Origin of the sequence: Nocardia africana NBRC 100379 (assembly GCF_001612635.1) — a bacterium.
GTDB lineage: Bacteria > Actinomycetota > Actinomycetes > Mycobacteriales > Mycobacteriaceae > Nocardia > Nocardia africana.
Map to the genome: position 1 here is coordinate 1 of NZ_BDAV01000019.1, position 53,589 is coordinate 53,589.

Below are 53,589 nucleotides of genomic sequence, written 5' to 3' on the forward strand. Positions count from 1 at the left end.
AGGCGGCAGCGCAGCGCGACCGTCCAACCAGTGTCGATAACATTATTGCGATATATCGGAGTAAACTGCGTGGCGTGACGCGGCCCGGGGGAGCGGTCGGCCCCGGCGCAGCGCCCGATATTCATTCGACCGGTCACATACGATTGCGACGGCATGTTTCCTGATCACAGCGGCTCCGGGTCGACATCGCGCTCCGCCCGTGCGGATGCCGGCACGACGCACACCCGGCCGGACAGCAGCGGCCGGGACGAAAGGCTGCCCGAAATGGGCGTTCGCGTGGCGCTTCTGGGGGAGGTCGCGCTGCGCCGCGACGCGGATCTCGTCGCGGTACCCGGCGCCCGGGCGCGGTTGCTGATCGCCGCGCTCGCGGTGCATCCCGGCCGCAGCCGCAGCGCCCAGGCCCTGATCGACGACATCTGGGGTGAGCAGCCGCCGCGCGCACCGATGAACGCCCTGCATACGCAGGTCTCGAGATTGCGGTCGGTCCTGCCGGAGGGCGCACTGGAAATCGGCCCGGCGGGTTATCGGCTGCTGCTGACCGAGGAGCAGGTCGACTTGAGCCTGGCCCGCGGCCTGGAGCGGGAGGCGCGGCTGCGGTTCGAGCGCGGCGACACCGCCGGATGCCTCGCCCTGGTGCAGCGGGCGCGTGCGCTGTGGCGGGGTGAACCCGGCGCGGACCTGCCGCCCGGTCCCGTCGCCGACGAACTGCACGAATTCGCGGCCGCGCGCTGGTCGGCACTGGACGCCGTGGAACTGGCCGCGCGGGAGGCGGCCGGCGATATCGGCGGTGCGGTGCGGGTGGCGCGGCGGGCGGCCGCGGCCGAACCGCTCGACGAGCCCGCGCACGCGACCCTGATGCGCTTGCTCGCCGGCGACGGGCGCGCGAACGAGGCCCTGGAGGTCTTCGCCGGACTGCGGACGCGGCTGGGCGAGGAGTTGGGTGCCGATCCCGGCCCCGCGCTCGTCGCGCTGAACACCGCGATTCTGCGCGGCGACCATCCGGCGGTGGGCCCCGCGCAGCCGCAACCGGTGCCGGCCACCTCCGCGATACAACGGGTGTCCACCGCCCAGCACGCCCTGTCCCCGGAACGGTACGGCCATCCGGAAACCGCTGCCACGCCGCCGAATACGGCGCTCGGCCTGCGCGCGGCCCCCAATCCGCTGCTCGGGCGCGACGGCGATCTGGTGGCGCTGGAGAAGCTCGTCCAGGAGTTCCGCGTGACGACCGTGCTCGGCCCGGGTGGCACCGGCAAGACTCGCGTCGCCAACGAGCTGGGCGCGCGGATCGCCGGCAAGCAGGCGGTGGCGCTGGTCGAATTGGCTTCGCTGCGTGCGGCTTCCGACGGCGATGCCGGTGAGCGCAACGCCGCGACATGCGCCGAGATCGAAGCGGCCATCGGGGCGGTCCTCGGCGTCAACGAATACTCCCGGGAAGCGAATGTGTTGCGCCGCAACCAGACCATCGACGGCCGGCGCCGGTTGCGCGAGGCCCTGTCGCTGCGTCCCATTCTTTTGATCCTGGACAACTGTGAACATCTCATCGACGCGGTGGCCGAGGTGGTCGCCGATCTGGTCGGCAGCTGTGAACATCTGACGGTGGTGACCACCAGCCGGGCGCCGCTGGCGATCACGGCGGAGACGGTATATCCGTTGCCGCCCTTGGCGATCGACGCGCAGGGCTCCCCGGCCACCGAGTTGTTCGTCAGCCGGGCGCGGGCAGTGCGCCCCTCGGCCAGACTGGATCCGGCGGTCGTCGCCCGGTTGTGCCGCACCCTCGATGGGCTGCCGCTGGCCATCGAACTGGCCGCGGCCCGCGTGCGGACCATGAGCGTGGAGGAGATCGAGAGCCGGCTCGAACATCGCTTCGCCCTGCTGCGTTCGGGTGACCGCAGCTCGCCCGAACGCCACCGCACCCTGCACGCGGTGATCGAGTGGAGCTGGAATCTGCTCGAACCCGAACAGCGGATGGCGCTGCGGCGGCTGTGCCGGTTCCCCGCCGGATTCTCCTTGGAGGCAGCCGAATCCGTGGTGGCCGGCCCGGATTCGATCGACGCGGTGGCCGCGGTGGACGGGCTGGTGAGCCAGTCGCTGCTCACCGTGCTGGCCGACGACGAGATGGTCGCCACTCGCTACCGCATGCTCGAGACGGTGCGGGAGTTCGGTGAGGAACAGCTGCTCGCGACCGGCGAGGCCGATCTGGTGATGGATCGGATGTGCTGCTGGGCACGGCAATTCGCGCACGATGCGGCACTGAACTACGACGGGCCGGATCAGGTCCGCACGGTGCTGTCGCTGGCCGCCGAACTCGACAACTTGCTGGCCGTGCTGCGCCATGCCGTGGACAACGCCGATTCCCGCACGGTGTTCTCGATTTTCGCGCCCGTCGCCATGCTCTGGGTGATGCGTGGCGCGCATATGGAACTGATGAGCTGGGCGCCCCGGATCGTGCCGGTGCCGCCGCCCGAGGGCCCGCGCACTCGGACCGAGTCGGATCTGGAGTTGCAGAGCTACATCTTCCTGGCGATGCATCTGGCCTTCGGCGACCCCGGACTGCGGCCCATCGCGGTGATCCGCGCCCGCGCCCGCCGCTTGCTCGCCACGGCCGACCTCACGCCCGGAATCCGATTTCTCGGTGACATGCTCTGCGTGCGAGTGGATGTCGCCCACGGCGTGCGTTCGATGGCGGCGGGCACCCGCTCCGAGGACGACCTCGTCCGTGCGCTCGCCTTCCTGCTGCGCGCCAATATGCGGGAGAACGCGAGCTATACCGCCGGGTCGATCCGCGATGCGCGGCAAGCTCTCGCGTTGGTCGAGGGCCGCGATGTCTGGGGCACCGCGATGTGCTCTCAGCATCTCGGGCAGATGGCCTCGCAGGCGGCGCGTTACGAGGAGGCCGTGGCCTACTACCGTCGCGCGGCCGAGCTGATGCAGCAGTTGCGCTGCTTCGAGGAGAGTGTGGAACTGCGCAGCTTCCTCGCGGTCTCCATGGTCGGCGCCGGACAGCTGGTCGATGCGCGCCGGGAGCTCGAATACGCGCTGGGCGCCATCGACGACGGCGTCGGCTTGGACGAGCCGGTGACGCAGCCGAACCACCGCAAGGGTGCCGTCGTCGCCGGGATGGCGGAACTCGAACTGGCGGAGGGCCAGATCGAGCGTGGTCTGCGCACGTTCCGGCGCAGCCTGCAACTGTTCAATTGGCCGTATGCCGGGGCCGGTCCGGGGCCGGGTGACATCATCGTCGCCAGTGCCGTGCTCGATGCCCACATTCTTCACGACGCCGTGTACGAGGTACCGGAGTTGCCGGGTCAGGTGGCCAGGGTGGCGCGGGAGCGGCTCACCCAGTTCATCGACCTCCCACAGATCGGCGGCGCCGCCGGTGCGCTCGGTTCCTATCTGATCCGGACCGGAACAGATCCGGAAACCGGCGCGACGCTGTTGGCGCTGGCGATGAAAGTCGTCGGCCGCCAGGACTATTCGTCGATGCGCTGGAATCGGCATCTGGATCTCGCGCGTGCCACCGTCGGTACGGAGATGATCGACGCCGGGCAGGATGCGGTGTCGAGTCTCAACCGCCGTTCGGCCGCGCAGCGCATCCTCGCGATGCTGCCGGAACTGGAAACTCTGCTCGGCGCCTGACGCACTGTCCGCCGGTCGCTTCCGCGACCGGCGGACAGGGTGGAGGGGGATATCACGCCCGGCGCATGTAGGCCCGGATGGCCAGCGGGGCGAAGATCACGATCACGATCGCCGAACCGATCAGGCACCATGCCAGATTGCTGCTGTAGACGTTGCCGTTCATCAGTTCGCGGCACGAATTCACCATGTAGTACACGGGATTGGCCTTGTTGATGCCCTGCATCCAGCCGGGCATGGTGCTGACGAGAGCGAACGCTCCGGACATGAAGGTCAGCGGGAACATGATCATCATCGAGATGCCCTGGACCGAGGCGGCGCTCTTGCCGGTGACACCGACCAGCGCCCAGATCCAGCTGACCGCGAACGAGCAGAACACCACGACCAGACCGGCGACGACCACGCCGATGACGCCGCCCTCGGGCCGGTAGCCCAGGATCAGACCGACCACGATGGTGAGAACGGTGGCGATGCCGTAGCGGACCATATCGGCGATCAGTGCGCCCGCCAGGGCCGAAACCCGGGCGATGGGAAGGGATTTGAATCGGTCGAAGACGCCCTTGTCCATATCCTCACGCAACTGGGTGCCGGTGACGACCGAGGTGAGCACGACCGTCTGGACCAGGATGCCCGGAATCAGCACCGGTAGATAGGCCTGCACGCTGCCGCCGATGGCGCCGCCGAAGATGTAGGCGAACAGGGCGGTGAACAGGATCGGCTGCACCGTGACGTCGAACAGCTGCTCCGGGTTGTGCTTGATCTTGAGGATGCCGCGATACGCCATGGTGAGCGAGTTCGCGACGGTCTGGCGCAGTGAAATGTGGTTGCTGGCAACGGGAGTCGCGGCGCGCGCGGCGTGCCGGCCGGTCGCGGGAGCGGGAAGAGTGGTGGTCACGACAGGTCCTTCGGGAGAGTGGGAAAGGGGGCGGGGGCCGGTCTCATGCCGCGGTGCCCTCGGAATCGGTGTCCGCGTCGTCGGATTCGGCGGCGTGGCCGGTGAGGGCGAAGAACACCTCGTCCAGGCTCGGCTTGCTGACGGTGATCTCGTCGACGCGGATATCGTTGTCGCGCAACCGGATCAGCAGATCGGCGGTCACGCTCGGATCGCTGAGCGGGGCGGTGACGCGGCCGGCCTCGGGCGAGATGCTCGCCTCGACCAGTTTGCCGTCGGCGCGGGAGAGGAATTCGCCGATCAGGGTGCGGGCCCGTTCGATGGCGTCGCGATCGGCGACGGTGATCTGCAGCGCGGACTGCCCGACCGAACCCTTGAGTTCGTCGGAGGTGCCGTCGGCGATCACCCGGCCGTGGTCGATCACCGCTATGCGGTCGGCGAGCTGATCGGCCTCGTCCAGGTACTGCGTGGTCAGCAGCACCGTGGCGCCCTCGCGTACGAGCCGGCGGATGGTCTCCCACATCTGTGCGCGGGTGCGCGGATCCAGGCCGGTGGTCGGCTCGTCGAGGAACAGCAGCGGCGGCGTCGCGATCAGGCTGGCGGCCAGATCCAGGCGCCGGCGCATACCGCCGGAGAAGTTCTCCAGGGCCTTGGTCGCCGCCTCGGTGAGCCCGAATTCCTCGAGCAACTCGGCCGCGCGGCGCTTGGCCTGCGACCGGCTCAGCCCGAGCAGCCGGGAGAAGATGATCAGATTCTCGGTGGCGCTGAGCTTTTCGTCGACCGAGGCGTACTGGCCGGTGACACCGATCAGCGAGCGGACCGCGGTGGGTTCGGCCACGACGTCGTGACCGAAGATCCGGGCGCGGCCGCCGTCGGGGCGCAGCAGGGTGGCGAGCATGCGGATGGTGGTGGTCTTGCCGGCCCCGTTCGGGCCGAGCACGCCGTAGACGGCGCCCTGCGGCACCGCCAGGCTCACGCCGTCGACGGCCCGCTGCTCCCCGAAGACCTTGACCAGCCCGTCCGCCTCGATGGCGAGTGCATCAGCAGGTGCGTTAGAAGTCATGCCACTACTGTGCGGGGGCCGGCTTGCACCCTTCTTGCATCGCTGTTGCACGGTCGCGCAAGGGCGATCGAGGGCCGCTTGCCTAACGCACGGCTCACGCAAGCGGCGGCATCGTCGCAGGTGGGAGCGTCGATCAGAACAGTGGCGGTGTGAGTGGTGCCACTGCCGGGCGGTCAGTGCGTCGCCTGCTCCAGCAAATGCTCGCGCAGCTTCACGCGATTCGGCTTGCCGGGGCCGCGCATCGGGATCTCGTCGAGGATCGCCAGTTCCCGCGGGGCCGCGATCGGGTCGAGTTCCGCCACCACGTGGGCGCGCAATTCGTCCAGCGTGGGTGACGTGCCCGGATTGGGCACCACCGCCACCGCCACCCGCTGGCCCAGCCGCGGATCGGGCAGACCCAGCACCACGGCCTCGTTGATCGCCGGATGGGTGGCGAGCACGGCCTCGACGACCTGCGGGATCACCAGCAGGCCGCCGGTCATGATCGCCTCGTCCAGGCGGCCGGTGATGGTCAGCACGCCGTTGTCGAAGGTGCCGGCGTCCTCGGTCCGGAACCACCCGGGCTCGGCGAACGCCGGGTGGTCGGGAATGCCGCGATAGCCCTTGGCCAGCATGGTCCCGCCGAGCAGCACCCGCCCGTCCTCGATGCGCACCTTCGCACCCGCCAGCGGCACGCCCTCGTAGACGCAGCCGCCGCAGGTCTCGCTCATGCCGTAGGTGCGGACCACGTTGATCCCGGCCGCGCGGGCCCGGTCGAGTATCGGCCGCGGTGTCGCCGCGCCACCGACCAGCACCGCGTCCAGCGCGGCGAGCGCCTGCGCGCCGACCGGATCGTCGAGGGCCTTGATGAGCTGCGTGGGCACCAGCGAGGTGTAGCGCCGGGGTCCGGTCATCGCGGACACCGCCGTCGCCAGCCCGCCGGGCAGGAAACCGCCCGAGACGTCCAGCACCACCGGTTCGGTGCCCGCCTGGATGCTGCGCAACAGCACCTGCAACCCGGCGATGTGGTGGGTCGGCAGCGCCAGCAGCCACTGGCCGGGACCACCGAGCCGCTCGTGGGTGGCGTCGCCGCTGGCGCGCAGGGCGGCCGAGGTGAGCATCGCGCCCTTGGGGACGCCGGTGGTGCCGGAGGTGGTGACCACGAGGGCCACGTCGTCGTCGATCTCCTCACCCGGGCGCAGCGCGCTGGAGAGTCGATGGGATTCCCGGCGATCGCCGGTGGGGATCGGCAGCCACGCCGGACCGTTGCCCTCCAAGGCTTCACGCAGATGCGGGAAGACGTCACCCACCGCGGCTCCGGTGGGCATGGGGAGGGTCCGCAGGGTGGTGCTCACGTTCGCGATCGTGTCATGTCGAGGTCGATGACCCGTGAACGGGTCCGCACTTCCTTCGCTGAATCGGGGAGAAGGTCAGTCCGACGTCGGTGTCGCCAGCGGCCAACCACCCGCTGCCAGGTGCGATGCCACTCGAGCGATATCGTCCTCGCCCGGCAGCTCCTTGGCAACTCGGGCGATCGCCGCCTCGATCTCGTGCTGGGCGATCTCGTCGTCGCCGGCGCGTTCGCGCACCAGCTCCTCGACCACCAGATGCACCTCGTAGTCGGTGAGCCGGCGATGGAGGACGGCCAGCAGCGCGACATAGTCCGATTGGGGCACACCCTGCGGATATCCGGCGCGCAGCCAGCCCAGCACCTTCTGCAGGACCGACGGCGTGGCCTCGTTCGATTCGGGTTGCTGTGGCGATGCGGATTCGGTGGTCACGTACGTCCTTTCGATGATCAGGGCGGCGTCGCGCGGCCGCTCAGCCTCGACCGAACAGATGGATGCCGAGTCGGGCGGCCAGAAAACCTCTGGCAACGAACAACACTCCGGCGATGACGGTCAGCAGTACCACCGAATAACACAACCCCGCGCAGGCCGCAGCCGCACGCCGGCGGGCGGAATCCGGTGCCGGCGCATCTCCCGCGATCGAATGCAGCCGCACCCCGAGCGCGAAGATCGCCGGCAATCCGGCCCCGAAGATCAAGGCGGCGGCGGTGACTCGCCACAGCTCGGTCAGATCGTCGATCAGGGTTTGCATCAGAAGTTCCTTGCGGCGCGATGGGGGGCGCGGGAGTCGCCGGGTGGGGCGGTAGCGGGGTCGTCACCGGAGTCGATGGCGTCCGCGTCGGAGGCCGGGCCGGACCGGGTTTCGACGGCCGGTCCGGTGCCGTCGGTCCCCGGCAGGCTCGTCCACTGCTCGTTCACGTTCGCGGCATGCACCGGGGTCCGGCGCGAGCGCAGATAGATCAGGCCGGCGGTCGCGATCAGGATGGCGAAGACCACCAGGACGCCGGGCAGACCGCCGATCAGGTGGGCCAGCGCCCAGCAGATCGCGCCCGCCAGCCCCGCCAGCGGCAGGGTGAAGACCCAGGCCACCACCATGCGCCCGAGCACCGGCCAGCGCACCTCGGCGCCCGGACGGCCCAAGCCGGTACCCAGGATGGCTCCCGTCACCGTCTGCGTGGTCGACAGCGGCAACCCGAAATGCGCCGAGGTGAGAATGATCGCGGCACTGGTGGATTCGGCCGCCAGGCCCTGCGGCGGGGTGATGTCGACCAGACCCTTGCCGAGGGTTCGGATGATGCGCCAGCCGCCCAGCGAGGTGCCCGCGGCGATGGCCACCGCGCAGGCCACGATCACCCACAGCGGCAACGGGTCGCTGGGTTGGGCGGATCCGTAGGCGATGAGCGCCAGGAAGATGATGCCCATGGTCTTCTGCGCGTCGTTGGTGCCGTGGGCCAGCGACACCAGCGAGGCCGAGCCGACCTGGCCCCACCGGAAACTCCGGTTCACCACCCGCTGATCGCTGCCGCGGGTGATCCGGTACACCAGCCAGGTGCCGATCGAGGCGACCAGCGCCGCGACCACGGGCGCCAGCACGGCGGGCACGATGATCTTGGTGAGCACGCCCTTCTGCCCGGCCGACCAGATCACCCCGCCCCAGCCGAGCGCGGCGATGGTGGCGCCGATCAGCCCGCCGAACAGCGCGTGGGAGGAGCTCGACGGCAGGCCGAAGAGCCAGGTGAGCAGATTCCACAGGATTCCGCCGACCAGGCCGGCGAAGACGATGGCGAGCAGGTCCGCACCGCTCACCGCGTCCAGGCGCACGATGCCCTCGGCGACGGTGGCGGCCACCTCGACACTGAGGAAGGCGCCGATCAGATTCAGCCCGCCGGACAGCAGCACCGCGGCGCGCGGGCGCAGGGCGCCGGTGGCGATCGAGGTCGCCATCGCGTTGGCGGTGTCGTGGAAGCCGTTGGTGAAGTCGAAAACGAGAGCCGTGACGACGACGATGAGCAGAACGAACAGTTCGGCGGTCACGCCTCCAGTGTGCGTTATCGATCCGTTAACGCGATGGCCAGGTTCCCGACATCTCGGACCGACCGGGATGGTAAGGCGGCTTCATTCCGGTGGTCTGCGGGTGTCGCGGCGCAGTGGATGATCGGCGGGCACCTCGACCAGAACGATCGGGACGCCGTCCGGATCGCGCAGCCACATCTCGATCAGACCCCAGGGTTCGCGCACCGGCGACCGGTCGATCGGGATGCCGCGTGTCGCCAGCCCCGTGGCCGCGATGCTCGCGTTGCGCACCTGCAACCACACCGCGCCCGCGAATCCGGCCGGGGCCGCCTCGTCGCGTCCGTGCGCGGCCACCTCGATCAGCGATTGCCCGGCGAAGAACACCGTGCCGCCCGGATACTCCCGCGCGATCGCCAGCTCCAGCCCGTCTCGGTAGAACGCCAGCGTTCGTTCGTAGTCGCTCGGCCGCAGGATGATTCGACTGCTGAGGATGTCCACGAATCGAGCCTAGAGGGAGGATGCCGCGCCGAGTGGCCGCTTCGCCGGGTCCGGATGCGAAGCGGCCCGGAAGTGGGCGGCCCGGAAGTAGGCGCTCAGAAGTAGTACGGGTAGGGACTCCAGTCCGGCGTGCGCTTCTCCAGGAACGCGTCGCGCCCCTCGATGGCCTCGTCGGTCATATACGCCAGGCGGGTGGCCTCACCGGCGAACAGCTGCTGGCCCACCAGGCCGTCGTCGGTCAGGTTGAACGCGTATTTGAGCATGCGCTGGGCCTGCGGCGATTTCGCCAGGATGTCGGCGGTCCATTCCAGTGCCTCGTCCTCGAGCCGGTCGTGGTCGACGACCGCGTTCACCGCGCCCATGTGATGCATCTGCTCGGCGGTGTACGGGCGGCCCAGGAAGAAGATCTCCCGGGCGAATTTCTGCCCGACCATCTTCGCCAGGTAGGCACTGCCGTAGCCGCCGTCGAAGCTGCCGACATCGGCGTCGGTCTGCTTGAACCGGGCGTGCTCCCGGCTGGCCAGGGTCAGGTCGCAGACCACGTGCAGGCTGTGCCCGCCACCGGCCGCCCAGCCGTTGACCAGCGCGATGACCACCTTCGGCATGAACCGGATCAGCCGCTGCACCTCGAGGATGTGCAGGCGCCCGGCGCGGGCCTTGTCGACGGTGTCGGCGGTCTCGCCGTCGGCGTACTGGTATCCGCTGCGCCCGCGGATGCGCTGATCGCCGCCGGAGCAGAATGCCCATCCGCCGTCCTTCGGGCTGGGGCCGTTCCCGGTGAGCAGGACCGCGCCCACATCCGGCGTCATCCGCGCGTGGTCGAGCGCGCGGTACAGCTCGTCGACGGTGTGCGGCCGGAAGGCGTTGCGCACCTCCGGACGATCGAAGGCCACGCGCACGGTGCCCTGTTCGATGTGCCGGTGGTAGGTGATGTCGGTCAGGTCCTCGAAACCCGCCACGGGCTCCCAGAGTTTCGGATTGAACGTCACCCGAGCCATCATGCACCCCATCCGTCACCGGCTGTTCGCCTATACCGACGCGGGCCGTCGGCAACGTGACGTTCGTCCGGAACGTCGCGAGACCGGAGAGCTACCGACGGGTTGGGTTGGACAGTGTAAGAACTGGCGTTACCGTGCAGGTATGAGTGAGCGCGCGGAGCCGGCGATCGATACCAGTGCGGTCGATGCCGATCGCTACGAGAAGCACGGCGGATTTCCCAAGGTGGAGGAGGCCGAACTCGGCGCGAACTACGCGCCGTTTCTGGAGGCGATGCGCACCCTCCAGGACCTCACCGTCTCCGTCGACTGTCCCGACGAGGTGTTCGGCCAGGCGCTCGCTCACGCAAACGCGCTGGTCGAACTGCTCGAGCCCTATCGCGCACCGGAATTGCAGGGCCCCGCGGGGCGGGTGCCGGCCCTGCCGGGACGCGGCAGCCTGCTGCTGCCGCCGTGGGTGATGACCGAGGCCGGTCCGACCGGTGTCCGGATGCGCGGCGAATTCCGCCGGTATCACCTCGGCGGCAACAACGCCGTGCACGGTGGCGTGCTGCCGCTGCTGTTCGACGATCTGTTCGGCTCGCTCGTGCACTACGCGGGACGGCCGATCAGCCGTACCGCGTTTCTGCACGTCAACTACCGTCAGGTGACTCCGCTGGAGACGCCGCTGACGGTCGAGGGAACCGTCGATCGGGTGGAAGGACGCAAGACTTTCGTGTCCGCGCGACTGCGCGACGAATCCGAAACGTTGCTCGCCGATTGTGAAGGGCTCATGGTGCAGTTGCTGCCCTGGCAGCCGTAGTCGGCAAGAGGACGGTGTGTCCGGTGCGTCCGATGCGTATAGTTACCCGCGCTCGCTCATCGAAAAACTATCCGGAGGAACCTGAAAGTGGTTGCAGCACTGTCTGAATCCCTGCTCGATGACGCCAAACGCCCGGCCTTCCTGGCCGACGCCCAGGAGGTTCTGGATGCGGAGGTGTCGGATAAGGGGGGTGCATCGGGCCTGGCCGTGAAGGGCGGCTACGCCGCGGTGAAGAAGGTCAGCCCGACCATCGTCTCGGACGCGCTGGAGTCGTTCGCACCCAAGTTCGTCGAGCGGCTGGAACCGTACTGGGCGCAGTACCAGGCGGCGGGTAGCGGCTCGTTTGCCGATCTGCTGGTCGCCAACTCCGACGAGGTTGCCGAGTCGCTGCTCGCGGTGACCGACGCTCGTGCCGAGGCCTCGTCGCGTCCGGCGCTGAAGAAGGCGTACTCGTCGCTGCGTTCGTCGGCGAAAAAGCATGTGGTCGAGGCGCTCCCGCGCGTCGGCGACCTGGTCCAGCGGCACGCCGGCTGAGTTGCGGTTCCGCGACCTCGTCGTTCGGCATCCGGATGGAGTGTGATCCCCGGATGCCGAACGGCGGGGGGCCGCGGTGAAAATCAGCCTGGAAAACCTCACTCGAAAGCCGGTGTGAGCGGGTCGACGTCCCCTCCGGCCGGAAGGTCTGACAGTCTGGGGATGTGAATCCATCGACAGCACAGGCCCAGGTCGTGGTGGACGAGCTGGTGCGCGGGGGTGTGCGCGACGTCGTGCTGTGCCCGGGCTCGCGCAACGCGCCGCTGGCCTTCGCGCTGCAGGCGGCTGATGCGGCGGGGCGGCTGCGACTGCATATGCGCATCGACGAGCGGACCGCCGGATTCCTCGCGGTCGGCATGGCCGTATCCACCGGGGCGCCGGTGCCGGTGGTGATGACCTCGGGCACCGCGGTGGCCAACCTCGGGCCCGCGGTGCTGGAGGCGAACTACGCCCGGCAGCCCCTGATCGTGCTCAGCGCCAACCGTCCCTACGAGATGCTGGGCAGCGGCGCCAATCAGACGGTGGAGCAGTTCGGCCTGTTCGGCAGTCAGGTGCGGGCCGCGATCAGCTTGGGCCTGGCCGAAGCGGAACCGGACTACCGCAGCCAGAACAGTGTGTGGCGGGCCGCGGTCTGCCGCGTCCTGGCCGCCGCGCGCGGCACCCGGTCCGGCAACGCCGGGCCCGTGCACTTCGACATCCCGCTGCGGGAACCGCTGGTTCCCGATGCCGTTGCCGGCGAGCCGATTCCGGCCGGACGCACCGGTGACACACCATGGACCGAGACCCGGTACGCGACCCTGGACGTACCGCTGGAGATCGACCTGACGCCCGATACCGTCGTCATCTCCGGTCACGGCGCGGGCTACCGCGCCGAACTGTCCCAACTGCCCACGGTTGCCGAACCCACCGCGGCGCTGCCCGGTCCGGCCCTGCATCCGCTGGCGCTGCCGTTGCTGAAGCCGCGGCAGGCGATCATCACCGGACGGCCCACCCTGCATCGGCAGGTGTCGAAGGTGCTGGCCGATCCGGACGTGACCGTCTTCGCCCTGACCACCGGACCGCGCTGGCCCGATGTCTCCGGCAATGTCGTCGGCACCGGCACCCGCGCGGTCACCTCCGGGGCGCCGCGTCCGGAATGGCTCGAGCAGTGCCGCGAACTCGATGCGATGGCCTGTCGCGCGATCCGGACGGAACTGGCCCGTCACCCCAAGCCGACCGGCCTGCATGTGGCCTCGGTGGTGATGGACGCCCTGCGCGAGGGCGACCAGCTACTGCTCGGCGCGTCGAATCCGGTGCGGGACGCGGCGCTGGTGTCGCATCCGCGTCCCGGCGTGAAGGTGCTGTCCAACCGGGGTGTGGCCGGTATCGACGGCACGGTGTCCACCGCGGTGGGCGCGGCGTTGAGTCATCCCGGGCGCACCTTCGCGCTGATCGGCGACCTGACCTTCCTGCACGATGCCTCCGGCCTGCTGATCGGCCCGGGGGAGCCGCGTCCGGCGGATCTGACCATCGTGGTCGCGAACGACGACGGCGGCGGCATCTTCGAACTACTCGAACAGGGCGATCCGCAGTACGCCGGCGTCTTCGAGCGCATTTTCGGCACTCCGCACGGGATGGATCTGGCAGCGCTGTGCGCCGCCTACCGGATTCCGCATCGGCAGGTCGATCCGGCCGAGTTGGCGGTGGAATTGACCGGGCACGCCCACGGCATTCGCGTGCTGGAGGTCGCGACCGAGCGATCCAGCCTGCGCGAGTTGCATGCCGCGGTGCGCGCCGGCATCGAATAGAGCGCGAACCCGTAGGTCAGTAGCCGGCCTCGGGCTCGTCGTACTCGTCGTCGAGGGGGACGGGGATCGCCTGCTCGATGAGGTCGGCCTCGGCGGCTTCGCGATCGACGGTGGGTGCGTCGAACTCGGGTTCGTCCGGCGTCACCTCGAGATTCTGATCCAGCTGATCGGCCTCCGGAACCATGTCGACGGAGGTGGTGTCGATGGTGGGATCGGTCATCGGTTGCTCCCTTCCGCTCGGGGGTCCGACTTGCCGGATACCGCGATCCGGCACTGTCGAGGATGCCCTCGCCGCGTCCGCCTGGCAACCCGTCCGCGCCCGGCCACCGATGAATCCGGGTGGCTTCTCCCGTCTCTTCTGTGGGTGCCTGTGCCGGTACAGGCCGTATTCGGAGGAGGACCACATGGCGACACCCCACTTCGATCTGGAGAGCGGGATGCGATGGTCGAGATCATCAGCGGTATCGGCGCGGAAGATCTGACCGCGGCGACCCCGAGCCCGGGCGTCACCGTGCGGGATCTGCTGTTCCACGTCATCGGCTTCACCGAGGCGTTCCGGCAGGGCGCCACCAAGGAGGGCATCGGTCGTTCCGCGCCGCCCGGCCAGGCGCCGGATGCCGACCTGCCCGCCGGGTGGAGTGAGCTGATCACCACGCAGTTGAAAGCGCTCACCGAGGCGTGGCGCGACCCGGCCGCCTGGGAGGGCGAGACCGAGGTCGGCGGCGTCACCGCTCCGGCGCCGGCCATGGCCGGATTCGCCCTGAACGAGGTCGTGATGCACAGCTGGGATCTGGCCCGCGCCACCGGCCGCCGCTTCGAGCCCGCCGACAAGGATGTGGCGGTGCTGCTGGAGCAGTTTCGCGATACGCCGCGCGAAGGCACGCCGGGTCTCTTCGGCCCGGTGATCGAGGTTCCCGCCGATGCCTCACGGTGGGAGCGCCTGCTCGGCCTGACCGGCCGCGACCCGTACCGGTAGGGCTGAGTGCTCCGATCGCCGACGACCCCGGATCCGCCACGGCCGAAGCGGGCCTACGCCTCCGATCCTGCCCTCGGATTCGTCGGGCGAAGTTCTCACCGGGTGAACAAACCTGCGGTCGCCGCTGTCGCCGCGGCGTCGGCGGCCGTCACCGCCACCGCATCGTCGATCGGGTCACCGGAAATCAGGAAGCGGTAGTACAGCGGGGCGGAGACGGCGGAAACGACTGCGCGCGCATCGGTTCCGGAGTCGAGTTCGCCACGGTCGATCGCGGCCGCGACGCACGGCTCCCACTCGGTGATCCGCACGTCGTAGAACCGGTGCAGGGCGGCGGTGGTTTCCGGATCGCAGATGGCCGCGGCCACAAGGGCTTTGAACAGCGGACCCTGGCGCGGGTCGGTCAGGGTGCGCACGACGAGGCGCGCGTTGGCGGTGAGGTCGCCGCGCAGCGATCCGGTATCGGCATGCGGCAGTGAGGTTTCCGCCATGTCGGTGAGCATGTCCGCCATCAGCCCGGCCGGGGTACGCCAGCGGCGGTAGACAGTGGTCTTGCCGACCTCCGCGCGGGCCGCCACCTCGGCAAGGTCGAGTTCGGCGAAGCCTCGTTCGGCCAGCAGATCCCCGGCCGCGCGCAGGACGGATTCGCGGACCCGGGCCGTGCGACCGCCCGGGCGCACCGAACCGGGTGCGGCGGTGTCCGAGCTCATAACGGTCCTCCAGTTTCATTAGTGTCGCATCGAGTGTATCGTCTGCGGTATTAATGAAACTTCAGTTCCGTTAGGGGTTGATCATGGACTATCGTCGACTGGGTGCCTCGGGTCTGCTCGTTCCGGCTCTCAGCTTCGGGGCGGGCACGTTCGGTGGCCGGGGCGAGCTGTTCGGCGCGTGGGGCGATACCGACGCCCAGCAGGCGCGCCGGATGGTCGATGTGGCGCTGGAGGCCGGCGTCACGATGTTCGACACCGCAGACGTGTACTCCGACGGCGCCTCGGAAGAGATCCTGGGCCGCGCGATTCGAGGCCGCCGGGATCGAGTTCTGCTGTCCACCAAGGCGGGCCTGCCCACCGGGCCCGGGGCCGCCGAGGCGGGATCGGGACGCTCCCGGCTGATCACGGCCGTCGACGCGGCGCTGCGCCGGCTCGACACCGACTACATCGATCTGTTCCAGCTGCACGCCTTCGACGCCGCGACGCCGGTCGAGGAGGTGCTGGACACCCTCGCGGAACTGGTGCGCGCCGGGAAGATCCGCTATCTGGGCGCCTCCAACTTCGCGGGCTGGCAGCTCATGAAATCGCTGGCCGCGGCCGACCGCGGCGGCCATCCGCGCTACGTCGCCCATCAGGTCTACTACTCGCTCGTCGGCCGCGACTACGAATGGGAGCTGATGCCGCTCGGCCGTGACCAGGGCGTCGGCGCGATGGTGTGGAGCCCGCTGGGGTGGGGCCGGCTGACCGGCAAGATCCGGCGCGGACAACCACTTCCGGCGGGCAGCCGGCTGCACCGCACCGCCGAGGCCGGACCGCCGGTGAACGACGAACTGCTCTACGACGTCGTGGACGTGCTCGACGAACTCGCTGCCGAAACCGGGAAATCCGTCCCGCAGATCGCCCTGAACTGGCTGCTCTCCCGCCCGACCGTCGCGACGGTCATCGTCGGCGCCCGCAACGAGGAACAGCTGCGCCAGAACCTCGGCGCGGTCGGCTGGCAGCTCGACGCCGACCAGCTGGCGCGGCTGGACAAGGTCAGCGCCGTGACGCCGCCGTATCCGTACTACCCCTACTACCGGCTGCCGGATTTCGCACGGCTCAACCCGCCCGTCGTCGCCGCGTAGCGAGCGACTCGGTACAGCCGCGTAGCGAGCGGCTCAGTACACATCGCGCACGTACCGCTTCTCCGCGGTCAGCTGCTTCTTGAACGCCAGCGCCGCGTCCTCGTCGAGGTTGCCGTGGATGCGGGCGATCTTCAGCAGGGCGTCGTCGACGTCGCGGGCCATGCGCGCGGCGTCCCCGCAGACGTACAGGTGGGCGCCGTCGCGCAGCCACGCCCACAGCTCGGCGCCGTGTTCGATCATGCGGTGCTGCACGTAGATCCGCTCGCGCTGGTCCCGCGAGAAGGCCAGATCGAGGCGGGTGAGGAAGCCCGAGCGGAACATGTCCTCGAGTTCGGTGCGGTAGTAGAAGTGGTCCCGGGCGTGCTGATCGCCGAAGAACAACCAGTTGCGCCCGCGGCAGCCCAGCGCGCGGCGTTCGTGCAGGAAGCCGCGGAACGGCGCGATGCCGGTGCCGGGGCCGACCATGATCATCGGCGCGTTCGGATCCAGCGGCGGCCGGAAATGCGGTGCGCGCTGCAGGAATACGGGTACGCCGCCGGTCTCGTCACGGTCGGCGAGAAAGGTGGAGCAGACCCCGCCGCGCGGGTCGTCGGCCGCGCCGTAGCGCACCACGCCGACGGTGAGCTGCACCTCGCGCGGACTCACCAGTGGGCTCGACGAGATCGAATACTGCCGCGGTTGCAGCTTTTTCAGCACCGAGAGCCACTCCACCAGATCGGCCCGCACGGGAAAGTCGCGCAGGACGTCGACGGCATGGCGGTCCCACAGATAGCGGTCCAGTTCATTGCGGTTGTCGCGGCGCAACAGCTTCGCCAACTGCTGATAGGGGTTGCGGGCGGCGATGAAGGACAGCAGATCGCCACTGATCTTGGTGATGTCGAAATGCGTGCGCAGTGCCGATTCCAGCGGCACCTCGCGCCCGTCGATCTCGACCGGCCGGGCGCCGTCGAGCCCCGTCGCCGCCAGCCAATTGCGCACGGCGACAGGACTGTTCGAGGGCCAGACGCCCAGGCTGTCGCCGACCTCGTAGCCGGCGTCCAGACCGCTCAGGTCGAATCCGAACTGCCGCACCTCTTTACCGGATCCGGCCCGCGACAGCAGTTCGTTGCGCACCATCGGGGCCAGGACCGGGGCGTTGCGGGTGAACGGCGCGGGGACCGAGCGGGTGGTGCGGGCGGGGGCAGCGGGGCGGGTCTCGACGCGGTCGAGTACCCGCACTCCGAGCCCCGCGGGCGCGCCGGCCCGACCGGCTTCGACGGACGTCTCCCCACCCTCGCCACCACGGGGCGTGCCGGCCACGCTGCTACCGCCGGCGCCGGTGTCGCCGGTGGGCGCATCCCCAGGACCGTCGCCCAGGGCGGCGAGAACCGCGGCGATCCACTCGGCCGACACATCCTCGTGGTCCGGTTCACTGTCGACGCGATCCAGCAACCGGACACCGCCCCGTTCGGACAGCAGCCGATCCACCTTGCGGCCGTAGCCGCAGAAATCGTCGTAGGAGGAGTCACCGAGGGCGAAGATGCCGTACCGCAGACCGTTGAACCGAATGTCGCTGTCCTGCAGGCGGTCCCAGAAGTCGGCGGCATTGTCCGGTGGGCCGCCGTCGCCGAAGGTGCTGGTGACGAGCAAGACGTCACCGGTCAGTTCGGGCAGTTCGCACGCGTTCATCTCGAGCAGCCGGGGTGCGTGCCCGTGTTCGGCGAGCGCCGCCGCCACCGCCGCGGCCAATTCCTCGGCGGTACCGGTCTGGGAAGCCCACAGCACGGTCACCGGCCGTCGCTGTGGGCCGGCCGGCGTCGCCGCCGAGGGCGCTGCCCCGGTGGCGCCGGGCGGGGAGTCCGCGGCCCGCGAGTACATCCCCGCCAGCAGCCCGTCGATCCACCAGCGGCTGCGGTCGGACATCGGCGCCGACTCCGGGAGTACGGGCTGGCCCTGCACCGGAAGCGATTGCAGCGCGGCCAGATACCCGCCCAGGTAGATCCGCTCCGCCTCGCTGAGCATCGGCGCGGGCGCGGAATCGAGTCCCAGCATGGCGGCGAGTGGATGCGATGCGTCCTCGTCGATGCCGTCGCGGGTGTCCCGCGCGGGGCCGACGCGTCGTAGCGTCACCGCGCACACCTTGAATTCCGGTTGCAGCGAATCCGGATCCACGGCGTCGTTGGTCACCGCGTTGATGGTCAGATATTCGCCCTGCTCGTCGTTCCAGTGGAACGGTGCGAAACACGCACCCGGTCGCACCCGGTCGGTGATCCGCACCGGCAGCACGGCTCGGCCACGGCGAGAAGCGATTTCGATCTGGTCGCCGGGGCGCGCGTCCAGCGTGCGCGCGTCGTCGGGATGCACGTCGATGAACGGCTCCGGATTCAGTTTGTTCAACTTCGCGACCCGGCCGGTTTTGGTCATCGTGTGCCATTGATGTTGGACGCGACCGGTATTCAAGACGAAGGGATAGTCGTCGTCGGGCATTTCGGCGGCCGCCATATGTGGCCGGGGCCAGAACACGGCCCGGCCGCTCGCGGTGGGAAAGACCGGCGCACCCGCATCACCGGTGCGATAGCGAATCGGATTGCGGCGCTGCGTGGAATCGGCGCAGGGCCACTGCATCGGGCCCTCACGCAACGCGGTGTAACTCATTCCGCTCAGGTCGTATCCGGTCGACGGATTCGCGAAGCCACGGATCTCGTCGAAAATATCGGCGCTGGAACGGTAATCGAATCCGCCGAAGCCCATCGCCGTCGCGATCCGCGCGATCCATTCCCAATCCGGCAGCGCCGCGCCGAGCGGATCCACCGAATGCCGCAGAAGGGTGACAGTGCGTTCGGAATTGACCATCACGCCGTCGGCTTCGGCCCACAGCGCCGCCGGCAGCAGCAGATCGGCGTAGGCATTGGTCGCGGTGTCGAGATAGGCGTCCTGGGTGATCACCAGTTCCGCGGCCTCGAGACCGGCGATGACGGTTTTGCGATTCGCCACCGAGGCCACCGGATTACTGCAGATGATCCAGCAGGCCTTGATCCGGCCCTCTGCCAGTTCCCGGAACATCTCGATCGTGCCCCGCCCGGATTCGGCGCGAATGGTGCCGGGCGGCAACTGCCAGGCGGTTTCCACGAAGCGGCGGTCGGCCTCCACCAGGGCGCTGCGCTGCCCGGGCAGACCGGGACCCATATAGCCCATTTCCCGTCCGCCCATGGCATTCGGCTGCCCGGTCAGCGAGAACGGCCCGCTGCCGGGCCGACAGATGGCGCCGGTGGCCAGATGCAGATTGCAGACGGCATTGGTGTTCCACGTGCCGTGGGTGGACTGATTGAGACCCATCGTCCACAGCGTCATCCATTCACCGGCCGCGCCGATCCACGCGGCGGCGGTGCGAATATCGTCCTCGGCCAGCCCGGTGATCTCGGCGACGCGGTCCGGTGGATAGTCGGCGAGGAATTGTGGCATCGCCTCCCAGCCCTCGGTGTGGGCGGCGATGAATTCGGCGTCGATATCGCCGTTGCCGACCAGCAGGTGCAGCAATCCGTTCAGCAGCGCCAGATCGGTGCCGGGCCTGATCTGCAGGAAAAGATCGGCCCGGGCGGCGGTGTCGGTGCGCCGCGGATCCACCACGATCAGTTTGGCCCCGGCCTTGAGCCGATCGGCCATGCGCAGGAACAGAATCGGATGACAATCGGCCATATTCGAGCCGATCACGAAGAACAGATCGGCGCGGTCGAGGTCGTCGTAGGAACCCGGCGGGCCGTCGGCGCCCAGCGATTGTTTGTATCCGGTGCCCGCGCCGGCCATGCACAGCCGTGAATTGGATTCGATATTGATCGTGCGCAGAGAGCCCTTGGCCAGTTTGTTCGCCAGATACTGCGCTTCCAGCGACATCTGCCCGGAGACATAGAGCGCGACGGCATCGGGACCGTGTTCGTCGACGATCGCGCGCAACCGCTGCGCCGCCTGCCGCACGGCGTCCTCGACGGCCAGTTCGACCGGTTCTCGTCCGCGCTGGGGCCGGTGCAGGGCGGTCGTCATCCGCCCGGGCGCCCGCATCAATTCGAGGTGAGTGGCGCCTTTGGTACACAGCCGTCCGGTGTTGACCGGATGCAGTTTGTCGCCGCTCACCTTCGCGATGACGGGTGCGCCGGCCGCGTCGCGTGCGGTCTGCACCGTGATGCCGCAGCCCACGCCGCAGTAGGAGCACGCGGTCCGGACGGTGCTCGTGGAGTTCTCGGCGGTCGACACATCCCCGATGATGGCGAGCCGCCGTTGCGACGGATTTACCGAACGTTATCGGCAGATGACCAAAATACTCACCACTTGGGCGTCTGCACGGTGAGATTTCCGGTTCAGGCCCGGTCGGACGCCGTTTCCGCGGTCGATACCCGGCGTGCGGTGAGCTACTTCACCCCAGTTTGTAACCGCGATGCAGTGCGACGATGCCGCCGGTCAGGTTGCGCCATTTCACCGACGACCAGCCGGCATCGGCGATCCGCATCGCCAGCTGCCGTTGATTGGGCCAGGCCCGGATCGATTCGGCCAGGTAGACGTAGGCGTCCGGATTGCTGCTGACCGCCTCGGCGACCTTCGGCAGCACCTTCATCAGATATTCCATGTAGATCGTGCGGAACGGCCCGAAGACCGGGGTGGAGAACTCCGCCACGACGAGGCGTCCGCCGGGTTTGGTCACGCGCAGCATTTCGCGCAGGGCCGTGTCCGGTTCGGAGACGTTGCGCAGGCCGTAGGAGATGGCGACCGCGTCGAAGGAGTCGTCGGCGAACGGCAGGGCGGTGGCGTCGCCGTTCACCATCGGCACCCGGCGGAATCGCCCCGCCTCCAACATGCCCTTGGAGAAGTCCAGGGCCAGGCACCAAGCGCCCGACTTCGCGAATTCGGCGGTGGAGACGCCGGTTCCGGCCGCCAGATCCAGCACCCGCTCCCCGGGACGCAGGGCCAGCGCCCGGCGGGTGGCCCAGCGCCAATAGCGGTCCTGTCCGCCGGTGAGCACCGTATTGGTCAGGTCGTACCGCTTCGCGACCCCGTCGAACATGGATGCGACCTCATGCGGTTGCTTGTCCAACGAGGCCCGAAACGACTCTGTCTTCGCCACGGAAGTGACCCTAGCGCCCGGCGCGCGGGGCAGGGACGCGGGCCGGTCCGCGCTCGCGGGGAGGATTGGGCGCCTGCGCTATTCGCTCGTCCGGCTCGACAGTGTGTAGGCCAGTTGCTTGACCATCTCGGTCGCCAGCACCGCCTGTCCGGAGGTCGAGAAGTGGATCCGATCCGCGCTGAGCAGAGTGTCACGAGCGTTGACGGGGTGCTCCCACATGTCGACGACGACCGCCCCGTAATCGGCGGCGATTCGGCGCGTGATGTCGTTCATGGTGCGAATTCGCTCGTCCCAGTCGGGAAACGCGGGTACGACATAGGCGCTTCCGAGGGTGAACGTCGTCAGCAGGGCGCCGGTGCCCGCCGCGACGTCGTACATGCGCCGCATCGTCGTGTCGATCTCGTCGAAGTCGGGATCGCGCCGCGTGATGTCGTTCGGGCCGCAGGGCAGATGCAGCAGGTCCGGACGGAACCCTACGATGCGGTCGAGTTGGTGGGCCGAGGTCTGCGCCGTGGTGGCCCCGATCTTCGCCGTGCAGAGATAGCGCAGGTCCGGGCGCACGCGTCGCAGCACTCTCACCAGCCGCTCGGACCAGCCCGCGTTCCGGTAGCCCGGCGTGGGGTCGCCGACGCCGGCCGACAAGCTGTCGCCGGCCACGGCGAATCGTCGCCACGGCACGTCGAACAGCAATGCGGCAGCGGTTGTCTCGGACAGGCAGAGCGGATCGGATTCTTCGGCCGTGGCCGCTGCGGGGGTCGCGGGATTCGGCATGATCACTCGCTTCGGTTCGATCGACGGGTACGGGGCGTGATACCGAATGCCGTTGCCGCGCCGAGAACGGCTACGACCGCGATGAACACCCAGCCGTGCCGGAACGCGGTCACCATCCGGTCGGTGGTGTCCAGCGATCCCAGGAGCGCGATCAGCACGGCGACGCCGAGCACGTAGCCGAGTTGGCGGGCGGTGTTCACCACGGCGCTGCCGGTGGCCGACCGGTCCGGCGGCAGATCGACGGCGGCGGAGGCGATCATCGTGGGCAGCGCGAGACCGATGCCGATGCCGGAGATCACCCACCCCGGCAGCACCGCGGTGGCGTACCGCACCGGTGTGGCTGCCGTGGTCAGCACGAGCAGGACGCCGGCCGCGAACAGCGCATTGCCCAGGGCCACAACGACTCCCGCCGGTATCCGCCGGATCAGTCGCTGGCTGACGGCGGCGAAGACCGGCACCATGATCGGGCCGGGGACGATGGCGAGCCCGGTTTCGATCGTGCCGAAGTGGGCGGCGTTCTCGAGCCACAGCGTGATGCTCAGAAACCACGCTCCGAATGCCGTGCAGAAGGCCAGCACGGTCGCGTTGGCCCAGGCGAACGTCGGCACCCGGAACAGGTCCGGCGGCACTACCGGATCCGGATGCCGGCGCATCCGCAGCACGAACACGGCCACGCCGAGCACCGCCACGGCCGCTGCCGCCCACGTCGCGGCGCCGGTCCACGCATCGCTTTCGACCAGCGCCAGCGAGAGCGCGCCGATCGCCATGATCAGCACCACCACCCCGAGCAGATCGGGCACGCGAGCGGAGGTTCGCTGCGCCGTATTCGGTATCAGCCATACGGCGGCGAGCCCGGTCACCACACCCACCGGCAGATTGATCAGAAAGACCCAGCGCCAGGAGATCTCGACCAGCGCGCCGCCGACCACGGGGCCGCAGGCCGCGGCGAACGAACTCGTCGTCGCCCAGATCTTCACCGCGCCCGGCACCCGCTCCGGCGGCAGCACCGTGAGCAGCAACCCCAGGCCGGCCGGCGTCAGGGCCGCGGCGCCCACCGCCTGCAGCAGCCGGAATGCCACCAGAGCCCACAGCGCCGGAGCCGCGGCACAGGCCACGCTCGCCGCGGTGAAAAGGCCGAGGCCGGCGAGGAATCCGGCCTTGCGGCCGAACCGATCGGAGAATCGGCCGGCCGGAATCAACAGGGCCGCATAGACGATCGCATAGCCGTTGAGCACCCAGCTCACATCGGCCGGCGACGATCCCCGGTAGGACTCGCCGATCTTCGTGAAGGCCACGTTGACCACGAAGACGTCGAGCATCGCCACGAACGCGGCCGAGCACAGGATCCACACGATCGCTGTCGAACGGTCCCGGACCGGCCGCACCGGCGTGGGTTCGTCCGCGGTCACGGACTGTTCGGCTGTTACGCCATCCATCAGGCATCCCTTCTCGTCGCCACCGGCGGTGCCGTCGCGCGCCGATGTGAGCGAAAGAATACGGTCGACCGTATGTTTACTGCAATAGTCGATTCCTCGTGTCCCAGTGACATACGATCGACCGTATGGACGTCCCCGAGCGGCAGGCGGTAGCGGAAAGTGCTGATCAGCGGCTACGTCGCGGCGCGCGGTCGCGCCAGGCGGTGACCCGCCGCTCGATCGAGATCGCGTCGGTGGACGGACTCGACGGACTGAGTTTCGGGCGCCTGGCCGAGGATCTCGGCGTCAGCAAGGCCGGAATTCAGACGCTGTTCCGGACCAAGGAGAAGCTGCAACTCGCGACCGTGGAGGCGGCGCGGGAACTGTTCGTGGACACCGTCGTCCGGCCGGCCCGCGACGCCCCGGCGGGCGTCGCGCGGCTTCGCGCCCTCGTCGACGAGTGGATCGACTACGTCCAGCGCCCGATGTTTCCCGGCGGATGCTTTCTGGGCGCGAATCTGCCGATCTTCGACAGCCGGCCGGGACCCGTCCGCGATGCGTTACGAGAGCAGCAGCGTGCCTGGGTCGCCCTCCTGACAGCGCAATTCCGGCGAGCCGTTGCCGCCGGCGAGATCGCCGATGTGGATCCCGAGGTGGCGGGCTTCGAGGTCGCCGCGGTGCTGAACGCCGTCAACGTGGCGCTGCGCCTCGGCGACGACGCCGCCGTGGGCATGGCCCGGCAGGTCGTCGACCGTCTGCTCGGTAAGGCTGCCTGAACCGCGGCCGCCTCGGATCGCCTGCGACAGCGCGGTTTTCAGGCGCTGCGATGCAAGGCTTCCCGACCGCCGATCACCTCGTGATAGTGCCCCATCAGCTCGGTGCAGATCGCGGGCCAGGTGCGATGCAGCACCGATTTGCGTGCGGCGCCGGCGAATCGGGCTCGAAGGGCCGGATCACGCAGCGCCGCAACCGCACTCGGCAGAAGTTCGGCGAACCGGTCGACGGGCAGCAGATATCCGTTGCGGCAGTGGGCGATCAGATCGCGCGGACCGCCGGCATCGGGGCCGATCACGGGAGTACCGCAGGCCAGCGCCTCCTGCACGCCCTGGCAGAAGGTTTCGTGCTCGCCCGGGTGGACCATCAGGTCCAGGCTCGCATAGGCCCGGGCAAGGTCTTCACCGCCGAGTTCGCCGGTGAAGACGGCCGTCGGCAGCAGGCGTTGCAGACGCGCCCGCTCCGGTCCGTCGCCGACCACGACCAGCCGGATGCCGGGATCGTCGGCCAGTGCGGCCAGACGTTCGACATGCTTCTCCGGCGCCAGCCGGCCGACGAATCCGACCACCAGCCGGTCGCCGTCCGCCCACCGCGCGTGCAGGCCGGCGTCGCGCGCGCCGGGCGTGAACCGCACGGCGTCCACGCCACGGGCCCAGCGATGCACCCGTGCGATGCCGTGCCGCTCGAGGTCGTCCATCGCCGCCGAGGAGGGCGCCAGGGTGCGCGCCGCGCGATTGTGGATGCGCCGTGTCCAGGCCCATGCCGCACGCTGCGCCGCGCCCAGCCCGTAGCTGGCCGCGAACCCGGCGACATCGGTCTGATACACCGCCACGGCCGGCAGGTCCAGGCGCAATGCGGCCGCCGCACCGCCCGCGCCGAGCAGAAACGGCGAGGCCAGATGCACCACATCGGCATCGAAGTCCTCGATTGCCGAGGTCAGCAGCGGTTGCGGCAGGCCGACCGGCAGCGAGCTGACTCGCGGCACCATGACCGCCGGCACCCGGATCACCGGGAAGCGGCCGTGCGAGCGTGGCGCCGCGGCCTGGCCACGGGGAGTGTCGGGGGCGATGACGAGCGCATCGTGTCCGTGGCGGTCCAGGTGGGACAGGACCTGCAGCACGGAGTTCACGACACCGTTCATATTCGGCAGAAACGATTCGGAGACGATCGCTACACGCACCCCTGCAGTGTGCGATGTGCGGCACGCCAGGACACCACACCCATGTGACGGATGTGCGAAGTTCGGGCGAACAGCTAGCCGGAGGTGCCCACCGAACGGCGGCGCTCGAAACGGCGCACCACCCACAGCACCGGCAGCGCCACCACCCACACCACCACGATCACCGACAGCGCCGGAATGATCGCGACCCGGGCGTCGCGCCCGGCGACCCGGACCAATTCCGGATCGCTGCGGCTGTATTCGACATTGATCCGCTCGCCGGCGGTGAGTCTGGTGGGATACAGCACCCCGACCTTCGGATTGTGCGTCACACCGTCGGGCGTCACATAGGTGACCGCGGACCGCAGCCGGCCCGCCGACAACACTTCCGCGCTGGTCACGCCCTTGTCGGAGCTGATCAACATATCGTCGCGCCAGGCCGCCAGCACCAGCAGGACGGCCAGCACGCTCACCGCGGTGGCGATCACCGCGAGGGTGATCCGGGTCCGGCGCAGCCGAGGCGAACCGGCCTCGGCTCGGTGCTCGCGCGCAGCAGACTCGGTGGTTTCCGACACCGCAACAGGCTATTGCATCGTTCCGATAGCGTGTGCGCTCATGTCCCGAAACTTCCGCTTCACCGTGTCATACACCGTCCCGGTCGAGGAATTGCACCGGGCGCTCACCAGCGACGAATTCTGGCAGGCCCGCTTCGAGGGCGCCGAGACCGCGACCATCGAACTGGCCCACCCGAACGGGCCCGGCACCATCCATCTGCGCATGACCGAGACGGCGCGCCAGGACAAGATCCCGGCCATCGTCCGCAAGGTGCTCAAGGCCGAACTGGTGCTCGAACGCACCGACGACTGGGGGCCGCTGGAGGGGAATTCGGCCGCGGGCACCTTCTCGGCGACCTCCTCGGGCATCTCCTCCGAGATGACGGGCACCTACCTGCTGCGGGCCGCGGGCACCGGCTCCGAACTCGAGGTCAGCGGCAGTGTGAAGGTGAAGGTTCCGCTGGTCGGCGGGGCCATCGAGCCGCTCGCCGAACAGTTGCAGCACCGGGTGGTGAACAGCGAGCGCAAGTTCGTCGAGAAGTACTTCGCCGCCGAATCCGGGGCATAGCGGACAGCGGTGGGTGCGAGCGGCGCAGGCTCGCACCCGTCGCACGCCGGAGCTACTGCGCCCCCGGACCGAATGCGCCACCGTCGAATTCACGCTGTTCGACCAGGACGAGCCAATTGCCGGAGTTGTCGCGCATCACCGCTTCCACGCCGTACGGGCGCTCCGCGGGCGGCTGCACGAATTCGACCCCCTTGGCGGCGAGCTCCTCGTAGGCCTTCTGGCAGTCCTCGGTGCGCAGCCCCAGCGCGCCCATGGTGCCGTTGCCGAGGGAGCGGCGGATCGCCTCGGCCATCGTCTCGTCGAGCGGTGGCCCCGGCACCATCAGCGTCACCTCGAGTTCGGGGTGATCCGGCTGGGCCACGGTGACCCAGCGGAAACCGTTGTCGCCCATGGAGATATCGGCGGTTTCCACGAAACCCAGTTTGTCGATGTACCACTGCTTGGCGGCGGACTGATCGGTCACATACACCGTGACCAGCGATACGTTGGTGATCGTCGTCATGAGTTCAGGCTATGAGCCTTCGGCGCCCGCCGGCTTCTCCGAAATTGCGCCACCGGGATCGGGCGCCGGCTCCGGCGGTTTGCGATCGGAGAGGCCGTGCATGAAGACGTAACACCCCGGAATGCGCGGGACTCCGTTCGCCGCGAATTTCGCCTGATAGGCCGAGGGCGTCATCCCCACCAGTTCGGTGAATTTGCGGCTGAACGACCCCAGGCTCGTATATCCGACCAGCATGCACGCCTCGGTCACCGTGATGTTGGTGGCGCGCAACAGATCCTGCGCGCGTTCGATGCGCCGCTCGGCCAGGTAGAGCGCGGGAGTTCGGCCGTAAGTGGCGGCGAAACAGCGCAGGAAATGATATTTCGAAACCCCCGCGGTCGCGGCCAGCTCGTCCACGTCGAGCGGGCGGGCGTATTCGCGATCGACCAGATCCCGCGCCCGGCGCAGATGGGGAAGCAGGTCCTCCGGCACCGACGGCGTTCGATCGCGACGCGGACGTGCCCCGCCGCGACTGTCCCCGCTGCCTCCTGACTGGCCGTCGGCGCCGCGCATCGCTAGCTGAACGGGGCCGGATCGTCGAACCGCAGCGAGGCCCGGCCCGCCGCCCGCCAAGCCCTGGCGGTGAGGTCGGCATCCTCCTCGTCGACGAGGTTGCCCATCACCCGCACGGCCGTGCGCTGCAGCAGCGCCGAGCGCATCACCGGCGGTCCGCCGGTCGGCACCATCCGCGGATGGGTGGCCAGCGCCGCGATCCGGCGGGCCACCGAGAACGTGCGCCCGTAGCGGGCGCGCAGCAGATCCGGCCACACCGTGGTCAGATCCGGTTCGCCGAGCAGTCCGGACAGCAGATGTCCGCCCTCGAGCCCGTAATCGATGCCCTCGCCGTTGAGCGGGTTCACACATCCGGCGGCATCGCCCACCAGCACCCAGTTGCGGCCCGCGATATTCGAGACCGCCCCGCCCATCGGCAGCAGCGCCGAGGCGACCGCCCGCGCCTCACCCTCGAACTGCCATTCCTGCCGGCGCAACGAAACATAATGCTGGAGAAGCGGTTTCAAGGAGATGTGCGAAGGCCGGCGTTCGGTGGCCAGTGAGCCCACGCCGATGTTGACCTCACCGTTGCCCAGCGGGAACACCCAGCCGTAGCCGGGCACCAGAGCGCCCTCGGCATCGCGCAATTCCAGATGCGAGGTGATCCATTCGTCGTCGCTGCGCGCGGAGCGGATGTAGGCGCGGGCGGCCACGCCGTAGGCGAAGCGGCGATGCCAGATGCGGCCCAGCAACTTTCCGACCGGCGAACGCACCCCGTCGGCGACGATGAGGATGTCGCAGCGAATGTCGCGCGAGCCCGCTTCGGTCTGCACGGTGACACCGGTGACCCGATCGTCCGCACGCGCCACCGCGACCACCCGCACCCCGTCCACCATGCGCGCACCCCACTTGACCGCGGTCTCGCGCAGTGTGTCGTCGAGTTCGGTTCGGGGAACAGCACTTCCGTAGGTGGGGAAGGATCCGCCCGGCCAGGGCAGCAGTGCCTCCCGGCCGAAGCCCGCCATCCGCAGGCCCCGGTTGACGGTATGGGCGCGCAGCCATTCCCCGAGCCCGAGCGCCTCCAGTTCCGCGGTGGCGCGCGGCGTCAATCCGTCGCCGCAGGTCTTGTCCCGGGGAAATACCGCGGCGTCGGTGAGCAACACCTCGCGCCCCGCCCGCGCCGCCCAAGCCGCCGCCGCGGAACCGGCCGGCCCCGCGCCCACCACCAGCACCTCGACGTGCTCGGGCAAGACTGTGCCGCTCTCACGTTCCGGTGCCGTCGACCCGCCGTCCTGAGCTGAACCCATAAGCCCAATAGTGGCAGAGGTGCAGCTCCCGCTTCGCTCGGGCGGGTTGTGTTCCGAGCGGTTCGGTAGGTGACCGCGAGCCACCACCCGGATGAGCGCTGAAGAGATTCGGGCGAACCAGGTAGCCGGTGCCCACTTCTGGGTATGCACTCCCGGGATGGTGCTCCGACATGGTTTCGGCCCGCCTCGATTTTGGAGCGACGGAGCGAGGGAGCGCAGCGACTGAGCGGAGGAGTGAAAAATCGAGGCCCAGGGGGCCGAAACCCCGCCGGAGCGAAGCGGAGGCCAAAGGCAGAGCGAAGCGGAGGCCAATCACACAGAGGTGTTCATGGGAGCTGGCGGGGCAACACGCTAGGTTCTTCGGTGTGGGGACGGACGCGGCATTGGGAGAAGACATGAGTGCATCGGCTGTGAGCGATGAAAGCACCGTGGTTGCCGGGGTCGATCTCGGCGATCCCGAGCTCGCGGCGACCGTGCGCAACGGGCTCGACGAGGTGGAGAAGCTGCTGGTCAGCGAGCTCTCCGACGGGGAGGACTTCCTGCTGGAAGCCGCGCTGCACCTGGCGCGCGCCGGCGGTAAACGGTTCCGGCCGCTGTTCACCATCCTCACCGGACAGCTCGGCCCGCGCCCGACCGACCCCGACCTGATCACCGCCGGCACCGTCGTGGAACTGGTGCATCTGGCCACGCTCTATCACGACGACGTGATGGACGAGGCGTCCATGCGCCGCGGCGCCCCCAGCGTGAACTCCCGATGGGGCAACAGCATCGCCATCCTCTCCGGCGACTACCTGTTCGCGCACGCGTCCCGCCTGGTGTCCACCCTCGGCCCGGACGCGGTGCGCATCATCGCCGAGACCTTCGCCGAACTGGTCACCGGCCAGATGCGGGAAACCTTGGGCGCCAAGAAATCTCAGGATCCGGTCGAACACTATCTGCGGGTGGTGTGGGAGAAGACCGGATCGCTGATCGCCGCGTCGGGGCGCTTCGGCGGCACCTTCTCCGGTGCGAGCCTCGACGATGTCGAACGGCTGGCCCGCCTGGGCGACGCGGTCGGCACCGCCTTCCAGATCTCCGACGACATCATCGACATCTCCTCGGTCTCCGAGCAGTCCGGTAAGACGCCCGGCACCGACCTGCGCGAGGGCGTGCACACCCTGCCGGTGCTGTACGCGCTGCGCGACGAGGGCACCGAGGGCGACCGGCTGCGCACGCTGCTGGCCCGGCCGCTGGAATCCGACGACGAGGTCGCCGAGGCGCTGGATCTGCTCTCACGCTCGCGCGGCATGGTCCTGGCCAAGCAGAAGCTGCAGGGTTACGCCGATATCGCCCACGCCGAACTCTCGGCCCTGCCGCAGGGCCCGGCCAACGACGCGCTGGAACGCCTGGTCCGATACACCATCGAGCGGGTCGGCTGAGCCCACCCCGCGGCACCGGCGGCGCGCGGGAACAGCCGGTTTTCCCTGGTGTGATCGATATCGCAGCGCGGAGTGCCGGAACCCGAGTTCGCCGCCGATCGTTGATCCGACATGCATGGTTACGCGAACGGTTTGAAGACCTTCGGGCTCATGGTGGGCCTGTCGGCACTGATCGTGTTCGCAGGTGCGATGTTCCGCAACCCCACGATTCTGATCATCGCCATCCTGCTGGCCGTGGGCATGAACGCCTACGCCTACTTCAGCAGCGACAAGCTGGCCCTGCGGGCCATGCACGCGCAGCCGGTATCCGAACTCGAAGCGCCCGTGATGTACAAGATCGTGCGCGAGCTGGCCACCACCGCGCGCCAGCCCATGCCGCGGCTGTACATCAGCCCGACGAACGCCCCCAACGCGTTCGCCACCGGTCGCAATCCGCGCCACGCGGCGGTGTGTTGTACCAGCGGCATCCTGCAGATCCTCGACGAACGGGAACTGCGCGCGGTGCTCGGCCACGAACTGTCGCACGTCTACAACCGCGACATCCTGATCTCCTCGGTGGCCGGCGCCCTGGCCGCGGTCATCTCCGGCCTGGCCAACCTGGCCTTCTTCGCGGGCATGTTCGGCGGCAGCCGCGACGGTGAAGGCCCGAACATCCTCGGCGTGCTGCTGGTCTCGCTGCTCGGCCCGATCGCCGCCACCCTGATCAAGCTCGCCGTCTCCCGCTCCCGCGAATACCAGGCCGATCAGGACGGCGCCGAACTCACCGGCGACCCGCTGGCCCTGGCCTCGGCGTTGCGCAAACTCGAACGCGGCACCCAGGCCGCGCCGCTGCCGCCCGAGCCGCAGCTGACCGCGCAGTCACACTTGATGATCGCCAATCCCTTCCGGGCCGGCGACAAGATGGCGCGCTGGTTCTCCACCCACCCGCCCATGGGCGAGCGCATCCAGCGCCTCGAGCACATGGCCGGCGGGCCCGCAGGTACTAGCGGTAGTTGACGAACTGCAGGGCCACGTCGAGATCCGCACCCTTCAGCAGGGCGATGACGGCCTGCAGATCGTCGCGCTTCTTCCCGCTGACCCGCAGTTCGTCGCCCTGGATCTGCGCCTTCACGCCCTTGGGACCCTCGTCGCGGATCTTCTTGGCGATCTTCTTCGCGTTCTCCGGGGAGATGCCCTGAACCAGGGTGCCGGTGATCTTGTAGGTCTTGCCGGAGGCCGCCGGTTCGCCCGCGTCGAAGGCCTTCAGCGAGATGTCGCGGCGAATCAGCTTCTCCTTGAACACCTCCAGCGCCGCCTTCACCCGTTCCTCGGATTCGGCCGACAGCACGATCTTCTCTTCACCCGACCACTCGATGCTCGCACCCGTGCCGCGGAAGTCGTAGCGGGTGTTGAGCTCCTTGGCCGCCTGGTTGAGGGCGTTGTCGACCTCCTGCCGGTCGACCTTGCTGACGACATCGAATGACGAATCGGCCACGCTGCGCTCCTGTCTGACGGCTCACATTTCACCCGGAACTCCGGTAGGGAACTTTCTACCCCGGCCGCCCCGCGGCGGTCACGGCACCCCCGCTGGCCAGCCGGTTTGCATCGGGGCGCCCTGGTCGTTGTATTCTGCTCTGCGCGCTGGCAACAGTGCGAAAGGCGGATTGCCCGAGTGGCCAAAGGGAGCTGACTGTAAATCAGCCGCGCAAGCTTCGGAGGTTCGAATCCTTCATCCGCCACCCTCTCAGGGCCCTCTCTAATCGGGGAGGGCCCTCTTCTTGTTCGAGGGTGATTTGTGGGGGCCCGGCCCCCACACCCCCGCGCCGGAGGGGCTTCGCCCCCCGGACCCCCCTTCCAGCCGGTGGCGTTTTCGGCGTCGGTTATCCAGCCCCATTCGGGCAAACTCGACGAGATGGTTCACCCTGGTGGGTTTCGGCCCAGGGGGCCGAAACCTCGCCGGAGCGGAGCGGAGGCCAACGGCCCTGACCAGCTGGTTTGGTAACTTCGCGGAGGAGTGTGTAACCTCGTTCAAGGCTTCAGCGCCCCGGGTTCGAGGATTCGAGTTCGGAGCGAATGTCGCCATGCCCCCTTAGCTCAGTCGGCAGAGCGTTTCCATGGTAAGGAAAAGGTCAACGGTTCGATTCCGTTAGGGGGCTCGCCGGATTGCCGGTGGTGACCGACTCGGCACTCCACACAGAGCCGAACGTGGTTCCGCCCGCATTGCCGCGCATATGGCGGTGTAGCTCAGGCGGTAGAGCAAACGACTCATAATCGTTGTGTCGCCGGTTCGAGTCCGGCCATCGCTACCCATACTGATTGACCCTCTAGGTTGACCGGAAAGAAGGCATAATCGTGGCCGCGAAGTCCACCGATGTCCGGCCAAAGATCACCTTGGCCTGCGAGCAGTGCAAGCATCGCAACTACATCACCAAGAAGAACCGGCGCAACGACCCGGATCGTCTGGAGCTGAAGAAGTTCTGCCCGAACTGCGGCACCCACCGGGCGCACCGCGAATCTCGCTAGATCTCATCGCGTGCACGCTGCCGCGCGCGAAGTCGGCGTCCGGATTCAGGGAGGTCTGTCGATGACCTTCCCGGATATTCATGGACCGCGCCGACCCATGCAGCACTCCATGCCGGAGCAGGTTTCCCGACCCGCTCCGGCATTTGCTGTACTTGCGGTAGTTTCACGCTCCGCAGACTCCCGGTAGCGGAGTCAGATAGGGACCTACTCTCCGTGACAATAAACACCGGAACCGATGCCGTGGCCGCGCAGAACGCCGACAGTGAGCCGTTCGACCCGTCGGCCCACGCCGCCGCCATGGTCGGTCACCACTACCGCGTCGACGACTACTACGAGGTCGGCCGCGAGAAGGTGCGCGAGTACGCACGCGCGGTGCAGGACTACCACCCCGTGCACTGGGACGAGAATGTCGCCCGCGACTACGGCCACGACGGGCTGCTCGCACCGGTGACGTTCATCTCCCTGGTCGGCATCCTGGCCCAGCGCAAGCTGTTCGAGCAGGTCGTCACGGGTTACGACCTGAGCCAGATCATGCAGACCGACCAGATCCTGGAATTCCACCGGCCGATCCGGGTCGGCGACCAGCTCACCTGCGACGTCTACCTGCACTCGTTCCGGCAGGCCTTCGGCGGCGACATCATCGTCACCAAGAACATCGTCACGGCGCAGAACGACGAGCTGGTGCTCACCACCTACACCACCCTGGTCGGCCGCAGCGGCGGTGACGTCGATCCCAATATCGCCGACGCGGTCCGCAACATCCTCATGCACGGCATGGGCGAGGCACCCGACCGTCCGACCGCCGAGCCGCCCATCACGGCGCCCCCGGTGCCGGTGACCACGGTTCCCGAGGTCACGGTCAGCAGGTACACGCGCTCGTTCGACAGCGTGGCCGTCGGCGACGAACTGCCGGCCCGCGTGGTCCGGCTCACCCGCGGCGATCTGGTGAACTACGCCGGCGTCTCCGGTGACGCGAACCCGATCCACTGGAGCGACGAGGTCGTCGCGCTCGCCGGCCTGGACAACGTGGTCGCGCACGGCATGCTGACCATGGGCCTGGGCGGCGGATTCGTCACCTCCTGGCTCGGTGATCCGGGTGCGGTGAAGGAATACAACGTGCGTTTCACCAGCCCGGTCTACGTGCCCGGCGACCATCCGGCCGAGGTCGAGTACACCGGCAAGGTGAAGTCGGTGGACCCGGAGAACCGCACCGCCGTGATCGCGATCGTCGCCAAATCCGGCGGCCGGAAGATCTTCGGACGTGCGACCGCGACGGTGCAGCTGGCATGATGGTCGGCGGGCCGGCAAGCCGCTTCGCGGTGGCGGACGGCCCGATTGGCTATCCGCCGGGGCGGTAACGTACACTCGGATTTCTGGGGTCGCCAGCCACTGCGCGCTGCTCTGAGGGGCTGGTTCCGGGCGGGTGACCGCCGGGGCCGGCACACCGGCGGAGCGGCGCGCGTGTTGTGTGGCCCCGGGTTGGCACAACTGAATAAGCACCGTGCTGGATGACATTGCGATTCCAGCCGAAGGGGCGTAGCTCAATTGGCAGAGCAGCGGTCTCCAAAACCGCAGGTTGCAGGTTCAAGTCCTGTCGCCCCTGCACTGGATGCCAGCGACGAGAGAGGGTTCACGTGAGCGACGAGCGGGACATTCGCCACGGCGCGCATGCCGCCGATGACGAAGACACCGCTGCGGTCAGCCGGCCGAGTGGTAAGCGGTCGGCTCGCCGGGCTCGCGCGGGATCCTCCTCGGACACCGGCTCCGTCGCCACGATCGACCGTGGCGACAGGTCGGATTCGGCATCGCGCAAGGCGTCCAAGTCGGCGGGGAAGAAGAAGACCGCCGAACGCGGTCGGGGCAATCCCTTCAAGCGTCTGGTGAAGTTCCTGCGGGAAGTCATCGCGGAACTGCGCAAGGTGATCTGGCCCAACCGCAAGCAGATGGTCACCTATACGAGCGTTGTCCTGGTGTTCGTGATCTTCATGGTCGCGTACATCAGCGGGTTGGACCTGGCGTTCATCAAGGGTGTCAACTGGCTGTTCGGCTAGCTGACCGGTGCGTCAGGAGCGGAGCCTGCGGAGCGACCCATGGGCGCTGCTAGCCGTCCGCCACGCGAGGACGGAAACCATCCGCCGGATTCACCTCCGGCGTAGTGGATGTACGTGACGACACAGGAAGCGAGTGCCCAGTGAGCACCCCGGAGAACGGCACAACCGACGAGTTCCCGGTCGACGACGAGGCGGCGGAGACGGCCGTCGACGAGGCGACCGTCTCGGACGGTACCGAGGCGTCCTCCGGCGAAGTCGAGGGCGACACCACCGACACCGATACCGACGCACCCGCGGAGCCCGCGGCACCGGAAGAGCCCGCCGACCCCGTCGCCGAGATGAAGGCCGCGCTGCGCCGCGCCCCCGGTGACTGGTACGTCATCCACTCCTACGCCGGGTACGAGAACAAGGTGAAGACCAACCTCGAGACCCGCGTGCAGAACCTGGGCCTCGAGGACTACATCTTCCAGGTCGAGGTGCCGACCGAGCAGGTCACCGAGATCAAGAACGGCCAGCGCAAGAACGTGCAGCGCAAGGTGCTGCCCGGCTACATCCTGGTCCGGATGGATCTCAACGACGAATCGTGGGGCGCGGTCCGCAACACTCCGGGCGTCACCGGATTCGTCGGCGCCACCTCCCGTCCGTCGCCGCTGACGATCAACGACGTGGTGAAGTTCCTGGTCCCGGCCGAGCAGCAGCAGAAGAAGCCGGCCGCCGCCGCGGCGGGTGCCGCCGCGTCCACGTCGGAGACCGTCACCGAGGCCGCGACCAAGCCGGCCATCGAGGTCGACTTCGAGGTCGGCGAGTCGGTCACCGTCATGGACGGTCCGTTCGCGACGCTGCCGGCCAGCATCTCCGAGGTCAACGCCGAACAGCAGAAGCTGAAGGTGCTGGTGTCGATCTTCGGTCGCGAGACCCCGGTCGAACTCGCCTTTACGCAGGTCGCGAAGATCTAAGACTTCCGGGTTCGTCCCGGGACAGGCTTACGGAAGTCCGTAAGGAACCTAAACCAAGGAAAGAAAGATGCCCCCCAAGAAGAAGAAGGTCGCCGGGCTCATCAAGCTCCAGATCCAGGCTGGTGCGGCCAACCCGGCCCCGCCGGTCGGCCCCGCGCTGGGTCAGCACGGCGTCAACATCATGGAGTTCTGCAAGGCGTACAACGCCGCGACCGAGTCGCAGCGTGGCAACGTCATCCCGGTCGAGATCACGGTCTACGAGGACCGCTCGTTCGACTTCAAGCTGAAGACTCCGCCCGCCGCCAAGCTGCTGCTGAAGGCCGCCGGTGTGCAGAAGGGCTCCGCCGAGCCGCACCGCAACAAGGTCGCCACGGTCACCATGGATCAGATCCGTGAGATCGCCAAGACCAAGCAGGAAGATCTGAACGCCAACGACATCGATCAGGCGGCCAAGATCATCGCGGGTACCGCTCGCTCGATGGGTATCACCGTCGCCGACTGACGGTCCCCGTCTCCGCCGGTGACCGGCGGGATGTGCGTGGGAGGGACGGCCAGTCCCGACAACCACTTCTGACTTACGAACAGGACAGAGAATCATGGCAAAACGAAGCAAGGCTTATCTCGAGGCGGCCGCCAAGGTCGACCGCTCCCAGCTCTACTCTCCGCTGTCGGCCACCCGGCTGGCGAAGGAGACCGCGACCACGAAGACCGACGCGACCGTCGAGGTCGCCGTCCGTCTGGGCGTCGACCCCCGCAAGGCCGACCAGATGGTCCGCGGCACCGTCAACCTGCCGCACGGCACCGGTAAGACCGCGCGTGTCATCGTGTTCGCGGCCGGCGAGAAGGCCGCCGAGGCCGAGGCCGCCGGTGCCGACGCCGTGGGCGCCGAGGATCTGATCGAGCGCATCCAGGGCGGCTGGCTGGACTTCGACGCCGCGATCGCCACCCCGGACCAGATGGCCAAGGTCGGCCGCATCGCGCGTGTGCTGGGCCCCCGCGGCCTGATGCCGAACCCGAAGACGGGCACGGTCACCACCGATGTGACCAAGGCCGTCAACGACATCAAGGGCGGCAAGATCAACTTCCGCGTCGACAAGCAGGCCAACCTGCACTTCGTGATCGGCAAGGCCTCCTTCGACGAGAAGAAGCTGGTCGAGAACTACGGCGCCGCACTGGAGGAGATCCTGCGTGTGAAGCCGTCGACCGCCAAGGGTCGCTACGTCAAGAAGGTGACGATTTCGACGAACACCGGACCGGGCATCCCGGTGGACCCGAACCGCACCCGCAACCTCACCGAAGAGGACGCGTAAGGCGTAGGTAGCTTTCGAATCCGAAGGGCCGGTAGGGATTTCCCCACCGGCCCTTCGGTATTCCGGGAATCGCGGGGGAGCAGTGGCCGAGAAAGACGGCCGATTTTGGGTTTCAGCTGCTCATCCGCTATTCTGTACTGCGGTCGCTGACCAGTTCGGCGATCACCCCCAATCGTTCTACCGAAGACCGTTGGTTGCTGCCGTCAGGCAGTCGAAGGTCCGGCGATATTGCCGGCGGCCCACGCAGGGAGAGCCGAGGTGAGGGACGACATGTGAGCCGTGTGTTCATGTCGAGTTTCTTGTGCGCCCCGGGACCACTCTGCGTCCGGGGCGTTTGCTTTGTCGCCGGGTCGACGTAGCCTCCCCGGGCCCAGCCTCCGTGAGTCGGTAGTTCATCGCAGAACCGACCATCCAGAGAGGAGGCGAAGTATGGCGAAACCAGAGAAGGTCACCGCGGTCGCGGAGATCACCGAGCAGTTCAAGAGCGCTACGGCCACTGTGATCACGGAATACCGTGGTCTGTCGGTCGGCAACCTCACCCAGCTGCGTCGTGCGCTGGGCAGCAATGCCACCTACTCCGTCGCCAAGAACACCCTGGTCAAGCGTGCGGCCGCCGAGGCGGGCGTCGAAGGCCTGGATGACTTGTTCGTCGGTCCGACCGCGATCACCTTCATCACCGGTGAGCCGGTCGACGCCGCCAAGGCCCTCAAGACCTTCGCCAAGGACAACAAGGCGCTGGTCATCAAGGGTGGCTACATGGACGGCGCCGCGCTGTCGGTCTCCGAGGTCGAGCGCATCGCCGACCTGGAGTCGCGCGAGGTGCTGCTGGCCAAGCTGGCCGGCGCCATGAAGGGCAACCTGACCAAGGCGGCCGGCCTGTTCGCCGCGCCGGCCGGCCAGGTGGCTCGCCTGTTCGCCGCGCTCGAGGACAAGCAGCGCGCCGCGGGCGGTGCCGAGGCGGCTCCCGCCGCCGACGCCGAATAAGCCGACGCGAACAAGTCGACAAACCAACTCTTCTCTCCCCGCCGATGCGGGGATGAACTACCGAAAGGAAACACCATGGCCAACGTGGACGAGCTGCTCGAGACCATCGGCAACATGACCCTGCTGGAGCTCTCGGACTTCGTCAAGAAGTTCGAGGAGAAGTTCGAGGTCACCGCCGCCGCTCCGGTCGCGGTTGCCGCTGTCGCCGGTGGCGCTGCCGCCGGTGGCGCCGAGGCCGCCGAGGAGCAGGACGAGTTCGACGTCATCCTCGAGGGTGCCGGCGACAAGAAGATCCAGGTCATCAAGGTCGTGCGTGAGATCGTCTCCGGCCTGGGCCTGAAGGAAGCCAAGGACCTGGTCGAGGGTGCCCCGAAGCCGATCCTGGAGAAGGTCGCCAAGGACGCCGCCGAGGCCGCCAAGGCCAAGCTGGAAGAGGCCGGCGCGAAGGTTTCCGTCAAGTAATTGCGGTAATCGAGTCCGGAAAAAGGGCGGTCCCGTTGCGGGGCCGCCCTTTTCACATATTTCGTGGTGAATGTTGTGAACCGCCGCGACCAGCTCATTACCGCCGACATTTCTACCGACCAGTCAGGTAGGGTGTCCTGCACCAGCGGCATGCGATACAGTGGCCGCACCCCAGTGTGACGCGTCACACCGCGCTGAAATACGGTGACGCGGCCGTGGGCGCTCGTCAGAAGAAATATGGAGGTCGGCGTGGGCGTCGAGGTCAGGACCGAAGGTGTTACGAAATCTTTCGGGTCCCAGCGGATTTGGCAGGATGTCACTCTGACTCTGCCCACGGGGGAAGTCAGCGCGCTGCTCGGCCCCTCGGGTACCGGTAAGTCGGTGTTTCTGAAGTCGCTGATCGGTCTGCTGCGCCCCGAGCGCGGCTCGATCTACATCGACGGCACCGACATCACCACCTGCTCCAACAAGGAGCTCTACGAGATCCGCAAGTTGTTCGGCGTTCTGTTCCAGGACGGCGCGCTGTTCGGTTCGATGAACCTGTTCGACAACGTGGCCTTCCCGCTGCGCGAGCACACCAAGAAGAGCGAATCCGAGATCAAGCAGATCGTCATGGAGAAGCTCGAGCTGACCGGTCTGCTCGGCGCCGAGGGCAAGCTGCCCGGTGAGATCTCCGGTGGTATGCGCAAGCGTGCCGGCCTGGCGCGGGCGCTGGTGCTGGACCCGCAGATCATCCTCGTCGACGAGCCGGACTCCGGACTGGACCCGGTGCGTACGACCTACCTGTCGCAGCTGCTGATCGACATCAACGCGCAGATCGACGCGACGATTCTGATCGTCACCCACAACATCAACCTGGCCCGTAGCGTGCCCGACAACATCGGCATGCTCTTCCGCCGCCAGTTGGTGATGTTCGGCCCGCGCGAGGTCCTGCTGACCTCGGAGGAGCCGGTGGTCAAGCAGTTCCTCAACGGCCGCATGGTCGGCCCGATCGGTATGTCGGAGGAGAAGGACGAGGCCCAGATGGCGCGCGAGCAGGCGCTCGCCGACGCCGGCCACTACGACAACGGCACCGAGGACGTCGAGGGCATCATCCCGCAGATGAAGGCCACCCCCGGCATGCCCGTGCGCCAGGCCGTGGAACGCCGCCGCCGCCGCGTACTCGAGATCATGCACACCCTGCCGCATTCCGCGCAGGTGGCGATCCGCGAGTCGATGGAAGAGAACGGCGATACACAAGTCCTTCCGGCGTATACGGGTAACGCTCCGCAATATCAGGGCGGCACGTACGACACCACCGTGCGCCACGACACAACCAACGGGTAACATACGCAACCGTGAATCAACCCCTGGCACGGCTGCGCACTCCGGTCGAGTCGGGATTTGCGCAGGCCGGCAATATTTTTGCGCTGCTCATTTCCGTGGCACGCAACACCCTGCGCAGGCCTTTCCAATGGCGTGAGTTCATCGAGCAGTCGTGGTTCATCGCGAGTGTCTCGATCCTGCCCGCCGCACTGGTGGCAATCCCGTTCGGCGCCGTTGTGGCATTGCAGACCGGTTCACTTATCAAGCAGCTCGGTGCTGAATCGTTCACCGGCGCAACCAGTGTGCTGGCGACGGTGCAGCAGGCCGCGCCCGTCGTCACCGCGCTGATCATCGCCGGTGCCGCGGGTTCGGCCGTCGCTGCCGACCTCGGCTCCCGCACCATCCGCGAAGAAATCGACGCGATGGAGGTGCTCGGCATCGATCCGGTGCAGCGCCTCGTCGTGCCGCGCGTTCTCGGCATGATGCTGGTGGCACTGCTGCTCAACGGCCTGGTTTCGGTCGTCGGCATCTGCGGTGGATATTTCTTCAATGTGTTGCTGCAGGGCGGAACTCCCGGCGCCTATCTGGCGTCGTTCTCCGCACTGGCGCAGCTCCCGGACCTCTGGATCGGTGAATTCAAGGCACTCGTCTTCGGACTGCTCGCGGGCGTGATCGCCGCATACAAAGGTTTGAATCCCAAGGGGGGACCGAAAGGCGTTGGTGACGCGGTGAATCAATCCGTGGTGATCACCTTCCTGGTGCTCTTCTTCGTCAATCTGCTTTTGACACTGGTGTACCTGCAGGTTGTCCCGGCCAAGGGTTCGTGACGATGGTTGTTTCACAGCGTTCTCCGATCTTTACGAGGCGGATGCGCCGAGTAGGCGCTGCGCTCAAGTCGCCGGTGAATGTCATCGATCGCGCCGGCGATCAGATGTCGTTCTATTCCAAGGCGATCGCGTGGATTCCGCGCACGGTCGTGCATTACCGCAAGGAGGTCATGCGGCTGCTGGCCGAGGTGACCTTCGGTTCCGGTGCGCTCGCGGTCATCGGCGGCACCATCGGCGTCGTGGTGATGATGTCGGCCTCGGTCGGTGTGGTCGTCGGCCTGCAGGGCTTCAAAGCGCTGGACGCCCTGGGCAGTTCGGTGCTCACCGGCTTCCTGACCGGCTACATCAATACTCGCGAATTGGCGCCGCTGGTCGCGGCCTTGGCATTGTCGGCGACGGTCGGCTGTGGTTTCACCGCGCAATTGGGTGCGATGCGGATTTCCGAGGAAATCGACGCGCTCGAGGTGATGGCGGTACCCGGTGTTCCGTTCCTGGTGACCACGCGCGTGATCGCGGGATTCGTCGCCGTGATTCCGCTCTATATCGTCGGCCTGCTCGGCACGTTCGTAGCGTCCAGGCAGATCAGCGTGTGGTTCAACGGGCAATCCACGGGATCGTACGACCATTATTTCGGGCTGTTCCTGCCACCCGAGGACGTGCTGTATTCGTTCGTGAAGGTGCTGGTGTTCGCCTTCGTGATCATCCTGATCCATTGCTATTACGGCTTCAACGCCACCGGCGGTCCGGCCGGCGTGGGCGTGGCCGTGGGACGCGCGGTGCGTGCGTCGATCGTGCTGGTGAACATCCTCGACTTCTTCCTCAGCCTGGCGATCTGGGGTACGACGACAACAGTGCGGGTCGCGGGATGAGCGGACCAGGCCGCGGCGCGACCGGCGGGTCGAGGGTGATGGCGTCCCGAAAGGTGGGAGTATGAGCGCGCGCAGTGTGCAATTCTGGCGCTCTACCGAGAAACTCCGCGTCCGCACGCTGGGCATCGTGTTCTTCGTAGTGATGGCGCTGTTTCTCGGTACGACGATCGCGTCCTACAACAAAGTGTGGGTGAAGGTCGTCAAGGTGGATCTGATCACCGATACCGTTGGAAATGCGTTGACCCGCAACGCGGACGTGAAAGTTCGCGGGGTCAATGTCGGCGAGGTGCGTTCCAGTGAATCCGCGAACGGCAAGGTGAGGCTGCACCTGGCGATCGATCCGGACAAGGCCTCGAAGATTCCGTCCAATGTGACGGCCCGGCTGCTGCCGAAAACCCTGTTCGGTGAGCGCTATGTCGATCTGGTCTGGCCCGAGCAGCCCAGCCCGAAGCATCTGCAGGCGGGAATGACGCTGTATCAGGACGCCAGCGGCAACGCCGTCGAGGTGAGCCAGCTGCTGGATTCGATCATGCCGCTGCTGCAGGCGATTCCGCCGCAGTACCTGGCCTCGACGTTGGGCGCGCTGTCACAGGCGCTGGGTGGCCAGGGTGAGGAACTGGGCCACACCATCGATCGGCTGGACGACATCTTCCGCGACGTCAACGGCGTGATGCCGCAGCTGCAGGACGATATCCGTACCTTCGCGACGGTCGCCGACACCTATTCGGACGCGTTGCCCCAGCTGGTCGACGCCTTCGACAATCTGCGCACGCTGAACGCCACCATCGTGCAGAAGCGTTCGCAGTTGGACACGCTGTATTCGGTGCTGACCCCGACGTCGTCGAAGACCGCCGATTTCCTGACGGTCAACCACGACAACATCATCGACATCGCGGCCGACTCCCGGGGCGCGCTGGAACTGCTGGCGACGTATTCGCCGGAGTACGCCTGCACGATGAAGAACTTCGCGCAGCTCAAGCCGCGCATCGACCACCTCTTCGGCAAGGGCACCGACACCCCGGGCTCGCGGGTGACGATCGAGATCACCAACCCGCGTGGTCGTTATCTGCCGAACCAGGACGAGCCGCGCTGGCTGGACACGAACCGGCCGCCGGCGTGTTTCCCCGAATATCCGCTGGGCGTGGACCCCGGTCAGTATCCGACCGGATCGGCCAACGACGGCTCCTACCAGCCGCCGACGCGCAATCCGGGCGAGCAGAACATCGGTCAGCTGCCCCCGGCGCAGTTCTCGGTCTACGGCGCGCAGAGCGCCACGAGTATGGGTTCGCCCGCCGAACAGCACACGCTGGGTGCGATCTACGGTGCGGCGAACGGGGTTTCGCCCGATCAGGTGCCCAGCTGGGTGAGCCGGATCGGCGCCCCCGCGATGCGTGGAAGTGAGGTGAGTGTGCGATGAAGGCAAAGTTGCGTGGTCTGGGCGGGCCCCTGACCAAACTGGGCATCTTCGTGCTCGTGACAGTGCTCGCGACCGCGTTCCTGGCGCTCACCATCGCCAACTATTCCGGCGGCGGCACCGAGTTCAAGGCGCGGTTCAGCGATGTGACGTCGCTGAACAAGGGCGACGAGGTGCGCATCGCCGGTGTGCGGGTCGGCAAGGTGACCAAGGTGTCGGTCGTCGACCGCAACATGGCCGAGGTGCATTTCCAGCTCACCGACCGGGATTGGCTGCCGGCCTCCACCACCGCGACCATCCGCTACCGCAACCTGGTGGGCCAGCGGTACATCGCGCTGGAGCAGGGCGCCGGACAGCAGGGTCGCAAGATCACCGAGGGCGCCACGATTCCGCTGGAGCGGACCAAGCCCGCGCTGAACCTCACCACCCTGTTCAACGGCTTCCGGCCGCTGTTCCAGACGCTGTCGGCCGAGGACGTGAACAAGCTGTCCTACGAGATCATCCAGGTCTTCCAGGGTGAATCGGGCACGATCACCGATCTGGTCCGCAACACCGCGAGCCTGACGAACAAGATCGCCGACAAGGATGCGGTGATCGGCGAGATCGTCAAAAACCTCAATCGGGTGCTGGATGCGGTCAACTCCCGCGACGGACAGCTCAACGATCTGATCGTCAATACCGAGGCGCTGGTCAGCGGGCTCAATGCCGAACGCGGCACAATCGGCTCGGCGGTGCAGTCGCTGGGCAATCTCGCCTCGGCGACCGCTGATCTGCTGGTTCCCACCCGGCCGACCCTGCAGGGTTCGATCGCCGGACTGAACCAGCTGACCGGCACCTTGAACGATCGTTCCGGCGAGGTGAACGAGGCACTGACGAATCTGCCGATCAAGATGGAGAAATTGGGTCGCGCGGCCAGCTACGGCTCGTGGTTCCAGTTCTACCTCTGCGGTATCGATATCGTCGCCGGTCCCGGGGTACAGGATGCGCCGCAATTGAACCTGCCGGCCCAGATGCCGACGGTGAATCAGCCGGTCTACACCAACCCGGCGCCGCGCTGTCACGGGAAGGGTGGCCGCTGATGGAAGACCGGGTTCTCTTCGGCCGGCGCAGCCCGGCGTTCATGGGCGGGCTCGGCCTGTTCATGGTGCTGCTGGTCGCGTTGTCGGCGTTCTTCTTGGACAAGCTGCCGATCATCGGCGCGAGCACCAGCTACACCGCGGAATTCTCCGAGGCCGCGGGTCTGAAGAAGGGCAACGAGGTGCGCGTCGCGGGCGTGAAGGTCGGCGATGTGTCCGATGTGCGCCTCGACGGCGATCGCGTGCTGGTCGACTTCCGGACCAAGGACGCGTGGATCGGCGATGCCACCACCGCGTCCATCCAGATCAAGACCCTGCTCGGGCAGAAGTATCTGGCGCTGGATCCCAAGGGTTCTCACCCGGCCGATCCGGGCAAGCGAATCCCGTTGTCGCGCACGGTTTCTCCGTACGACGTGGTCGAAGCCTTCAGTGATGCCGCCTCGAGCATCGAGAAGACCGACACCGCGCAGCTGGCGACCAGCTTCCGGGTGCTCTCGGACGCGTTCTCCGGCACCCCGCCGGAGATCCGCGGCTCGATCGACGGCGTCGCCCGGTTGTCGGAGACGCTGGCCAAGCGCGACGAAGAGCTCAAGCATCTTTTCAACGCGACCAACAAGACCACCAAGGTGCTCGCCGACCGCAACGAGCAGTTCGAGCGGTTGCTGGCCAACGGCGGTCAGCTGCTGGCCGAGTTGAACGTCCGTCAGCAGGCCATTTCGCAACTGCTCAACGGCGCGAAAACCGTTGCCGCCGAACTGAGTGCGCTGGTGCACGACAACGAGCAGCAGATCGGTCCGGCGCTGACCAATCTGAAGAAGTCCATCGACATGCTCAACGACAATCAGCAGAACATCTCCAAGACGCTGAAGCTGGCGGCACCGTTCTACGGCCTGTACGCCAACGTGCTGGGCAACGGGCGCTGGTTCGACGCGGTGATCGTCAACCTGATCCCGCCGGCGCTGCCGGAGATTCCGGGTAACCGCCCGCCGATCCGCACCCTGGGAGGCAACTGATGCAGGCTGCTCTCGGTAAGGGATCGCGCCGGGATCCGCTGACCGCGATCCGCGAATCCGGCCGCGGTACCAAGATCGCCCTCGCCCTCGGCACGGTCGCCGTGGTGGTCGTCGCCGGTGTGCTGTGGTGGCTGTTCAACACCTACAACACCACCAAGATCACCGCCTACTTCGACAAGTCGATCGGCATCTACCAGGGTTCGGAGGTGCGCATCCTCGGTGTCCCGGTGGGCAAGGTCGATTCGGTGACGCCGCAGGGTGATCAGGTGAAGGTCACCATGCACGTCGACCGGAAATACGACATTCCGGCCGACGCCAAGGCCGCTCAGATCACGCCGTCGGTGGTGTCGGACCGCTACATCCAGCTCACGCCCGTCTACAAGGGCGGGCCGAAGATGCCGCGCAACGCCACCATCCCGCGCGACCGCACGGCGACCCCGGTCGAGGTCGACCGGCTGTACAAGAGCATCCAGGAACTGTCGGATGCGCTGGGGCCCAACGGCGCCAACAAGGACGGCGCGGTGAACGAGCTGGTCCGCACCGGTGCGGCGAATCTGTCCGGGAACGGGGACGCGCTGTCCAACAGCCTGACCCAGCTCTCGCACGCCGCCCGGTATCTGTCGGACGCGCGCGGTGACATCTTCGACACGATCAAGAATCTGCAGATCTTCGTGCACACCCTGGCGGTCAACGACCAGCAGGTGCGCGAATTCAACACGCAGCTGGCGGATCTGGCCGGATTCCTCTCCGGTGAGCGGGAAAACCTCGGGCAGGCACTGAATCTGCTGTCGATCGCGCTCGGCGACGTCGCCCGGTTCATCGACAACAACCGGGACCTGGTGGCCGAGAACGCCGACGCGCTGACCAAACTGACTCAGACGCTGGCCGACCAGCGCCAGGATGTGGCGAATGCGCTGCCGGTGCTGCCGCTGGCGCTGAGCAACCTGATCAACATCCACAACGGTGAATCCGGCACGCTCGACATGCGCGCCAACTTCACCGATCTGCAGAACCCGTTCGGTGCCGTCTGCAAGATGCTCGACCTCGGCCAATTGCGGCCGGGCGACCCGAAATTCGATGCGATCAGCCGGCAGATGCGCCCGATTCTGGATCAGTGCAAGGTGATCACCGACCAGATCAAGGACGGTGTGCAGACGCCGTCGCTGGTGTTGCCGTTCGGCATCCTCAGCGGTGAGAACATCCAGAAGACCCCGGCTCCGGGCAGTGTTCCGGGCACCCCGTCGGACCGGCAGCCGCCGTCGCAGCAGGAAGGTGGCCAGCGATGACGCCCTTCGGATTCCGCAGGACGGCCCGCGGACTGGGTGCCGTCGCGGTGGTCGGCGTGACCGCGGTGCTGGTGGGTTCGTGTTCGTCGAACGGCATCTACAGCGTGCCGCTGCCCGGTGGCGCCGACGTGGGTGACCACCCGATGCGTATCGATGTGCGCTTCGACGACGTGCTGGATCTGGTGCCGCAGTCGGCCGTCAAGGTCGAGGGCGTGCCGGTCGGCCGGGTGGAGTCCATCGACGTCGCCCCCGACGGCTGGACCGCGAATGTGCGCACGGTGGTCAACTCCTCGGTGAAGTTGCCCGCCAACGCGCACGCCGAGGTGCGGCAGTCCAATCTGCTCGGTGAGAAGTTCGTCGAGCTGTCGGCGCCGAAGGACGAGGCCTCGCCCGACCGGTTGAAGGACGGCGCGGTCATCCCCGTCGACCGGACCCGGCACGCGGTCGAGATCGAACAGGTCCTCGGCGCGCTGTCGCTGCTGCTCAACGGCGGTGGCGTGGCGCAGCTGCAGCCCATCGTGGTGGAACTGAACAAGGCGCTGGCCGGCCGGGAGAACCGGGTGCGGTCGCTGCTGGATCAGGCCGACACTCTCATCGACGGCCTCAACCAGCAGGTCGCCGATATTCAGCACGCGCTCGACAGCCTGGGCACCTTGTCCAGCCGGGTGGGGCAGCAGTCCGACCAGATCGGCAAGATCCTCGACGAACTGCCGGCCGGTATCAAGATTCTCGATGAGCAGCGGCCGCAGCTGATCGGTTTGCTGAAGCAGCTCGACCGGGTCGGCCAGGCCGGCGTCGACGTGCTGGACAGGTCCAAGGACAACCTGATCCGGGATCTGCAGGCACTGCGGCCGACGCTGCAGGAGCTGGGCCGCTCGGCGCCGGATCTGGTGACCGCGTTCCCGCTCGTGCCGACCTATCCGTTCCCGGACGAGGCGATCAAATCGACCTTCGGTGGTTCGGTGAACACCTGGCTGTCGGTGGACACGCAGATCGGCACTCTGATGTCGAATCTCGGTGTGGGCAAACCGGATCCGGTGTACATCCCGCCGAAGTACGGGCCGCCGGTGCCGGTGGATCCGACCAATCCGTATTACAACGGCAACGGCCCGCGGCCGGGCTGGCCGACGGTCTCGCTGGTGCCGCTGCCGCCGACCGTGGTGGCTCCGGCCCCGGCCAAGCCGGGTGACCCGATCGGGTCGATTCTCGATCAGTTGGGAGTGAAGCCGCGATGAGTAGATTGGTGCGCTACCAGCTGGTCGCATTCGCGGTGATCGCCGTGCTCGGCGTGGTGTTCGTCGGCGCCAAGTACATCCACCTCGACCACATGCTCGGCTTCGGCCAGTACCAGGTGAAGGTGAAGGCGAAGACCACCGCCAACCTGTCCAAGGGCGCCGAGGTCACCTATCGCGGTGTGCCGGTCGGACGCGTGGACTCGCTGGATATCACCCCCGACGGCGTGATGGTCTATCTGGAGCTGGATTCCGGGAAGCCGAAGGTCCCCGCGAGCGCCAAGGCCGTGATCGCCAATCGCTCGGCGATCGGTGAGCAGTACCTGGATCTGGTGCCCGATTCGTCGAAGGGCCCCTACCTGCGCGACGGTTCGGTCATCGACGGCGCCGAGACGCCGATTCCGGTCGAGGATCTGCTCGCCAGCGTCAACCACTTCTCGAGCACGACGGATCTGACGGCGTTGAGCACGACCGTCACCGAGCTCGGTAAGGCCTTCGACGGACAGGGCGACAACCTGCGCATCCTCGTCGATTCGCTGAACAAGTTCTCCCGGACCGGCGTCGAGGCGCTGCCGCAGACCGTGCAGCTGATCCGGGACGCCCAGACCGTGCTCGGCACCCAGGCCGATCAGTCTCCGGCGATCCGGACCTTCAGCGACGGCCTGGATCGGCTCGCGGTGCAGCTGCGGGCCAACGATCCCGATATCCGGCGGCTGATCGGCACCGGCACCGACTCCGGCGAGCAGATCGGCAAACTGCTCGATCAGAGCGCGCAGCCGCTGACCACGGATCTGTCGAATCTGCGGCTGCTGCTGCAGGCGGTGTCGCCGCAGACCTACACGCTGAAGCCGCTGCTGCAGATGCTGCCGCTGCTGTCGGTCGGTGGTTCGGCGACCGCGCCCGGCGACGGGACGACCCACTTCGGCCTGGTGCTGGAAACCAACAATCCGCCGGCCTGTACCGTCGGGTACGAGGGAACTCAGCGCATTCTCGACCAGATGAAGGCGCAGAATCCCAATTTCGACGACACCCGTGACGATTTCCCGTTCAACACGGACGCGAAATGCACGGTGCCGTTCGGAAGTCCGACCGACGTCCGCGGCGGCGCGCGTGCGCAGTACGCCGATCCGAATGTCCCGCAGCCGTGGGATTCCAAACCCAAGACCGATCCGGACAAGCTCAACCTGAGCCCCGTCGCCATCCAGCTGGCCACTCTCATCGGAGTGACCCCGAAGCGGTGAGGCGGGTACGGGAGGCACGTCCGGAAAACCGACGACGCTAGGGTGTCGCTGTGAGTTCTGATCTGCCCAACCCCTCCTCGCAACCTGCGGCGGAGCCGCCGGACGATGCCGAAAAGGCGGTAGCTGATTCGTCGCCGGAGGAGACCGCGCGACTCGGCGCACCGGTCGGCGATACGGCCGACGAGACGGTGCGCCGGTCCGCCGGTGAGCAGCCGGCCGGCCGCGCGGGTTCGTCGGCACTGCGCACGGTCGTGACCTCCGTCGCGGCGGTGTGGCTGGTGGCGGCCCTGGTCTTGGCGGCCTGGTTCGGCGCCGGATGGGTGCGCGCGATGTGGTTCACCGACGGTCCGCGCGCCGATGCGCGCGACACCGCGCTGGATGCTGCGCGTCAGGCGGCGATCAACCTCACCTCGATGAATCCCAGCGATGTCGAGGGCTCGATCACCACGATGCGGTCCTCGATGACCGGCGACATGCTGACCCAGCTCAACGAGAATCACGACCGCATCAAGGATGCCGCCGAGAAGTCGAAGACCAAGATCGACAGCACGGTGCTGGGCGCCGCGCTGAGCTCGCTGGACAGTGAGCGCGACAAGGCCTCGGCGATCGTCGTGCTGAAACTCACGCAGACCGCGCCCAACGTTCCGGTGCAGTCCTTCCGGGCCACCTGGACGCTGGATATGAAGAAGGACGGCGACACCTGGAAGGCCGAGCAGGCCAACTCGCTCGGCCAGCTGGTGTCGCTGGATACCCCCGGTCCCGCCGGGGCGGCACAGCCGCCGGCGAACGGAAACGCCGCGCCGGCGCCGGCGCCCGCGAATCCGTCCGAGGCGCCCGCCCCCCAGCCGGGATCGTAGGAGAGGTACACCGATGGCATCCCGTCCGCCGATCAACAAGGTTTCCCCCCGGCTCAAGCCCGGCGACCGCTCGTCCGAATCCGCCGATCGCACGATCCGGCGTCGCGGCGCCGCCGATCGCGCCGCATCGGCCGGGAAGTCCGCCAAGCCCGCCGGTAAGTCCGCGAGCGCCAAATCCCGCACCAAGACCGTGCGTGCCGGTGCCGCGGCGACGCGTCCGGCGCAGCCGGTGGCGTCGCGCCGGCCCCGGAAGGTGCCGCGCCCCGGTCGGCTGCCGCGTCCCGCGCTGTCCACCTGGGGTCTGGCCGCGGGACTGATCGTGGCGAGCCTGCTGCTGACTGCGTTCGCCGTCGTCGCGGCATTCGAGCCCGGGGTGGACAACGGCAACAAGGCCTTCGTCGACACCAAGGCCACCCAGGAGGTGACCGCGGCGGCCGACAACGCGCTCAAAACGGTCTATTCCTACGACGTGAAGACCGTCGGCGGCTACAAGGACGCCGTGCACAAGGTCGTCACCGGCAAGATGCGCGGCGATTTCGACAAGTTCGCCGACACGACGGTGTCCGCGATTCAGCAGGCGCAGTCGACCGCACAGGCGACCCCCGACCCGATTGGTGTGACTTTGCTCACTGATGATCGGGCGGAACTGCTCGTGAATCTGACCGTGAGCGCGACCAAGAACGGTGCTCCGCAGGAGAGCGCGTCGGGTCCGATCGTGTTGCACATGCAGAAGGTGGACGGTCACTGGCTGGCGAGCGAGATCGCCGACCGTTGAGTGGCCCAGACGGGTTCGGAAGTATGTTCGAGCCCGTCACCTGCGGAATCTTCCCAGCTCAGCGGCGGATATTCGTCCGTGTGACGGTGCGATTCGCCAGCGCCGCAGGGGAACTCGTCGTTGTCCGGGTGGTCTCGCCACTTGACGACTTACGTCCGAACCGTCACGCTATTCACAACAGCGGCAGCTGTGACAGGGTCGAGTACCCAGGTCGAAGCGCCGCCGGAGACTCGAACGCAGCCAGCGGAAGCGGGTCCGGCGCGCCGAACATCCGGAACTCGGTTCGGATGGTACTTTGACACCCCTTCTTCGTGGGTGTAGGTTTGGACTTTGCGCTGGCTGCCTCCTGTCCATTCCTTGATCGCATCACGAAAGTTCCACCGTTGAGGTGTTACTTCCGTTGTTTGCTGTTCGGGTTTTGTCCGGGTTGTAACCAGCAGAACTCGTAGCAGACAAGCGACGGTCGCTTGGTGTCTTGTACGTACAGGCACCGGGCGACGCGCGTGAGGTGCTGGAAGGACGCATCTTGGCAGTCTCCACCCAGACCAAGGCCGGTATTCCCGGAGCCCCGAAGCGGGTGTCTTTCGCGAAGATTCGTGAGCCCTTGGAGGTTCCGGACCTTCTCGATCTACAAACCGAATCGTTCGCGTGGCTGGTCGGTGCCCCCGATTGGCGTGAGCGGGCCATCGCCCGGGGCGACGCCAGCCCGGTCGGTGGGCTGGAGGAGGTGCTCGAGGAGCTCTCGCCGATCGAGGACTTCTCCGGTTCGATGTCCCTGTCCTTCTCCGATCCGCGCTTCGAAGAGGTGAAGGCCTCGATCGAGGAGTGCAAGGACAAGGACATGACCTACGCGGCACCGCTGTTCGTGACCGCGGAGTTCATCAACAACAACACCGGTGAGATCAAGTCGCAGACGGTCTTCATGGGTGATTTCCCGATGATGACCGACAAGGGCACGTTCATCATCAACGGCACCGAGCGCGTGGTCGTCTCGCAGCTCGTGCGTTCGCCGGGTGTGTATTTCGACGAGTCCATCGACAAGGGGACCGAGAAGACGCTGCACAGCGTGCGCGTCATCCCGTCGCGTGGTGCGTGGCTGGAATTCGACGTCGACAAGCGCGACACCGTCGGTGTGCGTATCGATCGCAAGCGTCGCCAGCCGGTCACCGTGCTGCTGAAGGCGCTGGGCATGACCACCGAGGAGATCACCGAGCGTTTCGGTTTCTCCGAGATCATGCTGTCGACCCTGGAGAAGGACAACACCGCCGGCCAGGACGAGGCGCTGCTCGACATCTACCGCAAGCTGCGTCCGGGCGAGCCGCCGACCAAGGAGTCCGCGCAGACCCTGCTGGAGAACCTGTTCTTCAAGGAGAAGCGCTACGACCTGGCCCGCGTCGGCCGCTACAAGGTCAACAAGAAGCTGGGCGTCAACAACGGTGAGCCCGTGGTCGGCTCGACGCTGACCCGCGAGGACATCGTCGCCACCATCGAGTACCTGGTGCGCCTGCACCAGGGCGACAAGCTGATGACCGTCCCCGGCGGCGTCGAGGTTCCGGTCGAGGTCGACGACATCGACCACTTCGGCAACCGCCGCCTGCGCACCGTCGGCGAGCTGATCCAGAACCAGCTGCGCGTGGGCCTCTCGCGCATGGAGCGCGTCGTGCGTGAGCGCATGACCACCCAGGACGTCGAGGCCATCACCCCGCAGACCCTGATCAACATCCGCCCGATCACGGCGGCGATCCGGGAGTTCTTCGGCACCTCGCAGCTGTCGCAGTTCATGGACCAGAACAACCCGCTGTCGGGCCTGACCCACAAGCGCCGTCTGTCGGCGCTGGGCCCGGGTGGTCTGTCCCGTGAGCGCGCCGGCCTCGAAGTCCGCGACGTGCACCCCTCGCACTACGGCCGCATGTGCCCGATCGAGACCCCGGAAGGCCCGAACATCGGCCTGATCGGCTCGCTGTCGGTGTACGCGCGGGTCAACCCGTTCGGCTTCATCGAGACCCCCTACCGCAAGGTGGAGAACGGCCGGGTCACCGACGAGGTCAAGTACCTGACCGCCGACGAGGAGGACCGGCACGTCCGGGCCCAGGCGAACTCGCCCGTCGACGCCGACGGCAACTTCCTCGAGGAGCGCGTGCTCGCTCGCCGCGGTAACGAGGAGATGGAATACGTCTCCCCGGCCGAGGTCGACTACATGGATGTCTCGCCGCGCCAGATGGTGTCGGTGGCGACCGCCATGATTCCGTTCCTCGAGCACGACGACGCCAACCGCGCCCTGATGGGTGCGAACATGCAGCGTCAGGCCGTGCCGCTGATCCGTTCCGAGTCGCCGCTGGTCGGCACCGGTATGGAGCTGCGTGCCGCGGTGGACGCCGGCGACGTCGTCGTCAACGAGAAGCCGGGTGTGGTGGAAGAGGTTTCGGCCGACTACATCACCGTGATGCACGACGACGGCACTCGTAAGAGCTACCGGATGCGGAAGTTCGCCCGCTCCAATCAGGGCACCTGCGCCAACCAGCGTCCGATCGTGGACGAGGGTCAGCGGGTCGAGCACGGCCAGGTTCTGGCCGACGGCCCGTGCACCGAGAACGGTGAGATGGCGTTGGGTAAGAACCTGCTGGTGGCGATCATGCCGTGGGAGGGTCACAACTACGAGGACGCGATCATCCTGTCGCAGCGTCTCGTGGAGGAGGACGTGCTGACCTCGATCCACATCGAGGAGCACGAGATCGACGCGCGGGACACCAAGCTGGGTGCCGAGGAGATCACCCGCGATATCCCGAACGTGTCCGACGAGGTGCTGGCTGATCTGGACGAGCGTGGCATCGTGCGTATCGGTGCCGAGGTGCGTGACGGTGACATCCTGGTCGGCAAGGTGACCCCGAAGGGTGAGACCGAGCTGACTCCGGAGGAGCGGTTGCTGCGGGCGATCTTCGGTGAGAAGGCCCGCGAGGTTCGCGACACGTCGTTGAAGGTGCCTCAT

50 protein-coding genes and 4 tRNA genes are annotated in these 53,589 nt (G+C 67.5%); 34 read left to right on the forward strand and 20 right to left on the reverse strand.

Going from position 1 to position 53,589, the window contains the following annotated elements:
* Nucleotides 1–264: 264 nt before the first annotated feature.
* The gene (locus NA3_RS29875; RefSeq protein WP_062967411.1) at nt 265–3,636 is read left to right on the forward strand and encodes an AfsR/SARP family transcriptional regulator; all 3,372 of its coding nucleotides are present in this window, start codon (nt 265–267) and stop codon (nt 3,634–3,636) included.
* 52 nt (nt 3,637–3,688) lie between these two features.
* Here NA3_RS29875 and NA3_RS29880 read toward each other — a convergent pair whose 3' ends face one another.
* The 8 genes from NA3_RS29880 to NA3_RS29915 form a co-directional block, all read right to left on the reverse strand.
* Nucleotides 3,689–4,528, reverse strand: a complete 840-nt coding sequence (locus NA3_RS29880; protein WP_062967342.1) for an ABC transporter permease — start codon at nt 4,526–4,528, stop codon at nt 3,689–3,691.
* A gap of 43 nt (nt 4,529–4,571) precedes the next feature.
* Nucleotides 4,572–5,588: an ATP-binding cassette domain-containing protein gene (locus tag NA3_RS29885; RefSeq protein WP_062967344.1), complete on the reverse strand. Its 1,017-nt coding sequence runs from the start codon at nt 5,586–5,588 to the stop codon at nt 4,572–4,574.
* A gap of 173 nt (nt 5,589–5,761) precedes the next feature.
* The gene (menE, locus tag NA3_RS29890) at nt 5,762–6,895 is read right to left on the reverse strand and encodes an o-succinylbenzoate--CoA ligase (RefSeq protein WP_062967413.1); all 1,134 of its coding nucleotides are present in this window, start codon (nt 6,893–6,895) and stop codon (nt 5,762–5,764) included.
* Between the two features lie 102 nt (nt 6,896–6,997).
* On the reverse strand, nt 6,998–7,348 hold the full coding sequence (locus tag NA3_RS29895) for a DUF3349 domain-containing protein (RefSeq protein ID WP_084491989.1): 351 nt from the start codon (nt 7,346–7,348) through the stop codon (nt 6,998–7,000).
* 40 nt (nt 7,349–7,388) lie between these two features.
* Nucleotides 7,389–7,667, reverse strand: a complete 279-nt coding sequence (locus NA3_RS29900; protein WP_062967346.1) for a hypothetical protein — start codon at nt 7,665–7,667, stop codon at nt 7,389–7,391.
* Nucleotides 7,667–8,950, reverse strand: coding sequence for an inorganic phosphate transporter (locus NA3_RS29905; RefSeq protein ID WP_062967348.1), 1,284 nt, complete (start codon nt 8,948–8,950; stop codon nt 7,667–7,669). Before NA3_RS29905 ends, NA3_RS29900 begins: the two co-directional genes overlap by 1 nt.
* An 81-nt stretch (nt 8,951–9,031) precedes the next feature.
* Complete coding sequence (locus tag NA3_RS29910; RefSeq protein ID WP_062967350.1) at nt 9,032–9,427, reverse strand: VOC family protein; 396 nt, start codon at nt 9,425–9,427, stop codon at nt 9,032–9,034.
* Nucleotides 9,428–9,522: 95 nt separating this feature from the next.
* The gene (locus tag NA3_RS29915) at nt 9,523–10,425 is read right to left on the reverse strand and encodes a 1,4-dihydroxy-2-naphthoyl-CoA synthase (protein ID WP_062967415.1); all 903 of its coding nucleotides are present in this window, start codon (nt 10,423–10,425) and stop codon (nt 9,523–9,525) included.
* Nucleotides 10,426–10,567: 142 nt separating this feature from the next.
* On the opposite strand from NA3_RS29915, the gene NA3_RS29920 reads away from it, so the two are divergent.
* The 3 genes from NA3_RS29920 to menD all read left to right on the forward strand — a co-directional run bounded on the left by NA3_RS29920 (nt 10,568) and on the right by menD (nt 13,545).
* Nucleotides 10,568–11,224 carry a PaaI family thioesterase gene (locus NA3_RS29920; RefSeq protein ID WP_062967352.1) on the forward strand — a complete coding sequence of 219 codons (657 nt, stop codon included), beginning with the start codon at nt 10,568–10,570 and terminating at the stop codon, nt 11,222–11,224.
* An 87-nt stretch (nt 11,225–11,311) separates the two neighbouring features.
* Nucleotides 11,312–11,758, forward strand: coding sequence for a DUF6918 family protein (locus NA3_RS29925; protein ID WP_030516248.1), 447 nt, complete (start codon nt 11,312–11,314; stop codon nt 11,756–11,758).
* A 164-nt stretch (nt 11,759–11,922) separates the two neighbouring features.
* Entirely contained in the window at nt 11,923–13,545 is a 1,623-nt protein-coding gene (menD, locus tag NA3_RS29930) for a 2-succinyl-5-enolpyruvyl-6-hydroxy-3-cyclohexene-1-carboxylic-acid synthase (protein ID WP_062967354.1), read from the forward strand.
* A gap of 16 nt (nt 13,546–13,561) precedes the next feature.
* Here the strand turns inward: menD and NA3_RS29935 are convergent, their stop codons facing one another.
* Nucleotides 13,562–13,765 carry an Rv3202a family protein gene (locus NA3_RS29935; RefSeq protein WP_062967356.1) on the reverse strand — a complete coding sequence of 68 codons (204 nt, stop codon included), beginning with the start codon at nt 13,763–13,765 and terminating at the stop codon, nt 13,562–13,564.
* A 222-nt stretch (nt 13,766–13,987) separates the two neighbouring features.
* On the opposite strand from NA3_RS29935, the gene NA3_RS29940 reads away from it, so the two are divergent.
* The gene (locus tag NA3_RS29940) at nt 13,988–14,521 is read left to right on the forward strand and encodes a TIGR03086 family metal-binding protein (RefSeq protein ID WP_062967358.1); all 534 of its coding nucleotides are present in this window, start codon (nt 13,988–13,990) and stop codon (nt 14,519–14,521) included.
* 95 nt (nt 14,522–14,616) lie between these two features.
* On the opposite strand, the gene NA3_RS29945 is transcribed toward NA3_RS29940, so the two are convergent.
* On the reverse strand, nt 14,617–15,228 hold the full coding sequence (locus NA3_RS29945) for a TetR/AcrR family transcriptional regulator (RefSeq protein ID WP_062967360.1): 612 nt from the start codon (nt 15,226–15,228) through the stop codon (nt 14,617–14,619).
* Nucleotides 15,229–15,311: 83 nt separating this feature from the next.
* On the opposite strand from NA3_RS29945, the gene NA3_RS29950 reads away from it, so the two are divergent.
* Nucleotides 15,312–16,352, forward strand: coding sequence for an aldo/keto reductase (locus tag NA3_RS29950; RefSeq protein WP_062967362.1), 1,041 nt, complete (start codon nt 15,312–15,314; stop codon nt 16,350–16,352).
* Between the two features lie 33 nt (nt 16,353–16,385).
* Here the strand turns inward: NA3_RS29950 and NA3_RS29955 are convergent, their stop codons facing one another.
* The 4 genes from NA3_RS29955 to NA3_RS29970 all read right to left on the reverse strand — a co-directional run bounded on the left by NA3_RS29955 (nt 16,386) and on the right by NA3_RS29970 (nt 23,651).
* The gene (locus NA3_RS29955) at nt 16,386–20,579 is read right to left on the reverse strand and encodes a bifunctional nitrate reductase/sulfite reductase flavoprotein subunit alpha (protein WP_227995576.1); all 4,194 of its coding nucleotides are present in this window, start codon (nt 20,577–20,579) and stop codon (nt 16,386–16,388) included.
* A gap of 160 nt (nt 20,580–20,739) precedes the next feature.
* Nucleotides 20,740–21,444: a demethylmenaquinone methyltransferase gene (locus tag NA3_RS29960; RefSeq protein WP_062967366.1), complete on the reverse strand. Its 705-nt coding sequence runs from the start codon at nt 21,442–21,444 to the stop codon at nt 20,740–20,742.
* Nucleotides 21,445–21,522: 78 nt separating this feature from the next.
* Nucleotides 21,523–22,215, reverse strand: a complete 693-nt coding sequence (locus NA3_RS29965; RefSeq protein WP_062967417.1) for an SGNH/GDSL hydrolase family protein — start codon at nt 22,213–22,215, stop codon at nt 21,523–21,525.
* 2 nt (nt 22,216–22,217) lie between these two features.
* Complete coding sequence (locus tag NA3_RS29970; protein ID WP_084491990.1) at nt 22,218–23,651, reverse strand: MFS transporter; 1,434 nt, start codon at nt 23,649–23,651, stop codon at nt 22,218–22,220.
* Between the two features lie 125 nt (nt 23,652–23,776).
* Here NA3_RS29970 and NA3_RS29975 point away from each other — a divergent pair, with 125 nt between their 5' ends.
* Nucleotides 23,777–24,406 carry a TetR/AcrR family transcriptional regulator gene (locus NA3_RS29975; RefSeq protein WP_062967369.1) on the forward strand — a complete coding sequence of 210 codons (630 nt, stop codon included), beginning with the start codon at nt 23,777–23,779 and terminating at the stop codon, nt 24,404–24,406.
* Between the two features lie 38 nt (nt 24,407–24,444).
* Here NA3_RS29975 and NA3_RS29980 read toward each other — a convergent pair whose 3' ends face one another.
* On the reverse strand, nt 24,445–25,584 hold the full coding sequence (locus NA3_RS29980; protein WP_062967371.1) for a glycosyltransferase family 4 protein: 1,140 nt from the start codon (nt 25,582–25,584) through the stop codon (nt 24,445–24,447).
* A 74-nt stretch (nt 25,585–25,658) separates the two neighbouring features.
* Nucleotides 25,659–26,138, reverse strand: a complete 480-nt coding sequence (locus tag NA3_RS29985) for a DUF3592 domain-containing protein (RefSeq protein WP_084491991.1) — start codon at nt 26,136–26,138, stop codon at nt 25,659–25,661.
* Nucleotides 26,139–26,178: 40 nt separating this feature from the next.
* On the opposite strand from NA3_RS29985, the gene NA3_RS29990 reads away from it, so the two are divergent.
* Entirely contained in the window at nt 26,179–26,685 is a 507-nt protein-coding gene (locus NA3_RS29990) for a DUF2505 domain-containing protein (RefSeq protein ID WP_062967373.1), read from the forward strand.
* Between the two features lie 52 nt (nt 26,686–26,737).
* Here the strand turns inward: NA3_RS29990 and NA3_RS29995 are convergent, their stop codons facing one another.
* From NA3_RS29995 to NA3_RS30005, 3 genes are all read right to left on the reverse strand, one after another.
* Nucleotides 26,738–27,187, reverse strand: coding sequence for a VOC family protein (locus NA3_RS29995; protein ID WP_062967375.1), 450 nt, complete (start codon nt 27,185–27,187; stop codon nt 26,738–26,740).
* Between the two features lie 9 nt (nt 27,188–27,196).
* Nucleotides 27,197–27,658: a helix-turn-helix transcriptional regulator gene (locus tag NA3_RS30000; RefSeq protein ID WP_062967377.1), complete on the reverse strand. Its 462-nt coding sequence runs from the start codon at nt 27,656–27,658 to the stop codon at nt 27,197–27,199.
* Between the two features lie 83 nt (nt 27,659–27,741).
* The gene (locus tag NA3_RS30005; RefSeq protein WP_062967379.1) at nt 27,742–29,025 is read right to left on the reverse strand and encodes a geranylgeranyl reductase family protein; all 1,284 of its coding nucleotides are present in this window, start codon (nt 29,023–29,025) and stop codon (nt 27,742–27,744) included.
* A gap of 395 nt (nt 29,026–29,420) precedes the next feature.
* Between NA3_RS30005 and NA3_RS30010 the strand changes: the two genes are divergently transcribed.
* A complete protein-coding gene (locus NA3_RS30010) occupies nt 29,421–30,443 on the forward strand; it encodes a polyprenyl synthetase family protein (protein ID WP_062967380.1) in 1,023 nt (340 codons plus the stop codon).
* A 111-nt stretch (nt 30,444–30,554) separates the two neighbouring features.
* Nucleotides 30,555–31,439 (forward strand): zinc metalloprotease HtpX, encoded by an 885-nt coding sequence (htpX, locus tag NA3_RS30015; RefSeq protein WP_062967382.1) that lies wholly within the window; start codon nt 30,555–30,557, stop codon nt 31,437–31,439.
* Here htpX and NA3_RS30020 read toward each other — a convergent pair.
* A complete protein-coding gene (locus NA3_RS30020) occupies nt 31,426–31,917 on the reverse strand; it encodes a YajQ family cyclic di-GMP-binding protein (RefSeq protein WP_030516272.1) in 492 nt (163 codons plus the stop codon). The genes htpX and NA3_RS30020 overlap by 14 nt on opposite strands.
* Nucleotides 31,918–32,080: 163 nt before the next feature.
* Here NA3_RS30020 and NA3_RS30025 point away from each other — a divergent pair.
* The 24 genes from NA3_RS30025 to rpoB form a co-directional block, all read left to right on the forward strand.
* A tRNA-Tyr gene (locus NA3_RS30025) sits at nt 32,081–32,161 on the forward strand.
* Nucleotides 32,162–32,505: 344 nt separating this feature from the next.
* A tRNA-Thr gene (locus tag NA3_RS30030) sits at nt 32,506–32,578 on the forward strand.
* A 77-nt stretch (nt 32,579–32,655) separates the two neighbouring features.
* Nucleotides 32,656–32,728 (forward strand) — tRNA-Met (locus NA3_RS30035).
* A gap of 46 nt (nt 32,729–32,774) precedes the next feature.
* Nucleotides 32,775–32,945, forward strand: a complete 171-nt coding sequence (gene rpmG, locus NA3_RS30040) for a 50S ribosomal protein L33 (protein WP_011211653.1) — start codon at nt 32,775–32,777, stop codon at nt 32,943–32,945.
* Nucleotides 32,946–33,164: 219 nt separating this feature from the next.
* Complete coding sequence (locus tag NA3_RS30045) at nt 33,165–34,235, forward strand: fused (3R)-hydroxyacyl-ACP dehydratase subunits HadA/HadB (RefSeq protein WP_084491995.1); 1,071 nt, start codon at nt 33,165–33,167, stop codon at nt 34,233–34,235.
* Nucleotides 34,236–34,475: 240 nt separating this feature from the next.
* Nucleotides 34,476–34,548, forward strand: a tRNA-Trp gene (locus tag NA3_RS30050).
* 31 nt (nt 34,549–34,579) lie between these two features.
* Nucleotides 34,580–34,996 (forward strand): preprotein translocase subunit SecE, encoded by a 417-nt coding sequence (secE, locus tag NA3_RS30055; RefSeq protein WP_062967386.1) that lies wholly within the window; start codon nt 34,580–34,582, stop codon nt 34,994–34,996.
* A gap of 140 nt (nt 34,997–35,136) precedes the next feature.
* Nucleotides 35,137–35,952 (forward strand): transcription termination/antitermination protein NusG, encoded by an 816-nt coding sequence (nusG, locus tag NA3_RS30060; protein ID WP_062967388.1) that lies wholly within the window; start codon nt 35,137–35,139, stop codon nt 35,950–35,952.
* A gap of 67 nt (nt 35,953–36,019) precedes the next feature.
* Entirely contained in the window at nt 36,020–36,454 is a 435-nt protein-coding gene (rplK, locus tag NA3_RS30065) for a 50S ribosomal protein L11 (protein WP_062967390.1), read from the forward strand.
* A gap of 94 nt (nt 36,455–36,548) precedes the next feature.
* Nucleotides 36,549–37,262, forward strand: coding sequence for a 50S ribosomal protein L1 (rplA, locus tag NA3_RS30070; RefSeq protein WP_062967392.1), 714 nt, complete (start codon nt 36,549–36,551; stop codon nt 37,260–37,262).
* A 429-nt stretch (nt 37,263–37,691) separates the two neighbouring features.
* Nucleotides 37,692–38,246, forward strand: coding sequence for a 50S ribosomal protein L10 (gene rplJ, locus NA3_RS30075; RefSeq protein WP_039781107.1), 555 nt, complete (start codon nt 37,692–37,694; stop codon nt 38,244–38,246).
* 75 nt (nt 38,247–38,321) lie between these two features.
* On the forward strand, nt 38,322–38,708 hold the full coding sequence (rplL, locus tag NA3_RS30080; RefSeq protein WP_062967393.1) for a 50S ribosomal protein L7/L12: 387 nt from the start codon (nt 38,322–38,324) through the stop codon (nt 38,706–38,708).
* Nucleotides 38,709–38,945: 237 nt separating this feature from the next.
* Nucleotides 38,946–40,034, forward strand: a complete 1,089-nt coding sequence (locus NA3_RS30085; protein ID WP_062967395.1) for an ABC transporter ATP-binding protein — start codon at nt 38,946–38,948, stop codon at nt 40,032–40,034.
* An 11-nt stretch (nt 40,035–40,045) separates the two neighbouring features.
* Nucleotides 40,046–40,840 (forward strand): MlaE family ABC transporter permease, encoded by a 795-nt coding sequence (locus NA3_RS30090; protein ID WP_062967397.1) that lies wholly within the window; start codon nt 40,046–40,048, stop codon nt 40,838–40,840.
* A 41-nt stretch (nt 40,841–40,881) separates the two neighbouring features.
* A complete protein-coding gene (locus NA3_RS30095; protein WP_227995575.1) occupies nt 40,882–41,709 on the forward strand; it encodes an MlaE family ABC transporter permease in 828 nt (275 codons plus the stop codon).
* Nucleotides 41,710–41,770: 61 nt separating this feature from the next.
* Entirely contained in the window at nt 41,771–43,126 is a 1,356-nt protein-coding gene (locus NA3_RS30100; protein ID WP_062967401.1) for an MCE family protein, read from the forward strand.
* Complete coding sequence (locus NA3_RS30105) at nt 43,123–44,202, forward strand: MCE family protein (RefSeq protein WP_174561121.1); 1,080 nt, start codon at nt 43,123–43,125, stop codon at nt 44,200–44,202. The genes NA3_RS30100 and NA3_RS30105 overlap by 4 nt, the downstream gene beginning before the upstream one ends.
* A complete protein-coding gene (locus NA3_RS30110; protein ID WP_062967403.1) occupies nt 44,202–45,212 on the forward strand; it encodes an MCE family protein in 1,011 nt (336 codons plus the stop codon). The genes NA3_RS30105 and NA3_RS30110 overlap by 1 nt, the downstream gene beginning before the upstream one ends.
* Nucleotides 45,212–46,498 carry an MCE family protein gene (locus tag NA3_RS30115; protein WP_084491993.1) on the forward strand — a complete coding sequence of 429 codons (1,287 nt, stop codon included), beginning with the start codon at nt 45,212–45,214 and terminating at the stop codon, nt 46,496–46,498. Before NA3_RS30110 ends, NA3_RS30115 begins: the two co-directional genes overlap by 1 nt.
* Nucleotides 46,495–47,733 (forward strand): MCE family protein, encoded by a 1,239-nt coding sequence (locus NA3_RS30120; protein WP_084491994.1) that lies wholly within the window; start codon nt 46,495–46,497, stop codon nt 47,731–47,733. Before NA3_RS30115 ends, NA3_RS30120 begins: the two co-directional genes overlap by 4 nt.
* Nucleotides 47,730–48,971, forward strand: coding sequence for an MCE family protein (locus NA3_RS30125; protein ID WP_062967405.1), 1,242 nt, complete (start codon nt 47,730–47,732; stop codon nt 48,969–48,971). The genes NA3_RS30120 and NA3_RS30125 overlap by 4 nt, the downstream gene beginning before the upstream one ends.
* 50 nt (nt 48,972–49,021) lie before the next feature.
* Nucleotides 49,022–49,828, forward strand: coding sequence for a hypothetical protein (locus tag NA3_RS30130; protein ID WP_062967407.1), 807 nt, complete (start codon nt 49,022–49,024; stop codon nt 49,826–49,828).
* Between the two features lie 13 nt (nt 49,829–49,841).
* Nucleotides 49,842–50,603 (forward strand): hypothetical protein, encoded by a 762-nt coding sequence (locus NA3_RS30135; RefSeq protein WP_062967409.1) that lies wholly within the window; start codon nt 49,842–49,844, stop codon nt 50,601–50,603.
* Between the two features lie 508 nt (nt 50,604–51,111).
* The coding region (rpoB, locus tag NA3_RS30140; RefSeq protein WP_062967429.1) for a DNA-directed RNA polymerase subunit beta at nt 51,112–53,589 on the forward strand (2,478 nt) is incomplete at its 3' end.

Bases quoted from the DNA above. Each gene is read 5' to 3' on its own strand.
- NA3_RS29875 (WP_062967411.1), top strand. From the start codon at position 265: ATGGGCGTTCGCGTGGCGCTTCTGGGGGAGGTCGCGCTGCGCCGCGAC.
- NA3_RS29885 (WP_062967344.1), bottom strand. From the start codon at position 5,588: ATGACTTCTAACGCACCTGCTGATGCACTCGCCATCGAGGCGGACGGG.
- menE (WP_062967413.1), bottom strand. From the start codon at position 6,895: ATGCCCACCGGAGCCGCGGTGGGTGACGTCTTCCCGCATCTGCGTGAA.
- NA3_RS29900 (WP_062967346.1), bottom strand. From the start codon at position 7,667: ATGCAAACCCTGATCGACGATCTGACCGAGCTGTGGCGAGTCACCGCC.
- NA3_RS29915 (WP_062967415.1), bottom strand. From the start codon at position 10,425: ATGGCTCGGGTGACGTTCAATCCGAAACTCTGGGAGCCCGTGGCGGGT.
- NA3_RS29920 (WP_062967352.1), top strand. From the start codon at position 10,568: ATGAGTGAGCGCGCGGAGCCGGCGATCGATACCAGTGCGGTCGATGCC.
- NA3_RS29935 (WP_062967356.1), bottom strand. From the start codon at position 13,765: ATGACCGATCCCACCATCGACACCACCTCCGTCGACATGGTTCCGGAG.
- NA3_RS29940 (WP_062967358.1), top strand. From the start codon at position 13,988: ATGGTCGAGATCATCAGCGGTATCGGCGCGGAAGATCTGACCGCGGCG.
- NA3_RS29945 (WP_062967360.1), bottom strand. From the start codon at position 15,228: ATGAGCTCGGACACCGCCGCACCCGGTTCGGTGCGCCCGGGCGGTCGC.
- NA3_RS29950 (WP_062967362.1), top strand. From the start codon at position 15,312: ATGGACTATCGTCGACTGGGTGCCTCGGGTCTGCTCGTTCCGGCTCTC.
- NA3_RS29965 (WP_062967417.1), bottom strand. From the start codon at position 22,215: ATGCCGAATCCCGCGACCCCCGCAGCGGCCACGGCCGAAGAATCCGAT.
- NA3_RS29970 (WP_084491990.1), bottom strand. From the start codon at position 23,651: ATGGATGGCGTAACAGCCGAACAGTCCGTGACCGCGGACGAACCCACG.
- NA3_RS29975 (WP_062967369.1), top strand. From the start codon at position 23,777: ATGGACGTCCCCGAGCGGCAGGCGGTAGCGGAAAGTGCTGATCAGCGG.
- NA3_RS29990 (WP_062967373.1), top strand. From the start codon at position 26,179: ATGTCCCGAAACTTCCGCTTCACCGTGTCATACACCGTCCCGGTCGAG.
- NA3_RS29995 (WP_062967375.1), bottom strand. From the start codon at position 27,187: ATGACGACGATCACCAACGTATCGCTGGTCACGGTGTATGTGACCGAT.
- NA3_RS30005 (WP_062967379.1), bottom strand. From the start codon at position 29,025: ATGGGTTCAGCTCAGGACGGCGGGTCGACGGCACCGGAACGTGAGAGC.
- NA3_RS30010 (WP_062967380.1), top strand. From the start codon at position 29,421: ATGAGTGCATCGGCTGTGAGCGATGAAAGCACCGTGGTTGCCGGGGTC.
- htpX (WP_062967382.1), top strand. From the start codon at position 30,555: ATGCATGGTTACGCGAACGGTTTGAAGACCTTCGGGCTCATGGTGGGC.
- rplK (WP_062967390.1), top strand. From the start codon at position 36,020: ATGCCCCCCAAGAAGAAGAAGGTCGCCGGGCTCATCAAGCTCCAGATC.
- rplA (WP_062967392.1), top strand. From the start codon at position 36,549: ATGGCAAAACGAAGCAAGGCTTATCTCGAGGCGGCCGCCAAGGTCGAC.
- rplJ (WP_039781107.1), top strand. From the start codon at position 37,692: ATGGCGAAACCAGAGAAGGTCACCGCGGTCGCGGAGATCACCGAGCAG.
- rplL (WP_062967393.1), top strand. From the start codon at position 38,322: ATGGCCAACGTGGACGAGCTGCTCGAGACCATCGGCAACATGACCCTG.
- NA3_RS30085 (WP_062967395.1), top strand. From the start codon at position 38,946: ATGGAGGTCGGCGTGGGCGTCGAGGTCAGGACCGAAGGTGTTACGAAA.
- NA3_RS30095 (WP_227995575.1), top strand. From the start codon at position 40,882: ATGCGCCGAGTAGGCGCTGCGCTCAAGTCGCCGGTGAATGTCATCGAT.
- NA3_RS30100 (WP_062967401.1), top strand. From the start codon at position 41,771: ATGAGCGCGCGCAGTGTGCAATTCTGGCGCTCTACCGAGAAACTCCGC.
- NA3_RS30105 (WP_174561121.1), top strand. From the start codon at position 43,123: ATGAAGGCAAAGTTGCGTGGTCTGGGCGGGCCCCTGACCAAACTGGGC.
- NA3_RS30110 (WP_062967403.1), top strand. From the start codon at position 44,202: ATGGAAGACCGGGTTCTCTTCGGCCGGCGCAGCCCGGCGTTCATGGGC.
- NA3_RS30115 (WP_084491993.1), top strand. From the start codon at position 45,212: ATGCAGGCTGCTCTCGGTAAGGGATCGCGCCGGGATCCGCTGACCGCG.
- NA3_RS30120 (WP_084491994.1), top strand. From the start codon at position 46,495: ATGACGCCCTTCGGATTCCGCAGGACGGCCCGCGGACTGGGTGCCGTC.
- NA3_RS30125 (WP_062967405.1), top strand. From the start codon at position 47,730: ATGAGTAGATTGGTGCGCTACCAGCTGGTCGCATTCGCGGTGATCGCC.
- NA3_RS30135 (WP_062967409.1), top strand. From the start codon at position 49,842: ATGGCATCCCGTCCGCCGATCAACAAGGTTTCCCCCCGGCTCAAGCCC.